The 57,671-nt window shown below is 66.7% G+C and carries 50 protein-coding genes, 1 tRNA gene and 1 pseudogene (2 of these 52 cut by a window edge); 27 read left to right on the forward strand and 25 right to left on the reverse strand.

What is annotated here, in order from left to right:
* Positions 1-1,720 carry the 5' portion of a fumarylacetoacetate hydrolase family protein gene (locus tag MKCMC460_RS25735; RefSeq protein ID WP_236977878.1) on the reverse strand. The gene continues 206 nt to the left of window position 1, outside the view, so only the first 1,720 of its 1,926 coding nucleotides appear in the window; it begins with the start codon at positions 1,718-1,720; its stop codon lies beyond the left edge, outside the window.
* Positions 1,717-3,993: an ATP-dependent DNA ligase gene (locus MKCMC460_RS25740; protein ID WP_236977879.1), complete on the reverse strand. Its 2,277-nt coding sequence runs from the start codon at positions 3,991-3,993 to the stop codon at positions 1,717-1,719. The genes MKCMC460_RS25735 and MKCMC460_RS25740 overlap by 4 nt, the downstream gene beginning before the upstream one ends.
* 48 nt (positions 3,994-4,041) lie before the next feature.
* Between MKCMC460_RS25740 and MKCMC460_RS25745 the strand changes: the two genes are divergently transcribed.
* The 5 genes from MKCMC460_RS25745 (at position 4,042) to MKCMC460_RS25765 (ending at position 10,957) form a co-directional block, all read left to right on the forward strand.
* Positions 4,042-5,259: a serine hydrolase domain-containing protein gene (locus MKCMC460_RS25745; protein WP_236977880.1), complete on the forward strand. Its 1,218-nt coding sequence runs from the start codon at positions 4,042-4,044 to the stop codon at positions 5,257-5,259.
* A gap of 14 nt (positions 5,260-5,273) precedes the next feature.
* Entirely contained in the window at positions 5,274-6,146 is an 873-nt protein-coding gene (locus tag MKCMC460_RS25750) for a carbohydrate kinase (RefSeq protein WP_236977881.1), read from the forward strand.
* Between the two features lie 90 nt (positions 6,147-6,236).
* Entirely contained in the window at positions 6,237-7,163 is a 927-nt protein-coding gene (locus tag MKCMC460_RS25755) for a Ku protein (RefSeq protein ID WP_236977882.1), read from the forward strand.
* Positions 7,164-7,262: 99 nt separating this feature from the next.
* Positions 7,263-8,387: a phosphate ABC transporter substrate-binding protein PstS gene (gene pstS / locus MKCMC460_RS25760; RefSeq protein WP_236977883.1), complete on the forward strand. Its 1,125-nt coding sequence runs from the start codon at positions 7,263-7,265 to the stop codon at positions 8,385-8,387.
* Positions 8,388-8,716: 329 nt separating this feature from the next.
* On the forward strand, positions 8,717-10,957 hold the full coding sequence (locus MKCMC460_RS25765) for a serine/threonine-protein kinase PknD (protein ID WP_236977884.1): 2,241 nt from the start codon (positions 8,717-8,719) through the stop codon (positions 10,955-10,957).
* A 6-nt stretch (positions 10,958-10,963) separates the two neighbouring features.
* Here MKCMC460_RS25765 and pstA read toward each other — a convergent pair whose 3' ends face one another.
* Genes pstA through pstS (MKCMC460_RS25780) form a run of 3 tightly spaced genes read right to left on the reverse strand, consistent with a single transcriptional unit; the run spans position 10,964 to position 13,983 of the window.
* A complete protein-coding gene (gene pstA, locus MKCMC460_RS25770) occupies positions 10,964-11,875 on the reverse strand; it encodes a phosphate ABC transporter permease PstA (protein WP_236977885.1) in 912 nt (303 codons plus the stop codon).
* Positions 11,872-12,846 carry a phosphate ABC transporter permease subunit PstC gene (pstC, locus tag MKCMC460_RS25775; RefSeq protein ID WP_236977886.1) on the reverse strand — a complete coding sequence of 325 codons (975 nt, stop codon included), beginning with the start codon at positions 12,844-12,846 and terminating at the stop codon, positions 11,872-11,874. Before pstC ends, pstA begins: the two co-directional genes overlap by 4 nt.
* Positions 12,847-12,858: 12 nt before the next feature.
* Positions 12,859-13,983, reverse strand: coding sequence for a phosphate ABC transporter substrate-binding protein PstS (pstS, locus tag MKCMC460_RS25780; protein WP_236977887.1), 1,125 nt, complete (start codon positions 13,981-13,983; stop codon positions 12,859-12,861).
* Positions 13,984-14,226: 243 nt separating this feature from the next.
* Between pstS (MKCMC460_RS25780) and MKCMC460_RS25785 the strand changes: the two genes are divergently transcribed.
* From MKCMC460_RS25785 to MKCMC460_RS25800, 4 genes are all read left to right on the forward strand, one after another.
* Complete coding sequence (locus tag MKCMC460_RS25785; RefSeq protein ID WP_236977889.1) at positions 14,227-15,018, forward strand: SDR family oxidoreductase; 792 nt, start codon at positions 14,227-14,229, stop codon at positions 15,016-15,018.
* Between the two features lie 10 nt (positions 15,019-15,028).
* Entirely contained in the window at positions 15,029-16,108 is a 1,080-nt protein-coding gene (locus tag MKCMC460_RS25790) for a diacylglycerol kinase (RefSeq protein ID WP_236977891.1), read from the forward strand.
* 82 nt (positions 16,109-16,190) lie between these two features.
* A complete protein-coding gene (locus MKCMC460_RS25795; protein ID WP_236977893.1) occupies positions 16,191-17,417 on the forward strand; it encodes an Nramp family divalent metal transporter in 1,227 nt (408 codons plus the stop codon).
* Between the two features lie 20 nt (positions 17,418-17,437).
* Complete coding sequence (locus MKCMC460_RS25800) at positions 17,438-17,584, forward strand: hypothetical protein (protein WP_236977895.1); 147 nt, start codon at positions 17,438-17,440, stop codon at positions 17,582-17,584.
* Positions 17,585-17,633: 49 nt separating this feature from the next.
* Here MKCMC460_RS25800 and MKCMC460_RS31585 read toward each other — a convergent pair whose 3' ends face one another.
* Entirely contained in the window at positions 17,634-17,894 is a 261-nt protein-coding gene (locus MKCMC460_RS31585) for a DUF3761 domain-containing protein (RefSeq protein ID WP_305071304.1), read from the reverse strand.
* Positions 17,895-18,177: 283 nt separating this feature from the next.
* Between MKCMC460_RS31585 and MKCMC460_RS25805 the strand changes: the two are divergent.
* A pseudogene (locus tag MKCMC460_RS25805) lies at positions 18,178-18,606 on the forward strand (gamma-glutamylcyclotransferase family protein); the annotation flags it as partial.
* A 52-nt stretch (positions 18,607-18,658) separates the two neighbouring features.
* Entirely contained in the window at positions 18,659-19,477 is an 819-nt protein-coding gene (locus MKCMC460_RS25810; RefSeq protein WP_236977897.1) for an LLM class F420-dependent oxidoreductase, read from the forward strand.
* 839 nt (positions 19,478-20,316) lie between these two features.
* Here MKCMC460_RS25810 and MKCMC460_RS25815 read toward each other — a convergent pair.
* Positions 20,317-21,837 (reverse strand): carotenoid oxygenase family protein, encoded by a 1,521-nt coding sequence (locus MKCMC460_RS25815; protein ID WP_238305031.1) that lies wholly within the window; start codon positions 21,835-21,837, stop codon positions 20,317-20,319.
* A gap of 93 nt (positions 21,838-21,930) precedes the next feature.
* Here MKCMC460_RS25815 and MKCMC460_RS25820 point away from each other — a divergent pair, with 93 nt between their 5' ends.
* From MKCMC460_RS25820 to MKCMC460_RS25830, 3 genes are all read left to right on the forward strand, one after another.
* On the forward strand, positions 21,931-22,491 hold the full coding sequence (locus MKCMC460_RS25820; protein ID WP_236977898.1) for a TetR/AcrR family transcriptional regulator: 561 nt from the start codon (positions 21,931-21,933) through the stop codon (positions 22,489-22,491).
* 122 nt (positions 22,492-22,613) lie between these two features.
* Positions 22,614-22,686: transfer RNA gene (locus MKCMC460_RS25825), tRNA-Arg, on the forward strand.
* A 272-nt stretch (positions 22,687-22,958) separates the two neighbouring features.
* Positions 22,959-23,819 (forward strand): PE family protein, encoded by an 861-nt coding sequence (locus tag MKCMC460_RS25830; protein ID WP_236977899.1) that lies wholly within the window; start codon positions 22,959-22,961, stop codon positions 23,817-23,819.
* A 138-nt stretch (positions 23,820-23,957) separates the two neighbouring features.
* On the opposite strand, the gene MKCMC460_RS31455 is transcribed toward MKCMC460_RS25830, so the two are convergent.
* A complete protein-coding gene (locus MKCMC460_RS31455) occupies positions 23,958-24,659 on the reverse strand; it encodes a TetR/AcrR family transcriptional regulator (protein ID WP_370653028.1) in 702 nt (233 codons plus the stop codon).
* A 144-nt stretch (positions 24,660-24,803) separates the two neighbouring features.
* Between MKCMC460_RS31455 and MKCMC460_RS25845 the strand changes: the two genes are divergently transcribed.
* Positions 24,804-25,955: an acetyl-CoA C-acyltransferase gene (locus MKCMC460_RS25845; protein WP_236977901.1), complete on the forward strand. Its 1,152-nt coding sequence runs from the start codon at positions 24,804-24,806 to the stop codon at positions 25,953-25,955.
* A 25-nt stretch (positions 25,956-25,980) separates the two neighbouring features.
* On the opposite strand, the gene MKCMC460_RS25850 is transcribed toward MKCMC460_RS25845, so the two are convergent.
* Together MKCMC460_RS25850 and MKCMC460_RS25855 are read right to left on the reverse strand one after the other, a co-directional pair.
* Positions 25,981-27,540 carry an NAD(P)/FAD-dependent oxidoreductase gene (locus MKCMC460_RS25850; protein ID WP_236977902.1) on the reverse strand — a complete coding sequence of 520 codons (1,560 nt, stop codon included), beginning with the start codon at positions 27,538-27,540 and terminating at the stop codon, positions 25,981-25,983.
* Positions 27,537-28,406 carry an alpha/beta hydrolase gene (locus MKCMC460_RS25855; protein WP_236977903.1) on the reverse strand — a complete coding sequence of 290 codons (870 nt, stop codon included), beginning with the start codon at positions 28,404-28,406 and terminating at the stop codon, positions 27,537-27,539. The genes MKCMC460_RS25850 and MKCMC460_RS25855 overlap by 4 nt, the downstream gene beginning before the upstream one ends.
* 234 nt (positions 28,407-28,640) lie before the next feature.
* On the opposite strand from MKCMC460_RS25855, the gene MKCMC460_RS25860 reads away from it, so the two are divergent.
* From MKCMC460_RS25860 to MKCMC460_RS25870, 3 genes are read left to right on the forward strand one after another with little or no spacing between them, the layout of a single operon-like run.
* Complete coding sequence (locus tag MKCMC460_RS25860) at positions 28,641-29,048, forward strand: Zn-ribbon domain-containing OB-fold protein (protein WP_236977904.1); 408 nt, start codon at positions 28,641-28,643, stop codon at positions 29,046-29,048.
* Positions 29,045-30,175 (forward strand): thiolase family protein, encoded by a 1,131-nt coding sequence (locus tag MKCMC460_RS25865; RefSeq protein ID WP_236977905.1) that lies wholly within the window; start codon positions 29,045-29,047, stop codon positions 30,173-30,175. The genes MKCMC460_RS25860 and MKCMC460_RS25865 overlap by 4 nt, the downstream gene beginning before the upstream one ends.
* Before the next feature lie 8 nt (positions 30,176-30,183).
* Positions 30,184-31,398 (forward strand): cytochrome P450, encoded by a 1,215-nt coding sequence (locus MKCMC460_RS25870; protein ID WP_236977907.1) that lies wholly within the window; start codon positions 30,184-30,186, stop codon positions 31,396-31,398.
* Positions 31,399-31,458: 60 nt separating this feature from the next.
* Here the strand turns inward: MKCMC460_RS25870 and MKCMC460_RS25875 are convergent, their stop codons facing one another.
* From MKCMC460_RS25875 to MKCMC460_RS25890, 4 genes are all read right to left on the reverse strand, one after another.
* Positions 31,459-32,796: a DEAD/DEAH box helicase gene (locus MKCMC460_RS25875; protein ID WP_236977909.1), complete on the reverse strand. Its 1,338-nt coding sequence runs from the start codon at positions 32,794-32,796 to the stop codon at positions 31,459-31,461.
* Positions 32,797-33,032: 236 nt separating this feature from the next.
* Positions 33,033-33,791 (reverse strand): YoaK family protein, encoded by a 759-nt coding sequence (locus MKCMC460_RS25880; protein WP_236977911.1) that lies wholly within the window; start codon positions 33,789-33,791, stop codon positions 33,033-33,035.
* A 129-nt stretch (positions 33,792-33,920) separates the two neighbouring features.
* The gene (locus MKCMC460_RS25885) at positions 33,921-35,051 is read right to left on the reverse strand and encodes an acyl-CoA desaturase (RefSeq protein ID WP_236977913.1); all 1,131 of its coding nucleotides are present in this window, start codon (positions 35,049-35,051) and stop codon (positions 33,921-33,923) included.
* A 9-nt stretch (positions 35,052-35,060) separates the two neighbouring features.
* Positions 35,061-36,173, reverse strand: coding sequence for a ferredoxin reductase (locus tag MKCMC460_RS25890; protein WP_236977915.1), 1,113 nt, complete (start codon positions 36,171-36,173; stop codon positions 35,061-35,063).
* 166 nt (positions 36,174-36,339) lie between these two features.
* Between MKCMC460_RS25890 and MKCMC460_RS25895 the strand changes: the two genes are divergently transcribed.
* From MKCMC460_RS25895 to MKCMC460_RS25915, 5 genes are all read left to right on the forward strand, one after another.
* The gene (locus tag MKCMC460_RS25895) at positions 36,340-37,479 is read left to right on the forward strand and encodes a CdaR family transcriptional regulator (RefSeq protein ID WP_238305032.1); all 1,140 of its coding nucleotides are present in this window, start codon (positions 36,340-36,342) and stop codon (positions 37,477-37,479) included.
* A 254-nt stretch (positions 37,480-37,733) separates the two neighbouring features.
* Positions 37,734-38,174 (forward strand): STAS domain-containing protein, encoded by a 441-nt coding sequence (locus MKCMC460_RS25900; protein WP_236977919.1) that lies wholly within the window; start codon positions 37,734-37,736, stop codon positions 38,172-38,174.
* 279 nt (positions 38,175-38,453) lie between these two features.
* Positions 38,454-39,665 (forward strand): acetyl-CoA acetyltransferase, encoded by a 1,212-nt coding sequence (locus tag MKCMC460_RS25905; protein ID WP_238305033.1) that lies wholly within the window; start codon positions 38,454-38,456, stop codon positions 39,663-39,665.
* Between the two features lie 2 nt (positions 39,666-39,667).
* Positions 39,668-41,191 (forward strand): carotenoid oxygenase family protein, encoded by a 1,524-nt coding sequence (locus MKCMC460_RS25910; protein WP_236977921.1) that lies wholly within the window; start codon positions 39,668-39,670, stop codon positions 41,189-41,191.
* Positions 41,188-41,655, forward strand: a complete 468-nt coding sequence (locus MKCMC460_RS25915; RefSeq protein WP_236977923.1) for a VOC family protein — start codon at positions 41,188-41,190, stop codon at positions 41,653-41,655. Before MKCMC460_RS25910 ends, MKCMC460_RS25915 begins: the two co-directional genes overlap by 4 nt.
* Before the next feature lie 12 nt (positions 41,656-41,667).
* Here MKCMC460_RS25915 and MKCMC460_RS25920 read toward each other — a convergent pair whose 3' ends face one another.
* On the reverse strand, positions 41,668-42,093 hold the full coding sequence (locus MKCMC460_RS25920; protein WP_236977925.1) for a hypothetical protein: 426 nt from the start codon (positions 42,091-42,093) through the stop codon (positions 41,668-41,670).
* A 135-nt stretch (positions 42,094-42,228) separates the two neighbouring features.
* On the opposite strand from MKCMC460_RS25920, the gene MKCMC460_RS25925 reads away from it, so the two are divergent.
* The gene (locus MKCMC460_RS25925) at positions 42,229-42,534 is read left to right on the forward strand and encodes a hypothetical protein (protein ID WP_236977927.1); all 306 of its coding nucleotides are present in this window, start codon (positions 42,229-42,231) and stop codon (positions 42,532-42,534) included.
* 3 nt (positions 42,535-42,537) lie between these two features.
* On the opposite strand, the gene MKCMC460_RS25930 is transcribed toward MKCMC460_RS25925, so the two are convergent.
* The 7 genes from MKCMC460_RS25930 to MKCMC460_RS25960 form a co-directional block, all read right to left on the reverse strand.
* Positions 42,538-45,315, reverse strand: a complete 2,778-nt coding sequence (locus MKCMC460_RS25930; protein WP_236977929.1) for a LuxR family transcriptional regulator — start codon at positions 45,313-45,315, stop codon at positions 42,538-42,540.
* A gap of 144 nt (positions 45,316-45,459) precedes the next feature.
* Positions 45,460-45,933 carry an SRPBCC family protein gene (locus MKCMC460_RS25935; protein ID WP_236977931.1) on the reverse strand — a complete coding sequence of 158 codons (474 nt, stop codon included), beginning with the start codon at positions 45,931-45,933 and terminating at the stop codon, positions 45,460-45,462.
* 6 nt (positions 45,934-45,939) lie between these two features.
* On the reverse strand, positions 45,940-46,119 hold the full coding sequence (locus MKCMC460_RS25940) for an antitoxin (RefSeq protein WP_236977932.1): 180 nt from the start codon (positions 46,117-46,119) through the stop codon (positions 45,940-45,942).
* Positions 46,120-46,189: 70 nt separating this feature from the next.
* Positions 46,190-48,568 (reverse strand): cation-translocating P-type ATPase, encoded by a 2,379-nt coding sequence (locus MKCMC460_RS25945; RefSeq protein WP_236977933.1) that lies wholly within the window; start codon positions 48,566-48,568, stop codon positions 46,190-46,192.
* Positions 48,565-50,145 (reverse strand): serine hydrolase, encoded by a 1,581-nt coding sequence (locus MKCMC460_RS25950; RefSeq protein ID WP_238305034.1) that lies wholly within the window; start codon positions 50,143-50,145, stop codon positions 48,565-48,567. Before MKCMC460_RS25950 ends, MKCMC460_RS25945 begins: the two co-directional genes overlap by 4 nt.
* A 129-nt stretch (positions 50,146-50,274) precedes the next feature.
* A complete protein-coding gene (locus MKCMC460_RS25955) occupies positions 50,275-51,393 on the reverse strand; it encodes an MBL fold metallo-hydrolase (RefSeq protein WP_236977934.1) in 1,119 nt (372 codons plus the stop codon).
* Between the two features lie 2 nt (positions 51,394-51,395).
* The gene (locus MKCMC460_RS25960) at positions 51,396-52,127 is read right to left on the reverse strand and encodes an enoyl-CoA hydratase (RefSeq protein ID WP_236977935.1); all 732 of its coding nucleotides are present in this window, start codon (positions 52,125-52,127) and stop codon (positions 51,396-51,398) included.
* A gap of 28 nt (positions 52,128-52,155) precedes the next feature.
* On the opposite strand from MKCMC460_RS25960, the gene MKCMC460_RS25965 reads away from it, so the two are divergent.
* The 3 genes from MKCMC460_RS25965 (at position 52,156) to prrB (ending at position 55,812) form a co-directional block, all read left to right on the forward strand.
* Complete coding sequence (locus MKCMC460_RS25965; RefSeq protein WP_238305035.1) at positions 52,156-53,640, forward strand: carboxyl transferase domain-containing protein; 1,485 nt, start codon at positions 52,156-52,158, stop codon at positions 53,638-53,640.
* Between the two features lie 104 nt (positions 53,641-53,744).
* Entirely contained in the window at positions 53,745-54,455 is a 711-nt protein-coding gene (gene prrA / locus MKCMC460_RS25970) for a two-component system response regulator PrrA (protein ID WP_236977936.1), read from the forward strand.
* A gap of 16 nt (positions 54,456-54,471) precedes the next feature.
* Entirely contained in the window at positions 54,472-55,812 is a 1,341-nt protein-coding gene (prrB, locus tag MKCMC460_RS25975; protein ID WP_236977937.1) for a two-component system sensor histidine kinase PrrB, read from the forward strand.
* Here the strand turns inward: prrB and MKCMC460_RS25980 are convergent.
* The 3 genes in view from MKCMC460_RS25980 to MKCMC460_RS25990 are tightly spaced (at most 12 nt apart) and all read right to left on the reverse strand, a layout consistent with a single transcriptional unit that may run on beyond the window.
* The gene (locus tag MKCMC460_RS25980) at positions 55,809-56,453 is read right to left on the reverse strand and encodes a hypothetical protein (RefSeq protein ID WP_238305036.1); all 645 of its coding nucleotides are present in this window, start codon (positions 56,451-56,453) and stop codon (positions 55,809-55,811) included. The genes prrB and MKCMC460_RS25980 overlap by 4 nt on opposite strands.
* A gap of 8 nt (positions 56,454-56,461) precedes the next feature.
* The gene (locus MKCMC460_RS25985; RefSeq protein WP_236977940.1) at positions 56,462-57,142 is read right to left on the reverse strand and encodes a hypothetical protein; all 681 of its coding nucleotides are present in this window, start codon (positions 57,140-57,142) and stop codon (positions 56,462-56,464) included.
* Positions 57,143-57,154: 12 nt separating this feature from the next.
* Positions 57,155-57,671 carry the final stretch of an OmpA family protein gene (locus tag MKCMC460_RS25990; protein ID WP_236977941.1) on the reverse strand. 521 nt of this gene lie beyond the right edge of the window, so only the last 517 of its 1,038 coding nucleotides appear in the window; its start codon lies off the right edge, out of view — the gene reads right to left on this strand; it ends in the stop codon at positions 57,155-57,157.

The raw sequence follows: 57,671 nt of genomic DNA on the forward strand, positions 1-57,671 counted from the left end.
ACTCGGTGATGTGCACGAAATAGCCTCGCACTGCGCGGATTCCGTCGGAATCGGTGATCGGCCCGTGCCCCGGTACCACGATCGGCGCGTCCAGCGCGATCATGGTGTCGCACGCCGCGATCCAGTTGGCGATCGGCCCGGCCCACACGATCGGGGTGCAGCCGATGAACAACAGGTCCCCGGCGAACAGCACCCCGGCGTCGGGCACGTGCGCCACCGAGTCCGCGGCTGTGTGCGCCGGCCCCAGATTGAGCAGGTCCACCCGCCGGCCGCCGACCTCGATGGTCAACGCGCGCTCAAATGTCTCATCGGCGTTGCGCAGCACAATGCCGCTGAAATCGAAGGGCCCGAACCGGTCTCGCGCGAACGTCGTCGCCACCGGACCCAGGTCGGCGGTCTGGATGCCGACCAGCCGGTCGACGCCGGCCTCGTGCGCGATTTCCGCCGCGGTGCCGGCGGCGGCGAGGATGCGAACACCCCTGTCCAGCAACTGGTTTCCGTGGGTGTGGTCGCCGTTGGAGTGGGTGATCAGGGCATCGGTGATGGGCGCCGAGTCGGTGACGGGCCGCATCGCGTCGAACATCTCGCGCGTGAGCGCCAGGTCGAACAGGGTATCCACCAACAGCGACGCGCCGTCACCGGCGACCAGACCGGCGTTGCTCCAACCGTATCCGCCGTCGGGCAGCGTCCAGGCCCACACCCGGTCGGCGACCTGGTGCAGGCCACGGGTGTAGGGCACCTTCGCCGGAGCCGGGTTGACCCGGGAAGCTACCCCCACTGAGGCCGGATTAGGCCGCGGCGCAAGCGGATACGGCGCCGGCGTGGCCCGCACCGTCTGCCGGGTCTCACCCAGCGCCTCGACCTGCAGCGTCACCACGTCCCCGGGGGACAACCAGCCCGGGAAGGCGTCACCTTTGGGCAGGTGCTCGACGAGGGTGCAGGTCGGCACGGTGCCCGAGCCGATCACGTCACCTGGATGCAGGGTCACCCCGCGCGAGATGTAGGAGATCACTTCGGCGAACGTCCAGTCCATGGTCCCGGTCGATCCCGACCCGATCACCGTGTCGTTGACCAATGCGCTCACCTGCAGGTGCAGCCTGCCGTCGCGGCGGTAGGGCTCGAGTTCGTCGGCGGTGACCAGGTAGGGGCCCAGCGTGACACCGCTGTCCTTGCCTTTCGCCTGCCCGATCCGCAGCTGACCTTCCAGCATCTGCAGGTCGCGGGCGGACCAGTCGTTGAAGATCGTGTAGCCGACGATGGCCTGTTCGGCCTGTTCGACGGTCAGGTCCTTGCCGGTGGTTCCGATCACCGCGGCGATCTCCAATTCGAAATCCTGCCAGGCACTTCCGGGCGCCATCGGGGCGTCGTCGTAAGGCCCCAATACCGTTGCCGGACAGGCGAAGTAGAACGCTGGGATGCGATACCAGGTGTCCATCAGCACCCGTCCGCCGCCGGTGGCCTGCTGGCAGTTGCGCATGTGGTCCAGAAAGCACAGCGTGTCGCGGATCGACGGCGGGCGCGGGATCGGGGCGGCCAGTGTCACCTCACCCAACAACACGGTCGTATCGGGCGACACCAGCGCCTGCGAGCCCTCCTCCGGCAACCGGCCGGCGGCGATCAGGTCAAGCAGGGTCGCGCCCGGCGCGAGCGCGTGAATCCGATCGCCGTCGAGTACCCCGACGCGTTCGCCGTCGGAGTCCCGATAGGTCACCCACTTCATTCCCGTACCACCTCACTCGCTTTCTTGTCGCGTCGCAGTCCACGCCAACTCGACTGCCGTAACCGGTTGTCCGGGGTCCACTCGCCGTAGCGCACCTCGCCGACCAGCGTCGGCTTCAGGAACGTGACGCCCTTGGCCTCGCGGGCGGGAAGTGAAGTGCCGAAGGGTGATTCGTCGGTGTGCAGCGGTTTGAACACCTTCTTCAGGTCGGCCAACTCGCGTTCGGTGAACCCGGTGCCGACCCGGCCGACGAATTGCAGGCCGTCGGGGCCGGGTACGCCCATCAGCAGCGCCCCGATACCGCTGCTGCGCCCGCCCTCGCCGGCTCGCCAGCCGCCGATCACGACTTCCTGGGTGTTCCAGTGCTTGTCCTTGACCCACGATGCCGAACGACGCCCCGGCTGGTAAGTCGAATCGCGCCTCTTGGCGACCACGCCTTCCCACCCGTGCTTGTGGGAATAGTCCAAGGCGTGTTCGCCGTCGTCACCGGGCAGCAGCGGCGGGACAATGAGATCGCCGGTGCTGCCCAGAGTTTCCAGCAACTTACGCCGATCGGCGTACTTGGCCCGCAACAGCGATCGCCCGTCGAGGTAGAGCAGGTCGAAAGCCCAGAACTCGATCCGGGTGGCCCGGACACGGTTCTGCAGTTGGTTGAAGCTGGGCACTCCGGCTTTGTCCAGGGCCACCACCTCACCGTCGAGGACGACGTGGTGATCGGCGAAAGCATCAGCCAGGGAAGCTAATTGGGGAAAATCCTTGGTGATGTCGCGGCCGCTGCGGGACCGCAGCCGGACTGCGCCGTGGTCGGCGTCGACCAATAGCCGGTAGCCGTCCCACTTGCCCTCGAATGCCCACTGTCCCTTCTTCAGAGCGGCCACCGACCCGTGCGTGGCCAGCATCGGGGCCAACCCGTCGAAGTCGAATACCTTCTGCTCCTTCATGCGGTGCGCCAGCCATTGGTCCCCGTTGGTCTGAATCAGCGCATACCGTCCGGAGATTCGACGACCGTGCAGGTTCACGATCACCTCGTGATCGTTGAACTTCTCGGCCTCGTAGGTGCCCGAGTCCCAGATCACCACCTTGCCCGCACCGTACTCGCCTTTGGGAATCTGGCCCTCGAAGCCGCCGTATTCCAGCGGATGGTCCTCGGTGTGCACCGCCAGGTGGTTGACCGAGGTGGTCTCGGGCAGATTCTTGGGCACCGCCCACGACACCAGCACCCCGTCGCGTTCCAGCCGGAAGTCGTAGTGCAGCCGGCGGGCGTGGTGCTCTTGGATGACAAAGGTATTGCCTTGCCCGGCTTGGGGTTTGGATTTCGGCACCGGCTCGGGAGTTTTCGACGCGTCCCGCATGCTGCGGTATCTGGTCAGCCGGTCAGGATCGTCGGCGCCCGGCGCTGCCGGATCCAGCGCGGCGAGCAGGTCGCCGTCGCGCTGCACTCGCGCCAGCACTTCGTCGTAGCGCAACTGGCTCAGGTCGGGGTCGTCGAGTTCGTCCCAACTGCGCGGCGCCGCGACTGTCGGATGGTCCCGACCGCGCAGTGAGTACGGCGCGATGGTGGTTTTCGAGCCGCTGTTCTGGCTCCAGTCCAGGAACACCTTGCCGGTGCGCAGGCTCTTGGTCATCGTCGAGGTGACCAGTTTCGGCATCGACTTCTCCAGTTGCTGCGCAACGCGTTTGGCCAACACGGTGGCGCCCCGGCTGCTCACCGGCTCGGCCAGCGGCGCGTAAAGGTGCAGCCCCTTGCTGCCGCTGGTCAACGGGTAGAGGGTCAGCCCGATATCGGAGATGAGCTCTCGCACGGCCCGGGCCACGTCGGACAGTTGGGCGATTGTCACGCCCTCGCCGGGGTCCAGGTCGAAGACCAGCCGGGTGGCCGGGCCCGGCGCAAGGCTTTCCCCGGCACGGGTCCACTGTGCGACGAACCGCCACTGCGGGACGTGCACCTCCAGCGCGGCCTGCTGGGCGATCCAGGCCAGCCCGTCGGTGCTGTCGATGATCGGGTAGGTGGTGGTCCCGGACCGGTGGGTGACGCTCGCGCGGGGCAACCAGTCCGGGGCCGACGACGCCAGCTGTTTCTCGAAGAACGAAGGCTTGTCGACTCCGTTGGGCCAGCGTTTGCGCGTCACCGGCCGCCCGGCGATGTGCGGGATCATCACCTCGGCGATGCGGGTGTAGTAGTCGAAGATGTCGGCCTTGGTGGTGCCGGTCGCCGGATAGAGCACCTTGTCGGTGTTGGTCAGCTTGACCCGCTGCTCCGGCGCCGAACTCATAAGGCCAACCTAGTCGTCCTCGCCGCGGCAATCTCGTACGCTCGGCGAATGGGCAACCCGGGCCATCTCCTGCAGGGCGACGTCGACGAGGGCTACGGGAAGGTCGCCGACGCCTTCCGCGCGAATTTGAGCAGCGGGCAGGAGGTCGGCGCCGCCGTCTCGGTGTATCGGGAGGGCCGCAAGGTCGTCGACCTGTGGGGCGGTTACCGCAACGGGGAGACCAAAGCGCCGTGGACCCAAGACACCCTGGTGAACGTCTTCTCCTCGACGAAAGGTGTTGCCTCCCTTTGTGTCGCGCTCGCCGTGTCCCGGGGCTATCTCAGCTACGACGCGAAAGTCACCGACTACTGGCCGGAATTCGCGCAGGCGGGCAAGGCGGCGGTGACCGTGCGGCAGCTGCTGGCGCATCAGGCTGGGCTGCCGGTCGTCACCCCAGCGCTGACGCTGCAGGAGCTGGCCGACCCGCCGGCGATGTCTGCGAAACTCGCGGCGCAGGCACCGGCCTGGGCGCCCGGCACCCGGCACGGCTACCACGGGATCACGCTGGGCTGGTATGAGGGCGAGCTGATCCGCCGCACCGATCCCGCGGGACGGACTTTGGGCCGGTTCTTCGCCGACGAAATCGCCGGTCCGCTCGGCTTGGATTTTCATATCGGCCTGCCGGCCTCGGTGGACCGCAACCGCGTGGCGCACCTTTCCGCCTGGTCGTTCGCCAGCCTGATCTGGCATGTCAACACGATGCCGCCGCGCTTCGTCGCGGCATTGCTCAACCCGCACAGCCTGGCGGCGCGCGCGCTGGTGTTCGCCAAGGACGTCAACCACCCCGCTGCCTTCAACCGCGACGAGCTGCGGGTGGTGGAGATGCCGGCGGTCAACGGCACCGGCACCGCGCGGTCCCTGGCCAAACTCTACGGCGCTGCGGCAACCGGCGATCCGGCGCTGGGGTTGAGCGCGGACACGTTCGACGCATTGCAGAAGCCGGCACGGCCGCCGACGAAGGGGTTGCGCGACAAGGTGCTGCACATCGACACGACGTTCTCCCTCGGCTTCAACAAGCCGATTCCCAAGTGCGTCTTCGGAACTTCGGACAATGCGTTCGGAACGCCGGGCGCCGGAGGATCTTTCGGGTTCGCCGACCCGGACACCGGTATCGGCTTCGGGTATGTGATGAACAAGATGGGCTTCCACCTGATCAGCGATCCCCGCGAACTCACCCTGCGCAACGCCGTGTTCCGCGACGTATTGGGCGCCCGGCCGCAAGTCTGAAACGCCCGGAGCTCATGAATCCGCGGGGGTTGGTGATCGGCGAGGCGCTGATCGATATCGTCGAGGGGCAGCCCGAACAGGTCGGCGGCAGCCCGCTCAATGTCGCCGTCGGCCTGGCCCGGCTGGGTCGCGGTGTCGACCTGCTGACCCACATCGGCGGCGACGCCCGCGGCCGGCTTATCGCCCGGTACGTCAAAGACGCTGGGGTGCAGCTTGTTTCGGGAAGCGTCACGGCGCAGCGCACACCCACCGCGGTGGCCACGCTGGCCGCGGACGGCTCGGCGAGCTATTCGTTCGACCTGGATTGGCGCCTCGATGCCACACCGCCGGTACCGCCGCCGCTGTTCGTGCACACCGGATCGATTGCCGCGGTGCGCGAACCGGGCTGCCTGGCGGTGGCCGCGTTGCTCAACGCCTACCGGCCGTCGGCCACCGTCAGCTTCGACCCCAACGTCCGGCCGTCGCTGATCGCCGATCGCGACCAGGCGCGCGGCCGCATCGACAAGCTCGTCCAGCGCAGCGACATCGTCAAGGCCAGCGACGAGGACCTGCGCTGGCTGGCACCCGAGCGGCCGGCACTGGACACCGCCCGCGGCTGGCTGGCGTCCGGACCTGCGATCGTCGTGCTCACCATGGGCGCGCAGGGTTCGGTGGGACTGTGCGCGGCCGGGGAAGTGACGGTCGCGGCCAAACCGGCCACGGTGGTCGACACGATCGGCGCCGGGGACGCCTTCATGGTCGGTCTGCTGGACAGTCTGTGGAGTTCGGGCCTGTTGGGCGGTGACCGGCGCGAGCGACTGCGCGGCATAGGTCTGCAAGCAATGCGGTCGGCACTCGACGAAGCGGCTGCGGCGGCGGCGCGGGCGGTCTCCCGCGCCGGCCCCTGATGGTGGCGATAGCAGACGCAAAATCCCCGGCACGCCGGGCGTGCCGGGTGATTTTGCGTCTGGTCGGCACCTAGTGGGCATACTGACCCAATGCGCTCCATTTGGAAGGGCTCGATCGCCTTCGGCCTGGTGAACGTGCCGGTCAAGGTGTACACCGCCACCCAGGACCACGACATCAAGTTCCACCAGGTGCACGACAAGGACAACGGACGCATCCGGTACAAGCGGGTCTGCGAGGTGTGCGGGGAGGTGGTCGACTACAACCACATCGCCCGCGCCTTCGAATCCGACGACGGCAAGAGCGTGGTGATCACCGACGACGACATCGCCACCCTGCCCGAAGAGCGCAGCCGCGAGATCGAAGTGCTCGAGTTCGTCCCGGCCAGCGAAGTGGACCCGATGCTGTTCGACCGCAGCTACTTCCTGGAGCCCGATTCGAAATCCTCCAAATCGTATGTGCTGCTTGCTAAGACGCTCGCCGATACCGACCGGATGGCGATCGTGCACTTCACGCTGCGCAGCAAGACCCGGCTGGCCGCGTTGCGCGTCAAGGATTTCGGCAAACGCGACGTGATGGTGATCCACACGCTGTTGTGGCCGGATGAAATCCGCGACCCGGACTTCCCGGTGCTGGACAAGGAAGTGGAGATCAAGCCGGCCGAACTGAAGATGGCCGGCCAGGTGGTGGAGTCGATGTCCGACGACTTCGACCCGGACCGCTACCACGACACCTACCAGGAACAGTTGCTGGAACTGGTCGAGGCGAAACTCGAAGGCAGCGAAGCGTTTACGGTCGAGGAGCAGCCGACCGAGTTGGACGAGTCCGAAGACGTGTCCGACCTGCTGGCCAAGCTGGAGGCCAGCGTGAAGGCCCGCTCGGGCGGCGCGACGGAATCGTCGCCGAAGAACGACACGGCGAAAAAGAGTCCGGCCAAAAAGACTCCGGCCAAGAAGGCGCCCGCGAAGAAGGCGCCGGCCAAGAAAGCGGCCAAGAAGGCACCTGCCAGGAAATCCTGAGCGGCACGGGCTTCAGCAAATCAACATCGTGTGTTCAACTCCTATGGGGTGTTTGTTCACCTATGCTCATCGTGCTGCCGATTCTTCGGAGGAGTCGCCATGAAGTTTCCTCGATCCGCCGCCGCAATCGGACTGCTTGTTGTTGCGGCATTGGCGATGTCGGGTTGCGGCGGCAATTCGGGCAAGACTTCGTCGTCGGGATCCAGCGCCGCCCCCGTCGTCCCGGTGAACTGCGGCGGCAAGAAGAAGATCCTGGCCGGTGGCTCCACCGCGCAAAAGAACGCGATGGAGCAGTTCGTGTACGCCTACATCCATGCCTGCCCGGGTCACACGCTGGACTATGCGGCCAACGGTTCCGGTGCCGGCATGGCGGCTTTCATTGCCGGCGAGACCGACTTGGCCGGCTCTGACTCGCCGATGAATCAGGACAAGGGTGAACCCGACAGCGCGCGAGCGCGCTGCAACTCGCCGGCCTGGGACATTCCGGTCGTGTTCGGACCGATCGCGGTCACGTACAACATCAACGGCGTCAGCTCGCTGAACCTGGACGGGCCCACCACCGCGAAAATTTTCAACGGCGCCATCACCAGGTGGGACGACCCGGCGATCAAGGCGCTCAATTCCGGGGTCAACCTGCCGTCGACCCCAATCCACGTCGTCTTCCGCTCCGACAAGTCCGGTACCACTGACAACTTCCAGAAGTACCTGGACGCGGCGTCCAACGGCGCCTGGGGCAAGGGTGCCGGCCAGGTGTTCAACGGCGGCGTCGGCGAGGGAGCCGCCGGTAACGACGGCACGTCGCAGGCCATGAAGGCCACCGACGGCTCGATCACCTACAACGAATGGTCCTTCGCCGAGGGCCACCAGCTGAACAAGGCCCAGATCATCACCTCGGCCGGTCCGGAGGCGGTGTCGATCAGCCCGGAGTCGGTCGGCAAGACCATAGCCGGCGCCACCTTCAAGGGCGGCACCGAGCCCAACGACCTCGTGGTGGACACCTCGTCGTTCTATCGGCCGACTCAGTCCGGCTCGTATCCGATCGTGTTGGTGACCTACGAAATCGTCTGCTCGAAGTATCCCGACTCCCCCACCGGCCAAGCGGTAAAGGCATTCATGCAAGCCACAATTGGCGACGGCCAGATCGGTTTGCAGGAGTACGGTTACATTCCGCTGCCGGACTCGTTGCAGAAGAAGCTGATACCGGTGGTCAACGCCATCGGGTGACCGCTAGTCACCGCCGCGAGCGCCGGGACACGTTGCGGGGCGGTCGGTTCCGCCGCCTTCGCCACCTCGAAGAGGTTAATGTTCAAGCACACCAACGGTTTTCAGGGCTGGCAGCGTTTTCAGACCGGTACCCGACCGGCCGGACGACCCAACCCCGTTACGCACTCGTGATCAAAAATCGTGCCGAGTCCCCGGATTTGGTTGTGTGCCCACTCCACGAGGATTTACCGTGTGTTAACCATTCGTTTCGGCGCCGCGGCAGCGTGGCCGCCGGTACGTGACCGCTACCGGATGCGGCGTGGGGTGTCCGGGCGAAGGGAGCGTCGACGGTGACCAACACCGGTTCGGAATCGCGGGTGGGCTCGCATTTTGGGCCCTACCAGTTGGTGCGCCTGATCGGCCGCGGCGGCATGGGCGAGGTTTACGAGGCCGAGGACACCCGTAAGCATCGGGTGGTGGCGCTCAAGCTGATTTCGACGGCGTACTCGGGCAATCCGGTTTTCGCTGCCCGGATGCAGCGCGAAGCCGATATCGCCGGGCGGCTGACCGAACCGCACGTGGTGCCGATCCACGACTACGGCGAGATCGACGGACAGTTCTACGTGGAGATGCGCCTGATCGACGGGGTGTCGCTGCGCTCGATGCTGACGCAGTACGGGCCGCTCACGCCGGCCCGGACGGTGGCCATTGTGCGGCAGGTCGCCGCGGCGCTGGATGCCGCGCACGCCAGCGGGATCACGCATCGCGACGTGAAGCCGGAGAACATCCTCGTCGCCGCCAACGACTTTGCGTATCTGGTCGACTTCGGCATCGCCCGCGCCGGTCAAGATCCCAGTCTCACGCAGAGCGGGATGGCGGTGGGCACCTACAACTACATGGCTCCGGAGCGGTTCACCGGCGACGAAGTCACGTATCGGGCCGACATCTACGCGCTGGCCTGCGTGCTGGGTGAATGCCTGACCGGGGCACCACCGTACCGGGCGGACAGCGTGGAGCGGCTGATCGCGTCGCATCTGATGGAGCCGATCCCGCGGCCCAGCGTGCTGCGGCCGGGCCGGGTTCCGGAGGCGCTGGACGCGGTGATTGCCAAAGGCATGGCGAAGAACCCCACCGAGCGCTACATGACGGCCGGCGACCTCGCCGCCGCCGCCCACGACGCGCTGACCACTCCCGAGCAGCGCCAAGAGGCCACCATCCTGCGGCAAGGCGACAATCAGACGCTCATCGCGCCCGTCGTCGACCCGAGCCTGGCCGGCGGCTGGAACAGTCGCGGCGGCGCCAGCGGGCAACCGTCCGGCCCGGCGGCCATGCCTGCTGCGCCCGCTCAGTACGCCGCCGCGGACCAGACCATGCGGACACCGATTCCGCCGTACGGCTCCGGCACGCGGACACCGGCGCCGCCGTACCCCACCGGCGACCAGACCGCCCGAATACCGTCGTATCCGACCGGGGACCAGACCGCGCGGATCCCGTCGTATTCGACCCGGGACGAGACCAGGGTCGCGCCGGCGAACCCCACCGGGTGGCGCTCCGAACCTGGACAGAACTCCGAGCAGTGGACGCAAGCCGCCCCGGTCGCAGCCGCCGCTTGGGCCAGCCAGCCGGGCGCTGCCGCCGGTGCGCGTGCTGGTGCGCCACCGTCGCCCAGCCAGCCCCCGGCAAGCGGCCCGCCGCCGGCGAAGTCGCGTAAGCCGCTGATCATCGGTGCGATCGCGGCGGCGCTGCTGCTGGTAGTCGGCGCGGTGACCGCGTTCCTGCTGTTCGGATCGAAGGACAGCGGCGGTGATGCGGCGGACGCCAAGGGCCAGCAGGTTATGCCCTTCAAGGACTTCAACTTCCGCTTCGCACCGGGTGGGGTCACGGTCGACGCCAACGGCACCGTCTACGTCACCAACCAGACCATGTACGGCAAGGTGGTGACGCTGCCGCAGGGATCCAGCTCCCCCACGGTGATGCCGGTGAGCGGACTCTACGAACCACAGGGCATCGCCGTGGACGGCAACGGGACGATCTACGTCAGCGACTTCAACAACCGGGTGGTGTCGGTGCCGGCGGGCTCCAACAAACCAACCGTGCTGGGGTTCAGCGGCCTCAGCTACCCCGAGGGTGTCGCGGTGGACCCCCAGGGCAACGTCTACGTCGCCGACCGCGGCAACAACAGGGTGCTGAAGCTGCCGCCGAACAGCAACGCGCAGGTCGAGGTGCCGTTCAGCGGACTGAAGAATCCCGACGGCGTGGCACTGGATACCGACGGGAACATCTACGTCACCGACACCGACAACAACCGGGTGCTCAAACTCGACGCCGGCACCACCAATCAGACGGTGCTGCCGTTCACCGGCTTGAGCGCACCGTGGGGCATCACGGTCGACGGCGCCGGCGCCGTCTACGTCACCGAACACGACAACAACGTGGTGGTGAAGTTGCCCGCCGGTGGTGCGGCCAGCGAAGAACTGCCGTTCACCGGGCTGAACACCCCGTTGTCGGTCGCGGTGGATAAGAAAGGCAACGTCTACGTCGCCGACCGCGGCAACGGCAGGGTGTTGCGACTCGCGCCTTCCCCGAAGTAGCGCGGCTCAGCGCGACCGCGTGGCCACCAACCGCATCCCGGCGGCGATCAGGTTGATCACCGCCACCAGGATGATCAGGGTCAGCGCCGCTCCCCACACGCGCAGGAACCCGGCGTGTTCGGGGTTGGTGAGTTCGGTGTAGATCAGCAGCGGCAGCGAGGCCATGTTGCCTTCGAAGATGTCGAGGTTGATCGAGCGGCTGTACCCGACGAGCACCAGTACCGGCGCGGTTTCCCCGATCACCCGGGCCACCGCCAGCAGCACGCCCGACACGATGCCCGGCATCGCGATGGGCGTCACGATCCGCACGATCGTCTTCCATTTCGGAACGCCCAAGGCGTAACTGGCTTCTCGTAGTTCGTCGGGTACCAACCGCAGCATCTCCTCGGTGGAGCGCACCACCACCGGCAGCATCAGCAGGACCAGGGCCAGCGACACCGCAAACGCGCTCTGCTGGAATCCCAATGTGGCGATCCACAGGCTGAAGATGAACAGCGCCGCCACGATCGAGGGCACGCCGGCGAGGACGTCCACCATGAACGTGGTCACCCGGGCGAGCCGACCGGTGCCGTACTCGACCAGGTAGACAGCGGTCATCAAGCCGAGCGGCACCGCGATCACGCCCGCGACACCTGCCTGCACCAACGTCCCGTACAGCGCGTGGTAGACGCCGCCGGCGAACTCCTCGGGCAACACCCCACGCAGCGAGTGGGTCCACCAGTCCGCGGTGATGACGGCGTGGTAGCCGCGGATGATCACCACCGCGAGCACCCAGACCAGCGGCACCAGCGCGATCACGAACGACGCGAGGAAGAAGGTCGTGGCGATGTCGTTCTTGATCCGGCGAACCAGGCTCAGCGGACGGAAGACGACGGCCTTGACGGGCTGCTCGAGCGCGTCGGCGCTGAGTTGGCTCATCCGTTGACCTTTCCGCCGGCGACCGCGCGCGCTGCCGCGTTGACCACGAAAGTCAGGACGAACAATGCGAAGCCGGCCGAGATGTAGGCCCCCGTCGGCAGGGGCCGGCTGAATTCGGCTGCGGCAGAAGCGATCTTGGAGGCGAACGTGTAGCCGCCGTCGAACAGCGACCATGTCCCGGGCCGCGCCGCCGAGCGCAGGATGATCAGCACCGCCACCGTCTCACCCAGCGCACGACCCAAGCCCAGCATCGAGGCGGCGATGACACCGCTGCGCCCGAACGGCAGCACTGTGGTGCGCACCACCTCCCACTTGGTCGCACCGAGCGCTTGCGCCGCCTCGATCTGCATCGGCGGGGTCTGCCGGAACACCTCGCGTGACACCGACGTGATGATCGGCAGGATCATCACGGCCAGCACGATGCTCGCGGTGAAGATCGTGCCGCCGCCGGCCAGGGACACGTTGCCGCTCTTGAACAGGAAGAACCAGCCCAGATGACGGTTGAGGAACTCCGCCAGCGGCTCCAGCTTCGGTGCCAGCACGAAGATCCCCCACAGCCCGAAGATGATCGAGGGCACCGCGGCCAGCAGGTCCACCATCGCACTGAACGGCCGCGACAGCCGTTTCGGTGCGTACTGCGTGACGAAGACCGCGATGCCGACGGCGATCGGCACCGCGAGCGCCAGCGCGGTGATGGAACTGAGCACCGTGACCATCAGCAGATCGCTGATCCCGAACGCCAGCTTCTGGTCGTCGGTGGTGTCGAACCGCGCGCTGGTGAAGAAGTTGACGGTGTTTGCGCGCAGCGACGGGACGGCCCGTAGCAGCAGGAACACCGCAATCAACACGATCGCCACCACGATGGTGGAACCGGCGGCCGCGGCAAGCGATCTGAACAACCGATCGGCTCGCCGCGACGCGCGCGCGTCCACCTCCGCTAGCGCATGCTTTGCCAGCGGGGGATTGGCCACGTCAACCTCCGATCAGGAGATCGCGTTGACCGCGGTCGACAGCCTCGACTTGAAGGAATCCGGGATCGGGGCATACCCGTTGTCCCCCAAGCCATTTTGACCGGGTCCGATGGTCGACTGCAGGAATGCCTTCACCGCGGTTCCGACGGCGGCGTCGGGGTACTTCGAGCAGACGATCTCGTAGGTGGCCAGCACGATCGGGTAGGAGCCGGGCTGGGTGGGCCGGTAGAACGAGGCGGTGTCGAGCACCAGGTCGTTGCCCTGGCCCTTGACGGTGGCGCCGCCGATGGTCTTGCCCACCGACTCGGCGCCGATGGCGACGGCGTCCGGTCCGGCCGAGGTGATGATCTTCGCGATGCTCAGCTTCTGGGCCTGCGCGAACGACCACTCGTTGTAGGTGATGGCGCCCTCGGTGTTCTTGATGGCCGCCGACGTGCCGTCGTTGCCCTTGGCGCCTTCACCGACGCCGCCCTGGAACGACTTGCCGGCGCCTTTGCCCCATGCGCCGTTGGAGGCGGCGTCGAGATAGTGCTGGAAGTTGTCCGTGGTTCCCGACTCGTCGCTGCGGAACACCACGTGGATGTCCGTTCCGGGCAGGTTGGTGCCGGGGTTGAGGGCCGCGATTGCCGGGTCGTTCCACTTCTTCACGCCGCCGTTGAAGATCTTGGCCAGGGTGGGCCCGTCGAGGTTCAGTGAGCTCACTCCCCCGACGTTGTAGGTGACCGCGATGGGGCCGAACACCACCGGCAGGTTCCACGCCGGCGCACCGCCGCAACGTTGTTGGGCCGCGGCCGCCTGGTCCTGGGTAAGCGGAGAGTCGGAACCGCCGAAATCTGTTTGGTTGCCGGTGAATTCGCTGATGCCGGCGCCGGAGCCGTTGGCTGTGTAGTTCAACGTCTGCCCGGGACAAGCCGATTCGAATGCCTTGACGAAGCGGGTCATCGCGTTGTTCTGCGCGGACGAACCGCTGGCCTTCAGCGCCTTCTTGCCGCCGCAGCTCACGTTGCCCGACGACGCACTGCCCGACGCGCCTGAGCTGCCCCCGCCTGCGTTGTTGTTGTCGCTGCCACAAGCCGACAACACCAGCGCGCCTGATGCCAGCACACTCAGAGCAGCACCAAATCGGTTGAGTTTCAATTCAGTTCCTAACTGGTAGTGATGAAAGATGCTAGACGCCGCCCACCCGTCGCGGCTTCCTGAGAACCCCTTTCATTACAGCTATTCACCTACATTAACAACAGGTTACGTGCGGTGAAAGAGTTGCTGACGGACGCGACGCAAGCCCTTCGGCACCCCTGTGCCAAACTAGAACCTGTTACAGAAATCATCGAGGCGATGGCCGCCGCCGTCGTGTCGTCCGACGAATGAAACGAGGCCGCCGTGATCCTCGACAGGTTCCGACTCGACGACAAGATCGCCGTCATCACCGGCGCGGGCCGCGGCCTGGGCGCGGCCATCGCACTGGCGTTCGCCGAGGCGGGCGCCGACGTGGTGATCGCGTCGCGCACCCGGTCGCAGTTGGACGAGGTCGCCGAGCAGGTGCGCGCCGCCGGGCGCCGTGCCCACGTGGTGGCCGCGGACCTGGCTCGCCCCGAGGAGACCGAGAAGCTCGCCGCGGTGGCCGTCGAGGCATTCGGGAAGCTGGACATCGTCGTCAACAACGTCGGGGGCAGCATGCCGAACACGCTGCTGACCACGTCGACCAAAGAGCTCAGGGACGCGTTCACGTTCAACGTCGCCACCGCCCATGCGCTCACCGTCGCCGCGGTGCCGCTGATCCTCGAGCATTCCGGCGGCGGCAGCATCATCAACATCACCTCGGCCATCGGCCGGCTGGCCGGGCGCGGCTTCGCCGCCTATGGCACCGCCAAAGCCGCGCTGACGCACTACACGCGATTGACGGCACTGGACTTGTGCCCCCGCATCCGGGTGAACGCGATCGCGCCGGGATCGATCCTGACCTCCGCACTCGACGTGGTGGCCAACAACGACGAGCTGCGCAAACCGATGGAACAGGCGACGCCGTTGCGCCGCCTCGGTGATCCGCTTGACATCGCCGCTGCCGCAGTCTATTTGGCGTCGCCCGCGGGTGGTTTCCTGACCGGCAAGACGCTGGAGGTCGACGGCGGCCTCACCTTCCCCAATCTCACGATCCCCGTCCCGGATCTGTAAGGAGTCGGTCATGGCAATACGTGTCGCCCAACTGGGCACCGGCAACGTCGGCATCCACTCGCTGCGTGCGCTGATCACCAACCCGGAGTTCGAGCTCACCGGAGTGTGGGTGTCGTCGGACGCCAAGGCCGGAAAGGACGCGGCCGAGTTGGCCGGACTCGAGCAGGCCACGGGAGTCAAAGCGACCACCGATCTGGACGCCGTGCTTGCCACCGCGCCACAGTGTGCGGTCTACAACGCGATGGCCGACAACCGCCTTCCCGAAGCGCTGGAAGACTACCGGCGCGTGCTGGCGGCCGGGATCAACATGGTGGGCAGCGGTCCGGTGTTCCTGCAGTACCCGTGGCAGGTGCTGCCGCAAAACTTGATCGAACCGATCGAAGAGGCTGCGCGGCAAGGTAATTCGAGCCTGTACGTCAGTGGCATCGACCCGGGCTTCGCCAACGACCTACTGCCGATGGCGCTGGCCGGCACCTGTCAGAGCGTCGAGCAGGTGCGCTGCATGGAGATCGTCGACTACGCGACATATGACAGCGCCGTCGTCATGTTCGACGTGATGGGGTTCGGCAGGCCGATGGAGGACATCCCGATGCTGCTGCAGCCCGGGGTGCTCAGCCTGGCGTGGGGCTCGGTGGTCCGCCAACTCGCTGCGGGACTTGGCATTTCGCTCGACGAGGTGACCGAGAAGTACGTCCGGGTGCCCGCGCCCGAGGCCTTCGACATCGCATCGGGCCACATTGCGCAGGGCAGTGCCGCCGCGCTGCGGTTCGAGGTGCTCGGCATGCTCGACGGCCGCCCCGCCGTCGTGCTCGAGCACATCACCCGGCTGCGCGAAGACTTGTGCCCGGACTGGCCGCAACCCGCGCAGCCCGGTGGTTCGTACCGCGTGGAGATCACCGGTGAGCCGTCGTACGCCATGGACATCTGCCTGAGCAGTCGGCTCGGCGACCACAACCATGCCGGGCTCGTCGCGACGGCGATGCGCATCGTCAACGCCATACCCGCGGTGGTGGCCGCCCCGCCTGGGATCCGGACCACGCTCGAGTTGCCGTTGATTACCGGCCGCGGCCTGTACCTCCCCGCCGACTAAGCTCGGGCCGCCAACAAACCTGCGGCCGGTTTCGGATAACCTCACTTTTTTATTCGAACCCTCTGACCTCTAGGGCGGTGAGTTGGCGCAGGACGTCACGACCTCGGACAAAGCAAGCTGGTACCTGCTGGGACCGGCGTTCGTCGCCGCAATCGCCTACGTCGACCCCGGCAACGTCGCCGCCAACGTCAGCTCCGGCACCCAATTCGGCTACCTGCTGTTATGGGTCATCGTCGTGGCCAACGTGATGGCCGGGCTGGTTCAGTACCTCTCGGCCAAGCTCGGCCTGGTCACCGGCCGCTCGCTGCCCGAATCGATCGGCGACCGGATGGGTCGGCCCGCGCGGCTGGTCTACTGGGCACAGGCCGAGATCGTCGCGATGTCGACGGATGTGGCCGAGGTGATCGGCGGGGCCATCGCACTGCGCATCCTGTTCGGGTTGCCGCTGCCGCTGGGCGGGCTGATCACCGGCGTGATCTCGTTGCTGCTGCTGATGGTCAAGGACCGTCGCGGCCAGCGGTTGTTCGAGGTGGTCATCACCGGGCTGCTGCTGATCATCGCGCTGGGCTTCACCGCCAGCTTCTTCGTCGCCACACCGCCGGCCGGCGAAGTCGTGTCCGGCCTGCTGCCACGCTTCCACGGCACCGAGAGCGTGTTGCTGGCCGCCGCGATCCTGGGGGCCACCGTGATGCCCCACGCGGTCTACCTGCACTCCGGGTTGGCCCGCGACCGGCACGGCCAGCCCGCGCCCGGGCCGGACCGCCGTCGACTGTTGCGCATCACCCGGGTGGACGTCGGGATCGCCATGGTGATCGCCGGCGGAGTCAACGCGGCGATGCTGCTGGTCGCCGCCTTCAACATGCGCGGGCACGGTGACGTCGGGTCCATCGATGCCGCCTACGTCGCGGTCCGAGACACGCTAGGCCCGACGATCGCGGTGCTGTTCGCGGTCGGTTTGTTGACTTCGGGTTTGGCGTCGTCGTCGGTGGGCGCCTACGCCGGCGCGATGATCATGCAGGGGCTGCTGCACAAGTCGGTGCCGATGGCGCTCCGCCGCCTGGTCACCGTCTGCCCCGCGATAGCGCTGTTGGCGCTGGACGTGGACCCCACCCGGGCACTGGTGATCTCCCAGGTGGTGCTGTCGTTCGGGATACCGTTCGCGGTGCTGCCGCTGGTCAGGCTCACCGGAAACCGGGAACTGATGGGCGCCGACGCCAACCACCGGTTGACAACGGCCATTGGCTGGGTGGTCGCGGTGATGATTAGTGTGCTCAACGTGGCGCTCATCTATCTGACGGTGACGGGCTGAATGAAAAGGTGCTTCTAGCTGTGAAAATGCCCTTACTGGGTGTCGGCCAGGACAGCGCGCGGCACCCAAGCAAGCGGGTGGCCGTCGACCTCAAGGTGGTCAGCGAGGCAGGCAACGGTGGCGATCAGCAGTTCGGTAGTCATGCCGACATGCTGCACCAGTCCTGACCTGCGGTGAAGCACAACATTGTGCGCTATTACCAAGGGCGGCAATGGTTTACAAGACTTTCTTTGCGCCGCCGTGTCCGCTGCATGTGTCATCCTCGCTGGGATTCTCACTGAACGACCAGCAACCGTCGTTACACAACGCGGTGGCACCGTCCGGCTGTGTAGACACTCCGCAGATTGGCCGGTGTACGCAGTTGCCAGAAGCGGCCTTGTAGTAGCCCTTGGAGCACGATTGCGCGCTGGCTTGCGGCGGCGGGGCAAGCGCGGCCGTGCCGATGAACGCTGCGACGACAACTATCCGAAGAAACATGGCTACCCCTTCCCGGTGGTGATCCAACAGGGCGCAGCGTAGGCGGACACCGACCCGACTGGGAACAATTTCGGTGAAATGCCGCACCAAGAAGCCCGCAAGAGAGTCGGGCACTACGGGGGTGATGTACTTGATTGGTGCACCGCTCAGGAGACGCCACGGACGGGTCGGCTCACCTTAAGATAATGAGCCGCACAACGGACACCAGCAACCACGTTTTTGCAGGTCAAAGCACAATGGTGAGTAAGTGCTAACGCTGATCTATCTGACGGTGACGGGCTGAATGCGAGCGGGCCGACACCTCTACTTCGCATACGGATCGAATCTGTGCGTGCGCCAGATGGCGGCCCGCTGCCCCGACGCAGGCGACCCGCGCCCGGCGGTGCTCGGCGACCACTGCTGGCTGATCAACCAACGCGGCGTAGCCACCGTCGAGCCGCTGGCCGGTGGTGAGGTGCACGGCGTACTGTGGCGGCTCTCCGACGACGACCTAACCCGGTTGGACAGCGCCGAGGGCGTGCCGGTGCGCTACCGGCGCGATGAGCTGACCGTGCGACTGGGTAATGGTTCGACAGCGGCGGCGTGGGTGTACATCGACCCGCGGGTGAGCGCGGGGCCGCCCCGGCCGGGCTATCTGCAGCGCATCATCGACGGCGCAGTGCACCACGGGTTGCCGCAACGCTGGATCGACTTCTTGCACCGCTGGGATCCGGTGAGCTCCGCGCCGGCCGCGCGGTGTTTCTCCTAGTAGAGGGAGTTTATTGGTGGCCAAGGACTTTCGGTTCGGGTTGAGCCTGCGATTCTTCAAGTCCCGCGATGCTCTGGTGGACACCGCCAAGCGCGCCGAGGATTCGGGGTTCGACATACTCTGTGTGCCGGACCATCTCGGTGCGGCGGCACCGTTTCCGACGCTGACCGCAGCCGCCATGGTCACCACGACGCTGCGGCTGAGCATGTATGTGCTCAACGCCGCCTTCTACAAGCCGGCCCTACTGAGCCGAGACCTGGGTTGTCTGGACTTGATCAGCGACCAGCGTGTCGAGGTCGGGCTCGGAACTGGTTATGTCCGTGAGGAATTCGAGGCGGCCGAGCTGCCATACCCCAGCGCCGGAGCACGCGTCGACTACCTCGAGCACATGACGAAATGCCTCAGTGAGCATCACCCGAAGATGCCGATCCTGATCGCCGGCAACGGTGACCGGGTGCTGACCCTTGCTGCGCGTTATGCCGACATCGTCGGGTTGACCGGGGCCCGGGTGCGCGAGGCCGACGACCCGCTGACCGAACGCGTCGAGTTCGTCCGGGCCGCTGCCGGCGACCGCTTCGACTCGCTGGAGCTGAACCTCGCGGTGACGGCGATGCCACGTGCTGGGGAGACCGTGCCCGACTTGGCGATGACGCGGCGCTACTCGCCGGGGATGTCGGACGAGGAGCTGCTGGCGATGCACTCGGTGCTCACCGGGTCGCCGGGTGCGATCGCCGACACGCTGCGGGAATACCGGGACAAGTACGGCGTGACGTCGATTACCGTGCAGGACAACAACCTCCAGAATTTCGCGAAGGTGATCGACAAGCTGCGCTGATCGCGTTTGGGCTCCCGAACCCTGCATTCCCAGCGCCCTCGCTGCTTGGGTTGTCGGGCCTGAGCGCCGCGCGTGAAGCCTCGGCGTCCGGCGTGAACCCTGGGCGTCGGGCGTGAACCCTAGGCGTCCGGCGTGAAGCCTGGGCGGGAATTCGGCCAAAATGCCGCCCTACGCTCACACCCAAAACCCTTAGCTCACACCGAAAGCCGTAGATTCACACCCATCGCCAAGGATGCACAACCAAACGGGGTCAACCCGACCCCGCCCCTGCTCTATACCACACTTCGGCCCCGCTCCCGCTTCCCGCGTGAACCCTCGGCGTCGGGCGTGAACCCTAGGCGCCGGGCGTGAAGCCTGGGCGTCGGGCGTGAAGCCTCGGCGGGAATTCGGCCAAAATGCCGCCCTACGCTCACACCCAAAACCCTTAGCTCACACCGAAAGCCGTAGATTCACACCCATCGCCAAGGATGCACAACCAAATGGGGTCAACCCGACCCCGCCCTGCTCTGTACCACACTTCGGCCCCGCGCCCGCTTCCCGCGTGAACCCTGGGCGCCGGGCGTGAACCCTGGGCGCCGGGCGTGAAGCCTGGGCGCCGGGCGTGAACCCTGAACGTCGGGCGTGAACCCTGGGCGCCGGGCGTGAAGCCTGGGCGTCCCCCGTGAAGCCTAGGCGGGAATCCGGCCGAAATCCCGCCCTACGCTCACACCCAAAACCCTTAGCTCACACCGAAAGCCGTAGATTCACACCCATCGCCAAGGATGCACACACCAGCGCAGAAAATGGCTGCCACGACTACGACGCGGGATTCACTCGCGGTAGCAGGTATCGCGCGTGATTCAGGCTGGGGCTGGTCGTGGCGCAAAGTTGCCGTGGAACCCCTGCGGGATGTGGTGGGTGAGCTGAGCAGTGGCGACCGGTCCGCTGCTGGGATCACGCGCGTCCAGGATCACCAGTCGGGACACATGTTGCCGAGCTTGATATTCGACGGTGAGCAGCCAGCCTTCGTCCTCGGCGGACGCATCGGGACGAGGGACGAACACCGGTTCGCAGAAGCTGTTGCCGGCGCCCGCCGCGGTGTAGGTGTTCTCGGAGTGGTCGCTGAGGTCGACCTTGGTGATCGAGTCGTACAGCGACGACAAGTGCCGGCGGCTGGTGAAGTAGGCGTAACGGTGTGGCATACCCTCGCGGTCAGGATGATGACGTGGGAACTCACAGATGCTGTCGCTCAGCGTTTCTCGAAGCACGCGTCCAAATTTGGTGAGCCGGAATCGGGTCAGCTTCGAGGGTGATTCGCGCAGCGGCGTGGTCTGAAAACGTGCGATACTCCTGAGCAGCTGCGGGTTTTCGTAGGTGACTGCGTCGACAACGACTTCGTCGCCGTCGTCGTAGGCGTTGCTGAGGTGGAATTGCAGGACTGCCGGCGACTCAATGCGGCGGATCTCCCCGCCGTCGCGGGGCACGAGGATGAACGCAGTGCCCTTCTCGGGGCGGTAACGCAGCGCGTCGCCGATCGGCTTGCGGCCCAACGCAACCGACATAAGGTCCGGGATGATCGGCGATACCAGGAACACCAGGTAGCGCTCGGTGATGGCGAAGTCGTGCGTCATGGCCAGATAGGGCAGCCGCGCCGAACGCAAATATCGCAGGCTGCCCTTCGGGTCGGTGTGGTAGATGCGAAGGTGCGGACGCGGAATGAATTCGACACCGAAGTTGTACATGTCGCCGGTGCGAGGACATATGCTCGGATGCGCGGAATAGGCGCCCATCCTGGCCAACTCTCCGCCGAATCGGCGTGGCCCAACGGTTTCCAGCGTGTCAGGGTTGATCTCGTAGGGAGCCCCGCCCTCCCACAGCGCGTAGAGGCGGCCAGCGTGCTCGACGATGTTGGTATTGGCCAGGTTTGGCGGCGTCTTGCCGATGTTGGCCCGCCAGCCGCCCGGCGCCGCGGTGCCCAGATGGGTGACGCCGCCCTTGCCCTGGTAGTGCCGGGTACGTACGTAGCGGTTCCGATAGTGCACTGCACCATCGCGGATGGTGAACGCCGAGAGCATGCCGTCGCCGTCGAAGAGGTGGTGCAGCGGCCGGCCCGTGTGGTCCTGCCAGCGGCCGGGGCCGTTGCGGTAGAGCGTGCCGCACAGTTCGGCGGGGATGGCGCCGTCGACCTGGTCCACCGCGTAGTCGAATTCGCTGGGTTGGGGTTCGCTGACGCCGAGGCTGAGCAGGTCGTCGCCGGACAACGCCGAGAGCCGCGCGGTGGCCCTGGCTCGCTCCTCCAACGGCAGCGACGCCAGATACCGGCGTAGCGCCGGTAGTGCGGTCAGGTCGAGCGGGGTCGTGGTCTGCGTCGGTTGCGTCACCGCGCACCGTCCTCCGACTAGGAAACTGAGACGAATCGTAAAGTTAGTCTCAGTTGGCGGTGGAGTCAACAACCTGCGGTACAAATACCGGTGATGCCCTCAACTCGTTCCTGGGACGCGCTGGTACAGGCGACGTTGCTGTTGATCGCCGAAAGCGGCATCGACTCGCTGACCTTGAGCCAGGTCGCCGAACGGGCGGGGGTCTCCCGCGCCACGGCCTACCGCGAGTTCGGCGACAAAGACGGATTGATATCCGCGGTGGCGCAACACGAGATCCAGCAGATGGCCGTCGCGGTGATGACCCGCGCCGACGCACACGCCGACCCCGCGACGTTGGTGCCCACGACCGTCCTGGCCGCCTTGCGCTACCTGCGCAACCACGCCGCCTTCACCTATGTGCGCGACCACGAACCGCACTGGCTGCTACAGGCAGTGGTGCGAGTCGGCGAGGCGCGGATGAACGTCATACAAACCGTGTCCGCAACCGTCGCGCCGGCGATCGCCGCCACAAAGTATCCGTATCCGCTGCTGCCGCCACTGCAGGCAGCCGAAATCATCGTTCGCACAGTGCTTTCGCACACCTTGATCGAGCGCAGCGCGCTCACCGACGAGCAGGTCGCCGACGCGGTGACGCGCGCGATCACCATCGGCTGAGCCGTGCGGCGGTGAGCACGGCGCGGACCACCGGCGCACGCCCTGATGCCGCACTTTCGCCGCCCTCCGATTAGCATGAGGGATCCTCGCGGGTTCTCAGCACCTATTTCGGTAGGCCACTCGCCCCCGTAGCTCAGGGGATAGAGCACGGCTCTCCTAAAGCCGGTGTCGCAGGTTCGAATCCTGCCGGGGGCACGAGGTCTGAAATGCCTGCTCAGTGCCGATTTTTAGTCAGCGTCAGCCAGCACCTGAATCCAGCGTGTCGGTCAGCTGACCGAAGGATGACCGCGCCGGATGGCGCCGCGGTTTTCGGGTGGTTCCGGGCCCGCGGCGGTGACGGTGACTCAGTGCCGGGATTTTGGACTTGCGATTCGTCCCGCACCGGCCGCCCCATCTGGTTACTATCGCGCTGTCGTCGTTTCGGGCTCGCGACATCTCTCGACGTAACTGATTTGTTGGAGGTGCGGGTGTCCTACGTCAGCGTAGTGCCGGAAACGGTGGCGGCTGCGGCGTCGAACTTGGCGAATCTCGGTTCCACGATCAGCGCGGCCAACGCAGCGGCGGCAGCCCCGACCACCAGCGTGTTGGCTGCTGCCCAGGATGAGGTGTCCACGGCGATCGCCGCGCTGTTCGGCAGCCATGCACACCAATTCCAGGCGCTCAGTGCTAAAGCTGCGGCGTTTCACGACCAGTTCGTACAGGCCTTGACCGGCGGCGCCGCCTCCTATGTGAAAGCTGAGGCCGCCAACGTGCTGGGGTTGATGTCCGGCTCGCAGGCCGGAGCACTTGGAGCGGCAGCGGCCGCGGGCGGCCCGGCGGCTTTCGATGTCGGAAGTATCTTCAATTTTCTTGGCGAGATCGCGCCCGCAACGGAAAAGTTTCTTGACCAGTTAACACCAAAGTTAGAGGCGGACTTCAAAGCAGCGGAATTAGCGGCGCGAGATCTGCGTAGTAAGCAGCTGGTAGCCAAGGGTCTCAGAATCCTTGCCAAGGACGGAGCGATACTCTATACCGACGGTAAGGAAATCCTCGCAGTCGGGGGCCGCTATCCGTTTCTCTACAGTCCAGACTTCATCTATGCCAGAAAATTCATTACGGACGCCTGGGGAGTTACCCCGCAAACTTTGAATACTCTTTTGCAATCGGAAATACACGTCTTTGCGCGCAGCGAAGGGCTCGCCCAAAATTTCTTCCAGAAGGTCGGCAACCAGATCTATCAGATCGAGACCAACGCCCAAGGCACCGTCATCAACAAGTTCTTGACGACCGAAGCGATATTCAAGCGGTGGGTAGCCATGACCGCCAACGGCCCCCGGTTGAGGGTCTAGCCGTTCCATCCGTCCCGAGTTGGCTCATCTTAGTGTTCAAGTTGGACGCCGATTGGGTATTACCTCGGGTGAGGCCTGACAGTGTTTCGGCTGACGCTTGACAGTTGTGTCGCTTGATCTTTGACTCTCCGATCCGGCTCAGGAGTGGTTCCGGGCGATCTCCTTGAGTGCCGCCTTCTCCAGCTCCGCATCGGCCAACAGTCGCTTGAGCATTGCGTTCTCGCGCTCGCAGTCTTCGAGCCGCTTGGCGTCCTCGGCCCCCAGCCGGGACGGGACGCATAACCCGCCGAGCACGATGTCGCTGATTTGCGCGATCATGTCGTCTCCGCCGATCGGGCCTTCGGGATTCCACCACTTGGTGAGCCAGTTGCAAGCCCCGATCATGGTCATGGCGGCTACATGGGGGTGGACTGTGCTCCGGAAGGTGCCATCCGCAACTGCGGCCGCCATCACCCCCTCCACGAGGCGAATGTATTCGCGGTCTCGCTCGTGCCAGTCCTCGGCGAGGTTCGACATGGCGATCTCGTGCAGGTATACGGCGGCGAAGTCGTAGATGTCGATGATCACCCGGATATGAAGGGCGATGAGCGCACGAACCTTCTGTTCCGAAGTCTGGTCCGACTCGGCGATGACGCCCGACTCCCGCACGATGCGCTCGGTGGGAATCCGAATCACGGCGGTAAGCAGGTCCTCTTTGGTGCTGATGTAGTTGTAGAGGCTCCCCTTGAGCATGCCGAGATTGTCGGCGATCTCCTCTAGGGTCGCTTGGGCGAATCCACGCTGACGAAACACCTTGGCAGCGGATGCAACCACGTCGTCCCAGCGGTTCGGTCTCGCCATCGATTGTCTTCTCCCCGCGCCCTCGCGCCGTTGAATCAAACATTGGTTTGCTCTGCAGCATACCAAAACCGGCGGGTTGACACCGCAAAGTTGGACAAACTACGGTTTGGTTAAATTCACGCGACTCGATCCAGGAGGTAGAGCGTGGTCGAGGTCCACATCGTCGAGGCGCTACGCACACCGATGGGCCGCAAGCGCGGCAGCCTCAGCCAGGTGCACCCGGTCGATATCGGGGCCTACGTCCTGAGCGGCCTGATCGACCGGGCCGGGATCGACCCCGACCGGGTGGACGACGTCATCTTCGGCTGCGTCGGGCAGATCGGACCACAGTCGGCGAACCTGGCGCGCTACTGCTGGCTGGCCGCCGGGCTCCCCGAGCACGTGCCGGCAGTCACGATCGACCGCCAGTGCGGTTCTTCGCAGCAGGCGGTTCATTTCGCGGCCCAGGGCATCCTGGCGGGCAGTTACGAGATCGCCGTCGCGGGTGGCGTCGAATCTATGAACACGGTGCCGTTGAACTCCAATTTCGAGTGGGGACCGAAGCTTGGCATGGGTCTGCCCGCCGAGGCCAAGCAGTGGGTCAAGCGTTACGGTGACGAGCCCGTCCACCAGTTCACCGCGGGCGATCTGATCGCCCGCCACTGGAACCTGGACCGCGAATCCATGGACCGGTTTGCGGTCGAGAGCCATCACCGGGCGGCGGCCGCATGGGACCAGGGCCGCTTCGACAGCCAGATCCTGCCCATCGAGGGGTTCGAGCGGGACGAGACCATCCGGCCGGACACCTCGATGGAGGCGGTCGCGGGTCTCAAGCCCATCCGTGCGGGCAGTCGGCTCACCATCGGCACCGCCAGCCAGATCGCCGACGGCGGATCCGCTGTGCTGCTCGCGTCCGGGGACGCGGTCCGCAGGCTCGGACTGCGCTCGATGGGAATCATCCGCGGCATGACGGTTGTGGGCAGCGATCCGAAACTCATGCTGACCGGCCCGATCCCGGCCACCCGACAGCTGCTGGACAAGGCCGGTCTGACGGTAGCCGACATCGACTTGTTCGAAGTGAACGAGGCGTTCGCCGCCGTCGTGCTCGCGTGGGCTATCGAGACCGGCGCGGACCTGGACCGCACGAATGTCAACGGAGGTGCCATCGCTCTCGGACACGCGCTCGGCTCCACCGGAACACGTCTGTTGACGACCCTGCTCCATGAGCTCGACCGACGCGGCGGACGGTATGGAGTCGAGACGATCTGCGAGGGCGGGGGCCTGGCCAACGCGACGTTGATCGAGCGGGTGCCCTGACAAGACACGGCAAGCGATCGCAAATCTACGACGTGCTGGCCTTCGCGCTGCGCAGCTCACTGTTCAACGCCGGCACAAAGGCTGTGACCGATGTCTTGGTCTCGAACCGGTAGTCGTTGAGCGGGAAGGTCCTGCTTGCCCGCTTCGACTGCCGTCCCGAGGTGGGGCGGATGGCGGTGACGTCTCCATGTTGATCGAAGTAGTAGCTGTTGGCGGCGGCGCAGTTGTTGGTGAACCACAGTGACGTAGTCATCTTGCTTGCGACGACCCGGTGGTAACGCTCGGTCGCTTCCCGCGTCACCTCGACCGCCGTCGCGCCGCGCCGGCGTGCTTCCTGAATGACGCGGACGATGTGGCGACCGCCGTTTTCGACCATCACGTGGTAGGCACCCCCCGTCCCCCCGTACGGGCCGTAGATCATGAAATGGTTGGGCAGGCCGGGCATCGTGATCGACTCGTAGGCCTGGTAGCGCTCACGTTCGAAGTAGTCGGCAAGGTTGAAACCATTTCGCCCCACCACGGGTGACCGACGGTAAACCTCGGGTGAGAACGCCATGTGGAAACCCGTGGCCAGGACAATCGCGTCGACGGGGCGGTCCTTGCCGTCGACGGTGCGGATGCCCTCGGGCGTGATCTGTTCGATCGTGTCCGTCACCAGATCGACATTGTCGCGTTCGAACGCCGCGAGATAGGTGTTGCTGAAGCTCGGCCGTTTACAGGCGAAGCCGTAGTCCGGCGTCAATTGCCGGCGCAGCACGGGATCGCAGACTGATCGTTCGAGATGGTCACGCGCCGCGCGCTCGATGCGATGGGCGAACCACGGCGCCTTGGCATGGTGGACGGGCAGTTTGATGGTGAACAGCTCCGAGAGCGCGGTGACGATGCGGTTGCCGAGGCGCGTCGCCAGGGGCACCCGGGTGAACAGGTCCTTCATCCACGGCGGGATGTCTGGATCGAACTTCTTCAGCACCCAGATCGGAGTGCGCTGGTACACGTCCAGGTGGGCGACCTGAGAAGCGATGGCCGGCACGATCTGCAGCGCACTCGCACCTGTACCGACCACCGCGACCCGCTTGCCGGCGATGTCGTAGTTCTCATCCCATGTGGTCGAGTGCATGATTTTGCCGCGGAACTCGCCGATTCCGTCGATCTGGGCGGGCTTGGGCTCGGGGAATACTCCGATCGCACTCACCACGTACCGGGTGGTTATCTCCCGGGTCCCGTTGAGCACCACCCGCCAAACGTGCTCCTGCTCGTCCCAGGTCCGTGACGACACCGACGTGCGCAGTTCGATGTGCGGCTGCAGACCGTATCGATCGACCATGCCGCGCAGGTACGCCCTGACTTCCGCCCCGGGGGCGAACACCCGCGACCAGCCCGGGTTGGGATCGAAGCTGAACTGGTAGGCCATTGCCGGGATGTCGACGGCGACCCCCGGATATCGGTTTGCGTGCCAGACACCGCCAACTCCGTCAGCGCGGTCGACGATCTTGAAGTCGGTGATTCCTGCCTCGCGCAATGCGATACCGACGCCGATTCCCCCGATCCCGGCTCCGATGACAAGAACCTCGTGGTCGGGCGTCATTTCGCCACACAACTTTGCACGAACCGGCCGATAGCCTCAATGGCTTCCTGCGCCTCTGGGAGTTCGTGGGCAAAAAGTTGGTATACGTGCACCATCTCGTAGGCGACCTGCAGATCCACGCTGACCCCAGCGCCACGTGCCCGCTCGGCGACCCGGACGGCGTCGGCCAACAGAATGTCACTGGTGCCGACCTGAACGAGAAGCGGCGGCAGCCCCTTCAGGTCGCCGAACAGCGGCGAGGCGCGCACATCACGCGGATCAGCTCCGGCCAGGTAGCCCGCAACCATTTGCTCCGCCGACTCGCGCGAGCTGACCGGGTCGGCTTCGGCGAACAATTCGATCGTGTCACCGGAAAGGGTGAGATCGGCGAACGGGGACAGCAACACCGCGCAGGCTGGCAGCGGATCCCCGGCGTCACGCAGACCGACCAGCGCGGCCAGCGCCAACCCGCCGCCCGCGGAATCACCGGCTAACACAAGGTGATCCGGATCGGCGCCGTGGTTCAGGAGGGCGTGATACGCGGCGAGGACGTCGTCGTAGGCCGCGGGGAACGGTCGTTCTGGGGCCAGCGAGTAGTCCAGCAGCAGGACGCGCGCGCGGGCGGTTCGCGCGATCCTGGCCCCGAGATCGGCGTAGCCCGCCGAGGAACCCAACATGAATCCGCCCCCGTGCAGATACAGCAGTGTTGCCGGCCCGGGCTCGCCTACTTCGACCTGCCTGCCCGGGACCCCGCCGACGACCACATCCTTCACCACCGCGTCGGGTGCCGGCCCTGGCAGCATCCGGTCGAACCCCTCGCGCATCCCGGCCAGGTCGACACCGCCTCCGTGCCATGCCCCATAGGCGGCGGTGGCTATGGCATTCACCCGCTTTGACACCACCAGTCATCACTTCCTTCGTCCAGGGCGGTCGCCGCCACGCACCAGAATGAGCAAACCATAGTTTGTTCATTGAGGGCAAGAGGTCTCCAAGAAATGCCCGGTCCGAGGTTTGGTTTTGATCTGCTGGCTTAGCCTTTAGTTGACTTTATGTTTGTTTAAAAGCTAACGTGCCCTCAGGCACTCACCCCGAGGGCCCGTTCGAGGGAGGACAGCGCGTCCGTGCCTGCTTCGCCCACCCATAAGAGTGCCGCCCCGGCACCCGACCCGCGCCCGGTCATCCGCGTCCACGGCGATTTCGCCATGGTCGCTGGCGTGCGTTGCATCGCTTGCGGGCATCCCCTGATCGAGCAGGTGGACGCCTGCCCGGTGTGCCGCGCGCGGGTGAGCCGGGACAATTTCGGGCCCGGCGGCACCGTATTCGCCGCAACCGTCCTGCGCATCGCCCTGCCCGAACGCCCGCCGCCCTACGGCCTCGCCTACGTGGATCTCGACGGCGGTCCCCGCATCCTGGCCCATGGCTACGCCGACCGCGACACCTGCAGACCGTTGGCACCCGGGGACCGGGTGCGACTGACCGGGCAGACCGCCCTCGGCGATCCGCTCGTCGAGCTCGAAACTCCGCTATGAGACCGGCGATATGGGGCGTTGGCACAACGTCGTTCGGCAAGCAACCGGGCCGGTCGGCGGGCGCACTGGTCCGCGAGGCGGTGCACGAGGCCTTCGCCGATGCCGACGTCACCGAAGTGGACGCGGTTTACGCCGGCACCGTATTCGGGGCGCCCGGGTCGACACAGCGCGCGCTGCAAACCACCGGGGTGATCGACGTTCCGATCGTCACCGTCGAGAACGCCTGCGCCAGCGGCACAACGGCGTTCCACGAGGCCGCTCAGGCGGTCTCGACCGGGCGCTACGAACGGGTGCTGGCCCTCGGGTTCGAGACCATGACGACCCAGTTCGCGACCGCGATCGTTCCCGAGGAAACCGACCGCGAAGGCCGAACCGGCCTGGCGATGCCGGGGATCTACGCGATGGCCGCGAGCCGTTACGTCGCGGAGTTCGGCGTCACCCCGGCCCAACTCGCGGCCGTCGCGGTCAAGAACCGCCGCCACGGCGCCGCCAACCCCAGGGCACAACACGGCAGCGTGGTCACCGCGCAGGAGGTCCTGGCCTCGCGCATGATCGCCGACCCGCTGACCCTGCTGCAGTGCTGCTCGATCTCCGACGCCGCGGCGGCGGCGGTTATCGGACCCCCCAGGCACGATCGGGAGGTCCTGCTGCGCGGCAGTGCCTTGTGTTCCGGCGGACTCTGGGACCACCGCTGCACCCGTGTGTGGGGGTGGAACCTCATCAACCGGACCGCCGAGCTGGCCTACCAGACTGCCGGGATCGGGCCCGAGGACGCAGACCTGTTCGAAGTGCATGACGCGTTCACCATCGGGGAGATCGTCACGGTGGAAGCCCTGGGGCTAGCGAAGCTCGGTGACGGGGCCCAGCTAGCCGTCGACGGCACCAGCGCGCTCGGCGGCCGCTCCCCAGTGAACCCATCCGGCGGACTGCTGGCCAGGGGCCACCCGCTCGGCGCCACCGGGCTCGCGCAGGTTGCGGAGGCGGTCTGGCAGCTGCGCGGCCGGGCCAGGAACCGCCAGGTCGACGGGGCCCGGCTCGCTGTCGTCGAAACCATGGGCGGCGGCGCCGCCGGCGTGGACGGCAACGGATGCGTGGTTGCGGTTCTGGAAGGGGTTGGACCGACGTGATCACCAGGGTGGACGACAATCTGCTCTCACCGGCGAACGTGGCCGATCCGTATCCGGCGCTCGCACAGCTGCTGGCAGAGGGCCCAGTTCGATGGAGCAACGCGCACGAAGCCTGGATGGTGCTCGGCCACGCGAGCCTAATTCAGGCGCTGCGGGACGGCAGCCTGTCATCCGACCGGGTCATGCCCGTGTTCGAGACCCAGCTGTCACCCGAGGCCAGACAGCAGCGGGCCCCCACTTTCGAGGTTCTCCGCCATTGGATGGTGTTCAACGACCCGCCGAATCACACCCGACTGCGCGCACTGGTCAGCCGGGCCTTCACCCCACGCTCAATCGAGCGCCTTACGCCCAGAATCGAGCAGATCGTCGCCGACACCCTCGACGAGTTGCAGGACCGGGGCACTGTCGACCTGATCCGCGACTTCGCCTTTCCGATCCCGGCCATCGTCATCGCGGAGTTGCTCGGCGTCCCCGTCGCGGATCGCGACCTGTTCAAAGATTGGTCCGACTGCATCATGACGTTGGTCTTCGGCGGATCCACTACCGTCGACCGGCGTGAACGCGGCCAGGACGGGTTGCTCGAACTGGGAGCCTACCTGCGGTCGCGCGTCGCGGACGCCCGTTCCGGCCGCGCGGACAACATGCTGGGCATGCTGGCGACCGCCCAAGATGGTGACGACACCCTGACCGAGGACGAAATCGTCGCCACCTGCACACTGCTGCTGTTTGCCGGACATGAGACGACGACGAACCTGATCGGAAACGGCGCCCGCGCATTGCTGGAGCATCCCGCCGAGTTGGTCCGTTTCCGAACCGATCCGGGCGTCGCCCGCACTGCCATTGAGGAGATCCTGCGCTTCGACGGCCCCTCGAAGGTGGAAGTCCGCCGAGTCGTGCGACCCGTGAGCTTGGGCGGATGCGAGCTGCGAGAAGGCCAGCAGGTCCTGTTGCTGCAAGCCGCCGCCAACCGCGATCCCGACCAGTTCGATAACCCCACCCTGTTCGATCTCACGCGTTACCCGAACCGCCATGTCGGCTTCGGGTTCGGCCTGCACCACTGCCTGGGTGCGTCGCTTGCCCGGCTCGAGGGCGCGATCGCGCTGCGGAGGCTCTTCGAGCGCTTCCCTGCACTAGCGCCCGCAGGCCCGGACCCGACGTGGCACCCCGTGCTCATCAGCCGGGGCATGTCGTCCTACCGCGTCAATCTCGGCCACCCACGATAAGCATTGGCGATAAGCGGGCCGACGCGAACCGCCACGACCCGAAAACCCTAGCGACGATGCTTACCGCGTACCGGCCTGCTGCGGCCGCACCGCGCGGCGCCGCCGCGTCCCCTGCCGCGCACCGGAGTCACCGACCGGACCCTGAACACGATGTCCCCGAACAGGTTTGCGCCCTCGCGCCGCCGACGGCCGGCTCCTGGCCGGCTGACTGGGCGCGACTGCGGGCGGATATGCCGGCATGGCGACCTCACCGACCAGCACGTGCACCGACTCCGAATCGGCCGTAACTTGTTGCGGGCGAACGTCGATGCCGGCCTTACGCATCAGCGACTGCTGGTCGCGACGTTGTTCGGGCAGCACCACGGTGACCACGTCACCGGCATTGCCGGCCCGCGCGGTGCGACCGGAGCGGTGCAGGTAAGCCTTGTGGTCAGCCGGCGGGTCCACATGGACGACCAGTTCCACGTCGTCGACATGCACGCCGCGCGCCGCGATGTCGGTGGCGACCAGGACGCGGGCCTCGCCGCTGCTGAACGCCGCCAGGTTGCGGTCGCGAGCGGGTTGAGAAAGGTTGCCGTGCAAGTCAACTGACGGAACACCGGACTGGGTGAGCTGCTTGGCGAGCTTGCGCGCCTGATGCTTGGTGCGCATGAACAACACTCGGCGACCGGTGCCGGAGGCCAGTCGGTGCACGAGTTCCTTCTTGGCCTCGGCACCGGTGACGTGGAACACGTGGTGGGTCATCGCGGCCACCGGCGACTCGGCGGAATCGACACTGTGTGTCACCGGGGTGTTCAGGAAACGCCGCACCAGCTTGTCGACGCCGTTGTCCAGGGTCGCCGAGAACATCATGCGTTGGCCACCCGTCGGTGTCGCCGCCAGGATTCGGGTAACCGACGGCAGGAAACCCAGGTCGGCCATGTGGTCGGCTTCGTCGAGCACGGTCACCTGGATTTTGTCCAGGCTGAGCAGGCGCTGCTTCATCAGGTCTTCCAGGCGGCCCGGGCACGCGACGACGATGTCGATGCCGGCCCGCAGCGCCGCCACCTGGCGGCCCTGCGGCACGCCGCCGAAGATCGTGGTGACCTTCAGGCCGTGAACGGCCGCCAACGGCTGCAGGACAGCGGCGATCTGAGTGGCCAGTTCACGGGTGGGCGCCAGGATCAAACCGGCCGGGCCGGACGAACGACGGGCGCCGGCCAGCCGCTCGACCAGCGGGATACAAAACGCCAGCGTCTTTCCGCTGCCGGTCTTGCCGCGACCAAGCGCGTCGTGCCCGGCCAGGGTGTCTGGCAGGGTCGCGACCTGGATTGGGAACGGTGAGGAGATGCCGCGGGCCGACAGCGCACGGACGGTCGCTTCGCCGACACCGAGTTCGGCGAAAGAAGGTGTGGTCATATCAAAGTGCTTTCACGTCTGGATGCGCCGATCGTGGCGCAGCTTGGCGAGATTGCCGGTGGGCAAAATCGATCGCCGTAAGAGAGCCGATGCGGGTGCACGGACAGCTACGTTCAATGGCTTCGGGGGCCGGGGAGAGAACGGTGTACGCGGAGGCGATTGTCACGCGTAACGCTTGTTGCCCACCCTATCACGGGGTGGCCGGGCATCCCGAATCGTCGGTGCGGGCATCCAGTTCAGGCAACAGCCACCTCGGCGGCCCGGTCTTGCGGTTCCTTCCGGTATCCGCGGCTGTGCAACAGATTTGCCGCCGCCACCGCCACACACATGGCAGCCGGAACCACCAGCGCATACCCCCCGATCCGGGCACCGATCAGCAACCCCGCGATGGCACCGACCAAGAACAGCAACAGCGTCACCGAAAGGATTGCGGCCTTCCACTTCTCGATTCCGTGCTCGCGACTGCGGCCCAGCATCAGCCCGAGATCGGTGACGGTGCCGGTGAAGTGGGTGGTGCGCACGGCCATGCCGCGGAAACTCGACGTCAGCGCGTTCTGCAGGCCAAGGGCGGTGGCAGCGAAAAACGCTTGCGCCGCGGCCAGTTCCACGCCGAACGACTCGATCTGCGTCCTGACGAAGGGTTCCTCGACGCCCAGTGCAGCCAGCAGCAACAGTCCAGCCTCAAGCGTCAGCACTACCGCATGTCGGCGTCCGGTGATGCCGTCGGTGGGTGCCAGTAGCGCCCCGGCCATCGTCGCGCCGGCCAGGAATCCGATCAGGATCGCAGCCAGCATGTGGCCTTCGTACAACCACGGGTTGGCGGTGTTCATCCCGATCTGCGTGGTGACAGCGGTGAGATTGCCGACCGGGAAGGCCAGGATCAGCAGCGCGACCGCATTGACGAATCCCGCGATCAGCGCCAGGACCGCACTGTAGGCGAGCATCTGCGCACGAGGAGGATGCCCGTCCGCGCGGGCCGGATTGGGCTGCGGCATAGCTGCCCTCTACCCGCCGACCGCGTCCACACAAACCCTGCGCCGCGCCGTCGAACTCCCTCGCTGCTCCCGGAATCGTTAGGCGGCAATGGTTTACGATGAAGTTAGGAGTTTTATCTGAACACGCGATCAGGCGGCGTTGGCTTGCCGCGGCCTTGAAAAGATCGTCTCGGCCGCCTTGCGCGGGAAGTCGTTGGGCAGCGACAGCCGGAACACCTTCTTCCAGGCCGAGGCGACCTGGTGCGGCAGGCTGCCGGTGGTGTAGGTGAGTCCGTAGCGCTCGAATATCTCCTGCACTTTCGCCGCGATCTCCTGGTAGCGGTTGCTGGGCAGGTCCGGATAGAGGTGGTGCTCGATCTGGAACGACAGGTTGCCGGTCATGAAGTGCAGCACCGCGTTGCCGCTGATGTTGGCCGAACCGAGCATCTGGCGCAGGTACCACTGGCCGCGGGTCTCACCCACGATCGAGGTCTTCTCGTAGGTCTGTACGCCTTCCGGGAAATGCCCGCACATGATGACCGAGTGTGTCCATAGATTCCGGACCAGGTTGGCGGTCAGATTCGCCGTTATGGTCGTGACCGCCGAGGGTCCCGACAGCAGTGGGTGTAGTACGTAGTCGCGCATCAGGTGCTTGCGCACCTTGGCCACAACCTTGGCGCCCTGACGGCGGAATTCGTCTTTGTCGCTACGCCCCTGCAGGTACTTGCCGATCTCGAGATCGTATGCGGCGATGCCATATTGGAACAGGCAGGCATTGATCAGGTTCCACAGCGGCTGAGCCAGGTAGAACGGCTTCCAGCGCTGGTTCTCGTCGACCCGCATGATCCCGTATCCCAGGTCATGGTCTTTGCCGAGCACATTGGTGTAGGCGTGGTGCACCTCGTTGTGCGAGTGCTTCCACATCTGTGCCGGGGAGGCGTTGTCCCACTCCCAACTGGTGGAGTGGATCTTGGGATCGCGCATCCAGTCCCACTGGCCGTGCATCACGTTGTGCCCGATCTCCATGTTCTCCACGATCTTGGAGACCGACAAGCCCGCAGTCCCCACCAGCCATGCCGGCGGAAACAACGAGAACAGCAGCACCGCACGGCTGGCGAGCTCGAGCCTGCGCTGTCCGTCGATGACCCGGCGGATGTAGGCGGCGTCCCGCTCGCCGCGGCCGGCGAGCACGTTTTCCCGGATCGCGTCCAGCTCGCGACCCAAGTTTTCGATGTCTTCGTCGGACAGGTGGGCGGTTGGATCCGCTTGGGCGGCAGTCATGTTGGCTCCTTACAGGTCGATCTCGCAGGCGCCTGCGGCGGCTGACACGCAGGTTTGGACTTGCACGTTGTCCCCGGCGGTGGTGATCTCGCCGTTGCGCAGGTCACGCACCGCGCCCTGCTTCAGGGGCGCGACGCAGCCGAAGCAGATTCCCATCCGGCATCCCGACGGCATCAACACCCCGGCGGACTCGCCGGCGTCGAGCAAGGTCTGAGCTCCCTCGGCGGCTACCACGCTGCCGGTTTTCGCAAAGGTCACCGCGCCGCCTTCGCCGGTGGCGATGACGGCCGGACGGAATCGTTCGATGTGCAGCCGGTCGGCGATTGCGTCGGCGGTCCATCGTTGTTCGAGGGCATTGAGCAGTCCGGCCGGACCGCACGCCCAGGTCTGACGCTCGGCGAAGTCGGGGACGATCTCGTCCAGGCGTGCCACGTCGAGCATGCCGTCGACGTCGGTGTGCTTCTCCACCAACCGGATTCGGCCCTGACGGGCCAGCATGCGCAGGTCCCAGCCGAAGATCGCGTCGTCGGCAGTGGGTGCGGAATGCACGACGACGATGTCGGGGTCACCGACGCCGCCCAGGTTGCGCAGCATCCCCATCACCGGGGTGATGCCGCTGCCGGCGGTGAGGAACAGGATCTTGGCGGGTGGCTGGTCGCCGAGGGTGAAGTCGCCGGTCGCCTGGTCGAGTTGGACGACGGCGCCGACGGTGGCGCGTCGGACCAGGTGGTTGCTGACCACGCCGTCGGGGATCGCCTTGACGGTGATCGCGAGGCAACCGTCACGCCGGTGGGTCTTGGAGGTCAGCGAGTACGCCCGCCAGTGTCGGACGCCGTCGACGTCGACGCCGACCCGGACGTATTGGCCGGGGATGTGGGGGCGCCAGCCGCGGCCCGGCCTGATCAGCAGGGTGGCGGCGTCGCGGGTCTCCGGGTGGATCGCCACGATCCGCCCGCGCAGGCTCACTCCGGAGCGCAGCGGATCGATCACGTCGAGGTAGTCGGCGGGAACCAGCGGCGTGGCCAGTGGCATGGCTACCCGCTCGGCAAACTTCAGCACGCGCTGACGCAGTGCGCCGGCGAAGGTGGGCCCGGCTGCCGCTCGGCCTGCGGTGGTGGTCATGTCCACCATATTGGTTGTTCACGGATGTAAACTCTTGGACGTAAAACGTGAAATTCATCGGTTATTTTGTTCAGAAAGAATAGATTTGTCGGATTCGGCACCACGCCTCGCTGGCCTCCAGCTGGACGAACCCGTGGTCAGAGCGCTGGAGGCGAGCCTGCCGGCGATGGCCGAGCGCACCGTGACGGCTATCACCATCGAGGTGCCCAGTTACGCCGACGCGTTCAGCGGGCACATGGGCCAGAACATCGAGAACGCGGTACAGACGTCGCTGGGGGTGTTCCTGCGGCTGGCCACCCGCGCCGCGGATTCCGACCCCGGCCCGCCGCTGTCGCCCGCCCTCGATGGCGCCTACGAACTCGGCCGCGGCGAGGCCCGCCAGGGCCGTTCCATCGACGCGTTGCTGTCGGCGTTTCGGGTGGGCGCGCGGGTGGCTTGGCGTGAGTTGTCCACGACGGCGGTGGCAGCGGGGCTGCCGGCGGCGACCATCGCCCGCTTCGCCGAACTGGTGTTCGCCTACATCGACCAATTGTCCGCGGCCAGCGTGTCCGGCCACGCCGACGAGCTGGCCACCTCGGGACGGGTCCGGCAGCGCTACCTCGATCGGCTGGCCCAGGACCTGCTGGCCGGCGAGCCCGCGGCCACCCTGCACGCCGACGCCGACAAAGCGGGCTGGCAGCCGCCCGAAACCCTCACCGTGGTGCTGCTGCCGGTCACCCAAACGCGAAGTCTGGCAGCATATTTCGGCCAATCGACGCTGCAGCTGTCCGAAGACCTGCCCGGCGTCGACCCGGCCGCCGGACTTTCGGCATTGCTGGTGCCGGACATGGCGGGAAGCCAACGGCGTCAATTGATTTCGACGCTATCCAACCGAAATGCATTGGTGGGTCCGGCCCGCCCTTGGTTGGCGGTCAGCTCGTCCTACCGACGCGCACTGCGGGCGCGGGATCTGGTGCACACCGAAAGCACCGACGTGGTCGATACCGACGACCACCTGGTCGAACTGGTACTCGGGGCCGATCGCGAAGCCGCCGCTGACCTGCGGGCCCGCGCACTGGCACCGCTGGCCAACCTGCCGCCGAACACTGCCGAACGACTCACCGAGACGCTGCGCTCGTGGGTGCTGAACCAAGGCCGGCGCGATGCGGTGGCCGCCGACCTGTTCATCCACGCGCAGACCGTGCGCTACCGAATGACTCAACTACGCGAGCTCTACGGCGACCGGCTCAGCGATCCGCGGACAGTGCTGGAACTGACCGTCGCGCTAGGCTTGGAGGCTGAACACCCATCAGGCGTCGGCACCTAATCATGTTCTAGGAGAACATCTTTCATCGGGGGCCGGCGCAGTTGTCCAGCCGCGCACCAGGTGGCCGCTGTCCAAACAGCAGAAACTGGGCTAGGCTTCGTTACTAACAAGTTGAAGGCACAGCCTGTGGACACGCGCAGCAACACATCCAATGACGTCGCGCTCCCCTCGCGAAGTGATGGGCACAGCACTCGTCAGATCTGACTGCGGCGTATCGAATCATTTTGCAGCAACGATCGAATCGAGTTCCGAGGATGATCACTTCGCATTACCCAGACTCCGCAGCACGCGGATTCACCACCCACTCCGGCCCCTGCACCGTCTACTGCAATGGCACCCAGATGCGAGCGTACTGCCGGCACGGGGTGACTGTGGTCCAAGTCACCGGCGAGATCGACGCCACCAACATCGACCGCGTCTACCACTACGCCCATCGATTCGTCGACGTCGCCCCCGGGCTGATCCTCGACCTCAGCGAAGTCGACTTCATGTGCGCCAGAGGCATTTTCGCGTTGTACGCGCTTTCCCACGAATGCCGTATCGCCAGAACCGACTGGATCGTGCTGACCAGCCCGGCCGTGGCCCGACTGCTGGGCGTCGGGGACCCCAACCGGGTGATCCCCGCCACCGACTCGGAGCACCTGGCACTGGCTGGCGTCGCAGGTCACCAGCGGGCGGGCCGGTCGGCGTCCTGACCTCGGAGGCCGATCCGTGCGGGCGGGCGGCGCCGTTCAGGTGGTGCCGGATCTCTGCCAACATGTTTGTCATCGGCCAGAGATGGCAATGATCAAACGGAGGTGGGCGTATCGGCCGGCCTATATGCCCACCGAGGTCCCGTCGGTTCAGCCCGAGAGCCGACGGGACCGCTTTAATTTCCGGGGGGTCGCAGCAGCCGCGAGCCCGTCACCGGGATGGGCGGGGATCACCGGGGATCGCACGGATAACCATGCCGACCTCGGAGTACCGTGCCGCGTATGGACAGCGTGTGGATTCTGGGCGGGTACCAGAGCGACTTCGCCCGCAATCTGACCCGTGAGCAGCGGGACTTCGCCGCGCTGACCGCCGAGGTGGTGGACGCCACGCTGGCCGCGGCCCAGGTGGACGGCGCCGAGATCGAAGTGGTGCACGTCGGGAACGCCTTCGGCGAGATGTTCGCCGCCCAGGGGCACCTCGGTGCCATGCCCGCCACGGTGTGCGGCGACCTGTGGGACACGCCGGCGTCGCGCCACGAGGCCGCCTGCGCCTCGGGCAGCGTCGCCGCGCTTTCGGCGATGGCCGACCTACGCTCGGGATCCTACGACTGTGCGCTGGTCGTCGGCCTCGAATTGGAGAAGACCGTTCCCGGCGACACCGCGGCCCGGTATCTGGGCGCGGCAGCCTGGACGGGCCACGAAGGAGCCCAGGCGCGCTACCTGTGGCCTTCGATGTTCGCCCAGGTCGCCGACGAGTACGACCGGCGCTACGGCCTGGACGACACGCATCTGCGGGCTATCGCCGGCCTTAATTTCGCCAACGCGCGCCGTAACCCCAACGCCCAGACCCGCAGCTGGTCGGTGCCGGACCCGATCACCGACGACGACGCCGTCAACCCGGTCACCGAGGGCCGGTTGCGCCGATTCGACTGCAGCCAGATGACCGACGGCGGCGCAGCAGTGGTGTTGGTTAACGACGGTTATCTCCGCGCGCACCCGTCGGCACGACCCATCGGCCGGATCGACGGGTGGGGGCACCGCACCGTCGGGCTGGGATTACGCCAGAAGTTGGACCGTGCCAACGACGATCCGTATGTCCTGCCGCACGTGCGGGCCGCGGTCCTCGATGCGCTGCGCCGCGCGCAGGCAACCCTGGACGACGTCGACGGCTTCGAGGTGCACGACTGCTTCACCCCCAGCGAATACCTCGCCATCGACCACATCGGGCTCACCGGGCCCGGCGAATCGTGGAAGGCAATCGAGAACGGCGAAATCGAGATCGGTGGCCGGCTGCCGATCAACCCCAGCGGAGGCTTGATCGGCGGCGGGCACCCCGTCGGGGCGTCCGGGGTGCGCATGCTGCTGGACGCGGCCAAGCAGGTCAGCGGCGCGGCGGGTGACTACCAGGTCGAAGGCGCCCGGCGGTTCGGCACCCTCAACTTCGGGGGGAGTACGGCCACCACGGTCAGTTTCGTTGTCAGCAAAGGCGATTGATGATGGACGTGCAGATTGTCGGCAAATACCTGTCCACGCTGCCCGAGGACGACGACCATCCCTACCGTACCGGCCCCTGGCGGCCGCAGACCACCGAGTGGGATGCCGACGACCTGACCGTGCTGGACGGCGAAATCCCGGCCGACCTGGACGGCGTCTACCTGCGCAACACCGAGAACCCGCTGCACCCGGCGTTCAAGACGTATCACCCGTTCGACGGTGACGGCATGGTGCACGTGGTCGGATTCCGGGATGGAAAGGCGTTCTACCGCAACCGTTTTGTGCAGACTGAGGGCTTTCTGGCCGAAAACGAGGCCGGTGGCCCGTTGTGGCCCGGCCTTGCCGAGCCGGTGCAGTTTGCCAAACGCGAAAAAGGCTGGGGTGCACGCGAACTGATGAAAGACGCATCCAGCACCGACGTCGTCGTACACCGCGGCATCGCGCTGACCAGCTTCTACCAGTGCGGCGACCTGTACCGATTGGACCCGTATTCGGGCAACACGCTGGGCAAGGAGAGCTTCAACGGTGGATTCCCGGTCGACTGGGGCGTGTCCGCACATCCCAAGGTGGACAACAAGACCGGCGAGCTGCTGTTCTTCAACTACAGCAAGCAGGACCCGTACATGCATTACGGGGTGGTGGATGCGAACAACGATCTGGCCCACTACGTCGACATCCCGCTGCCCGGACCGCGTCTGCCGCACGACATGGCGTTCACCGAGAACTACGCGATTCTCAACGACTTCCCGCTGTTCTGGGATCCCGCGCTGCTCGAACACCGGGTGCACCTGCCGCGCTACCACCCGGACATGCCCTCGCGATTCGCGGTGATTCCGCGCCGCGGTAACACCGCCGAGATCCGCTGGTTCGAGGCGGATCCGACGTTCGTGCTGCACTTCACCAACGCCTTCGAGGACGGCGACGAAATCGTGCTGGACGGCTTCTTCGAAGGGTCGCCGCAGCCGCTGGAAAGCGGCGCCGGCCCAACTGGCAAATGGGAGAAGCTTTTCCGATTCCTGGCCCTGGACCGAATGCAGGCCAGGCTGCACCGCTGGCGGTTCAACCTGGTGACCGGGGCGGTGCGCGAGGAGCAACTGTCGGACTCGATCACCGAGTTCGGCATGATCAACGCCGACTACGCGACCAGCAACTACCGCTACGTGTATGCCGCGTCCGGCAAGCCGGGCTGGTTCCTGTTCGACGGGCTGGTCAAGCACGATCTGGCCACCGGCAACGAGGACCGCTTCGCATTCGGGGACGGGGTGTACGGCAGCGAGACGGCGATGGCGCCACGCCGAGGAGGCGCAGGTGAGGACGACGGCTACCTGGTCACGCTCGTCACGGACATGAACGCCGACGCCTCCTACTGCCTGGTGTTCGACGCCGCCCGAGTGGGCGACGGCCCGGTATGCAAACTCGCACTGCCCGAACGTGTTTCCAGCGGCACGCATTCAACCTGGGTAGCCGGCACAGAGCTGCGCCGGTGGGCGCACGCGGAGTCGGCGGCGGATGCGGTGGCGTTGTGACCGCCAAGCGGGAAACCCATTGGCCCGCCCGGTTGGCGTCGATCGGTGGCATCCGATTCGCCCGGCGCTCGGCGAACTACGCCGAGACGGTGCGGTTCTACCGCGAGCTGGTGGGGCTGCCGCTGCACGAGACGTTCAGCGAGAGCTACGGCAGCACCGGCGCGATCTTCGGGCTGCCGAACTGGAACCTGACGATGGAGATCGTCGAGGCAACCGAGGATGTGCCGGTGGACCCTCACGACCAGCTGTGCCTGTACTTCCCGGACCGGCCGGCCCGCGACGCCGCCGTCGCGCGCCTGCAGGCGGCGGGGCAGCGACCGGTCGAACAGCACCCGTATTGGGCGGCGACGGGCGCGCTCACCTACCGTGATCCCGACGGCCGGGAGGTCGTGTTCGCACCGTTCATCTACGGGGTCAACGAGCCGGCCGACAGCTCGGCCGCGGGCCGGCACGACTTCCAGTAGACCCCGGCGCCGTCAGCGCCGGGCGCCCCCGCCGAACAACGATTCGGCCACCGCCCACAACGCGCACAGCACCGCGCCTCCCGCGGCCACCGCACCAAGGTAGAGCCCGTACTCGGCGCTCACCTGGGCACCGACGTTGCGCTGGTAGTACAGCACCAGCATGCCCACGACAAGCAGCGAAATGATCAGTGCGGCAATCGAAGCCGCACGCTGCGAGAGTCCGCGTCCCACCATCGCGCCGGCCACCAGCATCGCCGAGGACAACAACACGATGAGCTGTCCCGCCCCGAACCCACGGGTGTGCGGCAGGCTGCCGTGGACGCCTCCAATCGCACTGGCCCAACCGCCCTTCGACGTCAGCCACGGCAGCCAGGTGCTGGCCGACAGCACCACGGCGCACAGCGCAACCAGCCAACCGGGGCGGGGACGGCGACTCATGGTTGCGAGGTTAACCCGTCGCCTCCCGCAGGCCGGCGCGGTGACACCGTCCGAGCCGACGCAGGTGGAGTTTTCCCACCAATACCAGGGAAAACCCTGGTTCGCCGACGCCCGCCGCGGACTATCGTTGCGTCAGTGAGCCCGCCGGCCGAGCCGTACTTCCTGGTCGAGTGGTATCGCCCTGACCTAGTCGAGCGGTACCGCGACGAGCCGATCGACTGGCTGGGTTTGCCGACGGCAAACGCGACCGCTGCGAGTCATCCGGTGCGGTTGCTGTTGACGGTGGCCACCCCGGCCGACGAAACGGTGTTCGGCCTGTTCAGCGCCGACTGCGCGGATGCGGTGGTTCAGAGCTGCCAACTGGCCGGCTGGCCGGTCGACCGGATCACCTCCGGCGTCGACGTGAAATTCAGACCGACGACGGCCGACCGCCGACGGTGAGGCTCAGCCGCGACTCGCGGCGTTATCGCCGCCGCTGAGCTTGGCGTGCAGCTGCGAGCGCGAGCGGACGCCGAGTTTGCGGTACACCCGGGACAGGTTCATTTCCACCGTCTTCGGCGAGACGAACAGCTCGGCGGCGATGTCGCGGTTGGACAGCCCGACGGCAGCGCGCTCGGCGATACGCAACTCCGCCGGGGTCAGCCCACCCCCGTCGGAGGCGGCGGCGTTGACCCGCGCCAAGTCGGCCCGGGCGCGGGCCGCCCACAACGGCGCGCCGACGGCGTCGAACCCGTCGAGCGCCTCGGTGAGCGTTTCGACCGCCGCCTGCCGCCGCCGGCGACGGCGCTGCAGCTGGCCCAACAGCAACTGGGTGCGTGCCCGCTCGAAGGGCATCGGCAGCCGCGCATGGTGTGCCAGCGCCTGCTCGGCGAGCTCCGCGGCGGCGCCCAGGTCCCCCTGCGCGGAAAGTAGCATCGCCCGGCCCCGCGCCGCCGTCGTCAACATCCAGGGCCGGTCCAGCCGTGCGCCGTTGGTTTCCAGCGCGGCCACCAGGGGTTCGGCGTCATCGAGGTGACCCAGGGCCACCAGGGTCTCGATCGCGTCGGGCAGGAATCCACCCACCACGATCTCGGTGCCGTGGATCGGGTCGAATACATCCAGCATCGGCTTGAGCAACATATGGGCGGCTTCGTAATTGCGCAGCGACACCTCCAGGAAGACCAGGGGCGCGGTGGCCGCCGCGATCTTGAAACCGAAGCCGTTCCCGGCGGCGGCGTCGATCGCCGCGTTGGCCGCGAGCCGAGCTTCGTCCTCGCTGCCGCGGTGAGCGGCGACGGCGGCCTGGCACGTCAGCGCGTCGATGAGCGACAGCGCGCCGCCGATCTGCTTGGCATGCTGCACCATCTCGTCGGCGGCTTGCGCCGCATCGTCGAAATTGCCCAGCCAGAGTTCGACCGTCGTGCTGAATTGGGCGGCCCAGACGACGTCGACCTCGTTGCCGCGATCTATGCAGCGTTGCGTTATCGCGGCCATCTTGGCGCGCGCGTCGTGCAGGTTGCCGGTCCAGGTCTGATTGACCGCGGCCACTGCGCTGGGTTGCAGGGTGATCGGAGCGGGGACATCATGGTTCTCCAGTTCGAGCGCGGTACGCAGCGCGTCCTCGTCGGTGCCCAGTCCGTACATGAAACTCACGTGCGCCCACAGCGCGAGTGCGTGACTGCGTGCCGTCGCGTCGCCTGCCTTTTCGGCGTCGGCGACCGCGCGCCGGGCGTAGTCGACCGACGAGCTCATGTCGCCGGTGAGGCCGACCGCGAGCGCCAGCAGCAACAGACCCTGCACACGCAGGCCCGGGCTGTCGTCCCCCACCTCGGCGAGGCCCTGCTCGAGCATCGGTACGGCCAGCGTGAAACGGTCACCATATCCATACACGGCGCCACGCAGCATCAGCGCCAGCGCTCGCAGCGTGCCCGGCGGTGTCGTGTCGATGACCTGTTGCAGGTGCTGGTCAGCGCGATCGAAAGCGCCTGCGCGGAAATGCTGTTCGGCGACACCGAGACGCCGTAACGGGTTGTCGCCGCCGAGTCCGATGGCCAGTTCGATCAGTTCGGCGGCAGCGCTGGGCGCGCCGCGCGCGGCTGCTGCGGCGGCAGCTGAGTCCAGCGCCTGCAAGGTCGCCTCGTCGGCACTGACCGCCGCCAGAGCCAGATGTCGGGCACGCAGCTCCGGAATGCCGGTCAGCGACGCCAGGGTGCGGTGCATGGCGCGACGTTGCGAAGCACCGGAATGGACGTACACGCCGTAGGACAACAACGGGTGAGTGAACTGCACCCGGTTTCCATCCAGGACGATAATGCCCTGCTGTTCAACGCTTTCCAGCAGTGCAACCACTTGTTCGACCGAAGTGGAGGTGGCTTGAGCCAGTTCCTCGACGGTGGGATCCGCCGCGCACGCGGTCGCCAGGAGCAACCGGATCGCCTCGGAACCCACAGTCTTCAGATGCTGTTCCACCAGTTCCCGCAATGACGGCGGGAATCCGAGGTGGCCGTCCGCGCGATCCGCGTCGACGGTGCGGGCCAATTCCAGCGCGTAGAACGGGTTGCCGCCCGAGATCTGGTGGATCCGGGTGATCACCGGTCGCGACAAGGTCCGACCCAGCCGGGTAGCGAGCACGGCGTGCAGAGCACCGAGACTCAGTGGACCGAGCTTCAGTCGGTCCACTGCGTCGGGATGGGCGAGTTGCAGCCATGAAACGTCCGGGACTTCAGCAACATTGGTGGGTGCGGTGACCAGCACCCCGACCGGGCCGTTGAACCGGCGCGCGGCATAGCCCACGACGGCCTGACTGGCCGCATCCAGGAACGGCAGGCCGTCGATGGCCACCAGCACCGGCGACTGCCGAGCCATCGACTCCACCACCGACCGAAAAGCCGCAGCAGCCACCCGCTCGTCGGTGGCCGGCCCTTCGGCGCCGCGCAGCAGCACTCGATCCAGCGCCAGATGCTGCACACTCGGCAACCGTTCCAGGACGGCGGGTTCGACGTCGTCGAGCAAGTCTGCCAGCACGGAGAATGTCAGGCGTGTCTCCGACGGGCTGGCCCGCGCGGTGAGTACCCGAAACCCGGCCTGCGCCCCCCGCTGTAGGACTTCGGCCCACAACGTGGTCTTGCCGATACCGGCCTCGCCCTCGATCAGCAACCCTGCCGGGCCCGCGGCGGCGCGCGCTAGAAACGCGCTGACCGCGCGCGTCGCCGCCCCAGCCTCCCTGGCCCGGTGATGCCCCATCGCGCCATGATTTCAGTTATTAGACAGTCATCTCACAGGAATCGCCAAACTTTTTGCTATTGATCTCACGTAGTTGATCAGCTAGCTTGCTTCGCTCGGCAACGACTGCCGATGATCACCGTCCCGCCGTTGTCGACCAACACGTCAGCGGTGCAGAACGCTGTCGCCGTTCGTACCGGGATCGGGACGGGCGAACACCCTGACGAAGTTCTGCAGCGACTCGCTGATGTCGCTGCGCAACGCGGCGGCCACCACCATTCCGATCGGCCCGAACAGCGCCGGCCCGCCGAGGTGGACGTCGAAGCCAACCACCGAGCCGTCGTCCTTCGGCGACACCTTGGCAATCAGCTTCACCTTCACCCCGCCGACACCGTCGCCGTTGAGGGTCATGCCCTCGGGCGGCTTGTACCGCACGATCGTCCACTTGATCCGGTTGGTCATACCTTTGACCTCCACATAGGACTCCAGCACGGTGCCCTTCTCGATGACCTCGGGCAAGGTGCTGCGCCAGACCTTGTGGATGGTCAGCCACTCCTTGTACCGGGACAGATCCGAGGCGTGTTGCCACGCCCGTTCGGGCGGCAACGGGACGTCGATGGCTCCCGACAGTTTCGCCATGCCCGGTTACCCCTGCTGCTCGCCCGGTGCGGCGACCTTCTTGGCTTCCTCCTGCACCTTGTGGATGGTGTCGGAGTATTTGTGCTGCGTCTTCTCGTCGACGAATTCGCCGGCCTTGTTGATTGCCGTCTCGACCTTGTCGGCGTTCTGCGACAGCAGGTCCTTCGCTTTATCCATGAAACCCATGGCAGTGTTCCTTTCCCCGGTCCTGTCCCAGCGCTGCTCCCCCGGGAGCCCTGACTCGCTCGGCAAAACCCTACTTGGCACGCCACACTCGCGGTTTGACGCCCAGTATCCGCGCCCGAATCCACCACATGGCCTCGATAGCCCCCGCTCCCAGCGCGCCGATCCCCAGGGCCGTCGCGGTTGCCGTCAGGTTCGACGGGTCGAGGAAGAACTTCTGTTGCGTCCAGGGCAGGCTGAAGATCACCAGGTATGCCACGGCCGAGACGACGACCAGTGCCAAGCGCCACCACTGGTAGGGCCGGGCGGCCACCGCCAGCACCCACACCGCGCACACCAGCAGCGTGATGAGGGCGGTCGTGGACGCCTGGTCGTGCTGCACGCCCGTCGCATTCCGGCCGTGATAGGCGGTGAGATACGACGCGAAGGTCGCGATTCCGACGATCAGTCCCGACGGCAGCGCGGAAGTCAGCACCCGCCGCACGAAGCCCGGGTAGGCGCGTTCGTTGTTGGGGGCCAGCGACAGGATGAACGACGGGATGCCGATCGTGAACCACGCTGCGATGGTGACGTGAATCGGCTGGAAGGGAAAGAGCAGCGGGTCGACCCCGAACGGCTTGGCGAGCAGGCACTCCAGGCCCACCAGCAGCGCCAACAACGCCGAGTACACGGTCTTGGTCAAAAACAGGCTGGCGACGCGTTCGATGTTGCCGATCACCCGCCGGCCCTCGCCAACCACGTAAGGCAGCGTCGCAAACTTGTTGTCCAGCAACACAAGTTGCGCCACGGCGCGGGCTGCCGGGCTGCCGGCCCCCATCGCGACGCCGATGTCGGCGTCTTTGAGGGCGAGTACGTCGTTGACGCCGTCACCGGTCATCGCCACGGTGTGCCCGCGGGCTTGCAGCGCGTGCACCATGGCACGTTTCTGGTCGGGGCGGACCCGGCCGAAGGTGGTGTGGGTGTCCAGCGCTTCGGCCAGTTCATCCGCGTTGTGCGGCAGTCGGCGCGCATCCATCGTCTGACCGCGCAATCCGAGTTCGCCGGCCACCGCGCCGACCGACACCGCGTTGTCCCCGGAGATCACCTTCACCGTGACATCCTGCGCGGCAAAGTAATCCAGCGTCTGGCGCGCGTCGGGGCGCACCTTCTGTTCGAGCACCACCAACGCGACCGGGGTGACCGTGCCCGGGGCGTCGGGCTGATCCACCCCGGCCGTGGCCGAACCCAGCAGCAGTACCCGCAGTCCCTGCGCGCCGATCTCCTCGGCCCGCGCGGCCGCCGCCGAATCCGGTTCCAGCAGCACGTCGGGAGCGCCGATCACCCAGTTGCCGTGCTCGCCGAATGACACCCCGCTCCACTTTGTTGCGGACTTGAAAGGCGCTGTGGCGGTGGCGGTCCAACCCGGATCCGTGTCGTAGGCCTCGGCGATAGCCTGCATGCTGGCGTTCGGTCGGGGGTCGGCGGCGGCCAGGGCGGCCAGTACGTCGGCGACTTTCTCGGTGGCCGAGTCGAGGTCTTCGACGGCGGATATCCGCATGCCGTTCTCGGTGAGGGTGCCGGTCTTATCCGCGCAGACCACGTCGACCCGGGCCAGTCCCTCAATCGCGGGCAGTTCCTGCACCAGGCACTGCCGCCGGCCGAGTCGTACCACGCCGACAGCGAACGCGATCGACGTCATCAGCACCAGGCCTTCGGGCACCATCGGCACCAGCGCACCCACCGTCGCCAGCACCGACTCGCGCCACCCCACGTTGGTGGTGAACAGTTGGGTGTAGATGGTCAGCAGGCCCACCGGAATCAACAGGTAGGTGATGAACTGCAGGATCCTGTTGATGCCGTTGCGCAGTTCGGATTTCACCAAGGTGAACTTGCTCGCTTCGGCGGCGAGCTTGGCCGCGTACGCCTCATGGCCCACCTTGGTGGCCCGATAGGCGCCCGATCCGGAGACGACGAAGCTGCCCGACATCACTTGTTCGCCAATGTCTTTGGCGATCGGGTCGGCCTCACCGGTGAGCAACGATTCGTCGATCTCGAGGTTGTTGGCTTCCAGGATTTCTCCGTCGACGACGATCTGGTCGCCCGGGCCGATCTCGATGATGTCGTCGATCACAACTTGGTAGGGTGGCACGGTGCGGGTGCCGGACTGCCTGCGGACCAATGGTTTTGCTTGCCCGACGATGGCGAGCTTGTCCAGCGTCTGCTTGGCGCGGATCTCCTGGACCATGCCGATCACGCTGTTGGCGATGATGAGTATGCCGAACAAGCCGTTGATCACCGAGCCTGTTACCAGCACGATGGCGAACAGCACGCCCAGGATGGCGTTGATGCGGGTGAAGACGTTGGCCCGCGCGATGTGGGCGATGCTGCGGGTGTTGCGTTGCGGAATGTCGTTGGCATGGCCTTCGGCAATCCGTTGCGCCACTTGCGCATCGGACAGCCCGGTGACCGTCATCGGTTGAACGTCCCCAGCTTGGCGGAGTCGAAGTACTCGAGGTTGAGTGACGCGCCCGTGAAGGTGGCTTTCGAAATCGATCCGGGCAAAGCGTTTTCGGTTGCCAGCGGGAAGGTGAAAGTGTCGCCGTCCCAGTGTGTCAGCTCGAAGGTCTGGTTCTTCGGCCCGAGCGCCAACTGGAGTCGGCCGTAGTGGTCGGTGACGGTGGCCGGCCCCCAGAAGTCGTTGTGGTAGACACCGACGTAGTCGCTCAGCGGCCTGGGTGGCGCGGGGTTGGCCGGGGGCGGCTTGCCGACCAGCGAACCGTCCGGGTTGTTCATCGGCGTGAGTATCTGGCGGTACAGGTTCGCCCAGTCCTCGCGCAGCTGGCCGTATTGCACCAGGTCCATGAATTCGGCGGTCAACGCCTCCGGCACACCGTGGGGTGCGGCGTTGGTCAAGGCGATGATGCCGACGTCCTCGGAGGGCAATACCACGAAATTGGTTGCGGCGCCCAGACCGAACGCGCCGGAGTGGCTGTACTGGGTGCGTCCGGAGGAGGTCACCGATACGTTGAAGCCGTGGCCGTAGGTGCCGGCGCGGGCCTTCGGGTTGCTCGCTGCGACCGAGATGACCTGCGGCGTGATAGCGGGGAGTAGGGCTTCCGGCGAAGTGATCCGCTGACCGTTGTAGGTGCCGTTGGCCATCACCATGGCCAGCCAGCGTGCCATGTCGTTGACCGATGAGCTCACCCCGCCGGCCGGCGTCTGGTCGTCGGGGTCGCGTTGGTAACGGGCTTCCCATTTGTCGCCGACCTTGATGTGGTTGACGGCGTGGTTGGGGCGGGCCAGGAAGTCGGCGAATTTCGAGCTGGTGGACGACATGCCCAGTGGGCGGTAGAGCACCTCGTCGGACAGCTCCTCCCAGGGCTTGCCGGCTGCGGCGGCGACCGCCTCGGCCGCGGCGGTTACGCCGAAGTTGGTGTAGGCGTAGCTGATTCGAAACGGCGCCAGAGAGAGGTACTTCAGCCTTTCCAGCACCTGTCGACGGTCGTAGCCCAAGTCTTCGAGGGCGTCGCCGGCGTGGTCGGGCAGCCCGGAGCGATGCGAGTAGAGGTCGGCGACGCTGACGTGCTGGGTGACGTAGGGATCGCTGAGGGTGAACCACGGCAGCTTCGTCACCACCGGGGTGTCCCAGGTGATAGCGCCTTCGGTTACCTGATGGGCCACCACCGTGGCACCGACCGACTTGGAGATCGAGGCCAGCTGAAAGACGGTGTCGGGGTTCACCTTATTGTCCGGATTATCCGGCTTGCTGGCGTCTCTGATGCCGAAACCCTTGGCGTATAACGTTTTACCGCGGTATACGACGGCAACGGCCATGCCGGGGATGCCGCTGTCCTTCATCAGCTCCGCCACCAGGCCGTCGACCTTGGCGACGGCTTCGTCGATGCGCCCGGCGGGGATCTGCAGACCTGACATTTCGTTAGGGGGCACGTTCGCGGATGTGGTTGCGGGGGTGGAGGTTGGTTGGGTCGGGCTGCAGCCCACCAGCGCCAGCAGCGTCAGGAGTGTGGCCGTTGCCCGACGTGTCCTCATTGCCGAACTTTAGCCCGGGCCTCAGCCCGGCGACGATGCGCGCCGCGAGCGGCGTGAGGAGGAGCCGGGCAATCGGGCTTCAGCCCGGCGACGATGCGCGCCGCGAGCGGCGTGAGGAGGCCGGCGAATCTACAACCGCCACCACGGGTTGAACCGCAGCGTCTCCCCCGAATCAATCCGCTGCCCCGGCGTCGGCACCGCCACCTGGACCTGATGAGGCTCAGCGGCCTTCAACACCCGCTCGACCGGCTCCGACCACGGGTGCGGCGCCAGCCGGAACGTTCCCCAATGGATCGGCACCAGCAGCCCCGAACCGGAGTCGGTGACGTCCAGGTGGCCGCGCACCGCCTCCTCGGGGTTCATGTGGATGTCGGGCCACGCGCTGTTGTAGGCCCCGATCGGCATCAACGTCAGATCGAACGGCCCGTGATCGGCGCCGATCTGCGCAAAGCTCTTGGTGTAGCCGGTGTCGCCGCCGAAATAGGTGCGGTGCGACGGCCCGATGAACGCCCAGGACGCCCACAGCGTGTTGTTGCGGCTGAAGAACCGGCCCGAAAAGTGCCGCGCCGGCAGGCAAATCACCGTCAGCTCGTCCACCGAAGCGCTCTGATTCCAGTCCAGCTCGATAATGCGCTCGTCAGGAACCCCCCACGCCCGCAGGTGCGCACCCACCCCGAGCGGGACGAAGAACGGTGCCCGCTGCATCCGGGCCAGCGCCAGCACGGTGTCGATGTCGAGGTGGTCGTAGTGGTCGTGGCTGATCACCACCGCGTCGACGGCGGGCAAGCCTTCCAGCAGCACCGGCGGCGGGTGCAGCCGCTGCGGGCCCACCAGGTCCGACGGCGAGCAGCGGTCACTCCACACCGGGTCGGTCAGCACCCGATAGCCGTCGATCTCGACCAGGGCCGTCGAATGCCCGAACCAGCTGACCGCCAGCGGCGCCGGCTCGCCCTGATAGATCGACGGTGCGGCCAGCGGGATCGGCTTGGCGGGCAGGCTGCCGCCTCGTCCGCCGACCAGCTCCCAGGCGATCTGCCGCATCTCTTCGCGGTTCATCACATACAGCGATGCCGGGTCGATATTGACGAACACCCCGTCGCGGTAGTTCGGCGAACCTTCCGACACCGCCGCGATCGCCGAGGGATCAGCGCCGAGCGCGGCGGGTGCGCCGTGCAGCGCCCGCAACAGCCAGCCGCCCGCCGCCAAGGAGGCGGTTCCGGCCGCCAGTCGCAGCGCCTGGCGCATCATGATCAAGCTCCCTGGAACCTCGGTGGCCGCTTCTCCACGCGCGCGACCTGCGCTTCGATCACATCCTGGCTGGCCCACGCCTTGTCGAACAGCTCCTTGTGCTCGGGCCGCTGCTCTTCGATGGAGCCGTCGTCGTTGAGCACCCGCTTGGCGTGCTGGATGGCCAGCGGCGCCAGCCCGGCGATCTCGGCCGCCCACTCCTGCGCGTCGGCCAGCGTCCCGATCCGGTTGGCCATCCCGGTGTGCAGCGCCGCATCGGCGGTCAGCTTCTCGGCGGCCAGCAGCATCGCCCGCGCCCGTCCGTGCCCGACCAGCGACGCCAGCCGGCGAATGCTCCAATTGTCCAAGGCCAGACCGTATTTCGACGTCGGGAATTGAAAGAACGCCTCCGGGGAGACCACCCGCAAGTCGCACTGCATGGCCAGCTGCAGACCGGCGCCGATAGCCGGTCCGTTGATGGCGCCGATGATCGGGATCAACGTGGCGTCCATGACCCGGTGCAGTTCGATGAGCCGGTCGGGGTAGTCGGCGGCGAAGGCATCCCCGGACAGGTCCGCGCCGGCGCAGAAGGCGGTGCCCTGCCCGGTCAGCACGATGGCGCGCGTGGCTCCGTCGCCTGCCTTCACCAACGCCTCCCGCAACTCCTCGACAAGCTGGGAGTTCAGGGCGTTGCGCCGGTCTGGCCGCTGCAGCTCAATGGTCATCACGGCTTCGTCGTGGGTGATACCGATCATGGGGGCCAGGATAACTAGCCTCGTCGCTGTGAGCCGTATCACGACCGACGAACTGCGCGACGCGGTGCTGGACGAGGGCACCTTCGTCAGCTGGGACAGCGACCCTGTCCAAGTCCCGACCTCCCCGGAATATGCCCGCGAGCTGGCCAAGGCGCGGCAGGCCAGCGGCCGCGACGAGTCGGTGTCCACCGGTGAGGGACGGGTGTTCGGGCGCCGGGTGGCGGTGATCGTCTGCGACTTCGATTTTCTGGCCGGCTCGATCGGGGTGGCGGCGGCCGAACGCATCACCGCCGCGGTGGAGCGTGCGACGGCCGAGCGGCTGCCGCTGCTGGCCTCGCCGTGCTCCGGCGGCACCCGGATGCAGGAGGGCACGGTCGCGTTCCTGCAGATGGTCAAGATCGCCGCCGCCGTCCGGCTGCACCGCCACGCCCACCTGCCCTACCTGGTCTACCTGCGGAATCCGACCACCGGCGGGGTGTTCGCGTCGTGGGGGTCGCTGGGCCACGTCACCTTCGCCCAGCCGGGCGCGCTGATCGGGTTCCTCGGCCCCCGGGTCTACGAGCTGCTGTACGGCGAACCGTTCCCGTCGGGTGTGCAGACCGCGGAGAACCTGCAACGCCACGGCGTCATCGACGATGTCGTCGAGCTCACCGAGTTGCGCGCCACGCTGGACCGGGCGCTGACGGTGATCGCCGACGACCCGGAGGCTCCGCCGGCGCCGGCAGCACCCGAGCAGGTTCCCGACGTACCCGCGTGGGATTCGGTGCTGGCCTCCCGTCGCCCGGATCGGCCCGACGTGCGCGACCTGCTGCGGCACGGCGCCACCGACGTGGTGCTGCTGTCGGGGACCGGACGGGGCACGACGACGTTGCTGGCGCTGGCCCGGCTCGCCGGTCAGCCGGTGGTGGTGCTCGGCCAACAGCGAACCGCGGGCGGGGCGGGCAACACCGTCGGGCCCGCGTCGCTGCGCGAAGCCCGCCGCGGCATGGCGCTGGCCGCCGAACTGCGGCTGCCGCTGGTGCTGGTGATCGACACCGCCGGACCGGCGCTCTCGGCCGAGGCCGAGCAGGGCGGGCTGGCCGGAGAGATCGCCCAGTGTCTGGCCGAGCTGGTCACGCTGGACACCCCGACGGTCTCGGTGCTGCTGGGGCAGGGCAGCGGCGGCCCGGCGCTGGCGATGGTGCCCGCCGACCGGGTGCTGGCCGCGCTGCACGGCTGGCTGGCGCCGCTGCCGCCGGAGGGCGCCAGCGCGATTGTGTTCCGCGACACCGACCACGCCCCCGAACTCGCTGCGGCACAAGGCATTCGGTCGGCCGATCTGTTGGCGTCCGGGATCGTCGACGCCATCGTGCCCGAGCATCCCGACGCCGCCGACGAGCCGGTGCAGTTCGCGCGGCGCTGGGCGCGGGCCGTCGCGGTCGAGGTCCACGCGCTGCGTTTGCTGCCTGATGTGCAGCGTCTCGGCGCCCGGCTGAGCCGTTATCGTCGCGTCGGTTTGCCCGACGACCTGTAGAACACCGCGGCCGCCGCCTGGCTGACCCAGCTGCCGAACGTCGTTCTGACCCGACAACCGCAGCCGGTTCCGCCTCCCACCGCCGCACCCGTCGATCAGGCAAGATGGGGCGCATGGACACTGGTGCCAACTCACCTCGCGTGTTGGTCGTCGACGACGACTCCGACGTGCTCGCCTCCCTGGAACGCGGCCTGCGGCTGTCCGGCTTCGAGGTGTCAACGGCGGTCGACGGCGCCGAGGCCTTGCGCAGCGCCACCGAAACCCGCCCCGACGCGATCGTGCTCGACATCAACATGCCGGTGCTTGACGGCGTCAGCGTGGTCACGGCGCTACGGGCCATGGACAACGACGTGCCGGTCTGCGTGCTCAGCGCGCGCAGCTCGGTCGACGACCGGGTCGCCGGGCTGGAGGCCGGCGCCGACGACTACCTGGTCAAGCCGTTCGTGCTGGCCGAGCTGGTGGCCCGGGTGCGTGCCCTGCTGCGGCGCCGCGGCGCCACCGCCACCTCGTCGTCGGAAACCATCACGGTCGGCCCGCTGGAAGTGGACATCCCCGGCCGCCGGGCCCGGGTCAACGGCGTCGACGTCGACCTGACCAAGCGGGAATTCGACCTGCTGGCTGTGCTGGCCGAGCACAAGACGGCGGTGCTGTCCCGCGCGCAGTTGCTCGAGCTGGTGTGGGGTTACGACTTCGCCGCCGACACCAACGTCGTCGACGTCTTCATCGGATACCTGCGGCGCAAATTGGAGGCCAACGGCGGCCCGCGGCTGCTGCACACCGTGCGGGGAGTCGGGTTCGTGCTGCGGATGCAGTGAGGCCGCGCCGTTGTTGATGAACATCCTGTCGCGGATCTTTGCCCGGACTCCTTCACTGCGCACCCGGGTGGTGATCGCGACGGCGATCGGTGCGGCGATTCCGGTGCTCATCGTCGGCGCCGTGGTGTGGGTGGGCATCACCAAGGACCGCAAGGAACGGCTGGACCGCCGGCTCGACGAGGCCGCCGGATTCGCGATCCCGTTCGTGCCGCGCGGCCTGGACGAGATCCCCCGCTCCCCCAACGACCAGGATGCGCTGATCACGGTGCGCCGCGGCAACGTGATCAAGTCGAACTCCGACATCGAACTGCCCAAGCTGCAGTCCGACTACGCCGACACCTACATCCACGGGGTGCGTTACCGGGTGCGCACGGTCGAGATACCCGGTCCCGAACCGACGTCGATGGCCGTCGGCGCCACCTACGACGCCACCTACGCCGAGACCAACAACCTGCATCGCCGGGTGCTGCTGATCTGTAGTTTCGCGATCGGCGCCGCGGCGGTATTCGCTTGGCTGCTAGCTGCTTTCGCGGTGCGCCCGTTCAAACAGCTCGCCGAGCAGACCCGCTCGATCGACGCAGGCGACGAGGCGCCGCGCGTCGAGGTGCACGGCGCCAGCGAGGCCGTCGAGATCGCCGAGGCGATGCGCGGCATGCTGCAGCGCATCTGGAACGAGCAGAACCGCACCCAGGAGGCGCTGGCCTCGGCGCGGGACTTCGCCGCGGTGTCCTCCCACGAGTTGCGCACCCCGCTGACCGCGATGCGGACCAACCTGGAAGTGCTGTCCACCCTGGATATGCCCGAAGACCAGCGCAAGGAGGTGCTGGGCGACGTGATCCGCACCCAGTCGCGGATCGAGGCGACGCTGAGCGCGTTGGAGCGGTTGGCCCAGGGCGAGCTGTCCACGTCCGACGATCACGTGCCGGTCGACATCACCGAACTGCTCGACCGCGCCGCCCACGACGCCATGCGCATCTATCCCGACCTGGATGTGTCGCTGGTGCCCTCGCCGACGTGCATCATCGTCGGGATGCCGGCTGGGCTGCGGTTGGCGGTGGACAACGCGATCGCCAACGCGGTGAAGCACGGCGGCGCCACCCAGGTGCAGGTGTCGGCGGTGAGCTCGCGGGCCGGGGTGGAGATCGCCATCGACGACAACGGCAGCGGGGTCCCCGAGCAGGAGCGCCAGGTGGTGTTCGAGCGCTTCTCCCGGGGTTCGACGGCGTCGCATTCGGGGTCGGGACTGGGTCTGGCGCTGGTGGCCCAGCAGGCCCAATTGCACGGCGGGACTGCGACGTTGGAGAGCAGTCCGCTGGGCGGCGCGCGGCTGGTGCTGCGCTTGCCCGGGCCGAGCTAGTCAGCTTTTCGCGCGCTGTTGCGGCCCGGCGTGAAAAATGCTCGGGTCGCGAAATCCTCGTTCTCGAACCAGACTTGGGCTTCGATGTCGTCGTAACCCTCGTCGTCGGGAGTGTAGAAGAGCCGAGAGTCGGTGCGCCCCTTCACCGGCCACCCCTCGGGCCCATTGCCGTCGGGGTCGGCGCGCATCGAACCGGGGCCGTACGGCGCATAGGGCACCAAGGGAGCCGGTGGCGCCTGCGCCTCGACAACCGAAATGCTTTCTCTCACGGGATCTTTCGGTCTGACCTTCTTCGCCGGCGCTTTCTTGCCGGGGACCTTCCGGCCCGGCACCTTCTTCGCCGGCCGCTTCCTGGCGACTGGAATCCGTTCCTTCGCCTCATCTCTGGGCACGGGCCGGCGTTTGGCTGGTGGTGCTTTGGAGACTGCTTTCTTCTTGACGGGCCGGGGCCTGGCGACGGGTATCTCCTCCGTCGGCGCCTCAGCGGCGGGCACTCTCATGGCCGGCGGCTCGGGCTGGGGGTGTGGCGCCGGTTGGGCAAGAACCCAGGCCGGCATCTGCGTTTTGGTGGGGCGGGCAGTCAGCGTGACTGTCAGCACCATGCCCAGTACAAACGAGGCGGCGGCCAGCCACCAGTGCATGTGATCGGTCACCGTCGTGCCCCCAGGCCGGGCCATTGGGACGGAGGGCCGGGCCACTTGGCTTGAGGCAGTTCATGCTCAGGGTCGGACTCCGACTCGTCGGACAGGGGGTCAGGTTCGGGCTCCGTGTGGAATTCGACCGGCTCCGGCTCCGGCTTAGGCTCCGACTCTGGCTCTGGCTCTGGCTCCGGCTTCGGCTTTGGCTCTGGCTCTGGCTCTGGCTCGGCGAGCAAATCAGAAATCCCCGAAACCGGCTGTGGTACTTGCGCTTCCGCGGGTGACTCGACCGCCTCCGGCCCGTCCACATCCGGCTCGACAACCTCGGGCTCAACCGCCTCGGGCTCGGCGAGCGCCCCTTCAGCTACCGCTGCCTCGGAAACCTCAGGGACCAGCTGGATTTCGTCCGTCTCGAGCTCCGGCGCCGGCTCTGGCTCGACGTGAAGCTCAACCGTCTCGGGTTCCGGCTCGAACGACGGGTCGGGCCAAAGCGGCTGCGGCGACTCGGATTCAGCCGGGTGCGCCTGCGACTCGGACATCTCCGGCTCGATCGCGGTTTCAGCCGGTTCGAGGCGTCCGGAATCAGCCTGCCTGGAACCGCTCCTGGTCATCACCGCGACAATCCCGTAGGCCACCGCGGAACCGGCCACGAAGGCGGCCAGGTAGATCAGCCACTGGATCACAAAACCCATGCCCGATTCTCCCTAGCCGACCACAAGCTCGACGCGCCGGTTCTTGGCGCGTCCCTCGGGCGTGTCGTTGCTGGTGATCGGGTTGGCCGAACCCAACCCCTTGGCGGTGACGCGGTCGCGGGCCACACCGTTGGCTATCAGGAACTCGGCAACCGCGGTGGCCCGCTGGGTGCTCAACGGAATGTTGATGGCTTCGGCGCTGGCGTTGTCGGTGTAACCGTTTACGGTCAACCGCGCGGTGGGACACGTCTTGAGCTTGTCAGCCACCCGGATCAGGACCTGGGTGTCCTGGGTGGTCAGGCTCACTCCGTCGTCGCCGAAGGTGAGCGGGCCTCCGGTCAGGGCGTTGAGGGCGGCCTGCAGATCGTTGCATCCGGTTGGCGGCGGCGCCCCAGGTGCCGGAGGGGCGCCCGGCGGCGCCGGGGCGCTGGGCGTGATCTGGGTTTTGGCGACGATCCTGTTGACGATGTTCACGTTGGGCCAGACACCCGCGACCGCCCGCGCCACCGCGTCCTTCTGATCGCGCGAC

This window comes from Mycobacterium sp. 20KCMC460, from assembly GCF_022179425.1.
GTDB classification, from domain to species: domain Bacteria; phylum Actinomycetota; class Actinomycetes; order Mycobacteriales; family Mycobacteriaceae; genus Mycobacterium; species Mycobacterium kiyosense.

Bases quoted from the DNA above. Each gene is read 5' to 3' on its own strand.
- MKCMC460_RS25740 (WP_236977879.1), bottom strand. From the start codon at position 3,993: ATGAGTTCGGCGCCGGAGCAGCGGGTCAAGCTGACCAACACCGACAAG.
- MKCMC460_RS25745 (WP_236977880.1), top strand. From the start codon at position 4,042: ATGGGCAACCCGGGCCATCTCCTGCAGGGCGACGTCGACGAGGGCTAC.
- MKCMC460_RS25750 (WP_236977881.1), top strand. From the start codon at position 5,274: ATGAATCCGCGGGGGTTGGTGATCGGCGAGGCGCTGATCGATATCGTC.
- MKCMC460_RS25755 (WP_236977882.1), top strand. From the start codon at position 6,237: ATGCGCTCCATTTGGAAGGGCTCGATCGCCTTCGGCCTGGTGAACGTG.
- pstS (WP_236977883.1), top strand. From the start codon at position 7,263: ATGAAGTTTCCTCGATCCGCCGCCGCAATCGGACTGCTTGTTGTTGCG.
- pstA (WP_236977885.1), bottom strand. From the start codon at position 11,875: ATGAGCCAACTCAGCGCCGACGCGCTCGAGCAGCCCGTCAAGGCCGTC.
- MKCMC460_RS25790 (WP_236977891.1), top strand. From the start codon at position 15,029: ATGGCAATACGTGTCGCCCAACTGGGCACCGGCAACGTCGGCATCCAC.
- MKCMC460_RS31585 (WP_305071304.1), bottom strand. From the start codon at position 17,894: ATGTTTCTTCGGATAGTTGTCGTCGCAGCGTTCATCGGCACGGCCGCG.
- MKCMC460_RS25820 (WP_236977898.1), top strand. From the start codon at position 21,931: ATGCCCTCAACTCGTTCCTGGGACGCGCTGGTACAGGCGACGTTGCTG.
- MKCMC460_RS31455 (WP_370653028.1), bottom strand. From the start codon at position 24,659: ATGGCGAGACCGAACCGCTGGGACGACGTGGTTGCATCCGCTGCCAAG.
- MKCMC460_RS25850 (WP_236977902.1), bottom strand. From the start codon at position 27,540: ATGACGCCCGACCACGAGGTTCTTGTCATCGGAGCCGGGATCGGGGGA.
- MKCMC460_RS25865 (WP_236977905.1), top strand. From the start codon at position 29,045: ATGAGACCGGCGATATGGGGCGTTGGCACAACGTCGTTCGGCAAGCAA.
- MKCMC460_RS25875 (WP_236977909.1), bottom strand. From the start codon at position 32,796: ATGACCACACCTTCTTTCGCCGAACTCGGTGTCGGCGAAGCGACCGTC.
- MKCMC460_RS25880 (WP_236977911.1), bottom strand. From the start codon at position 33,791: ATGCCGCAGCCCAATCCGGCCCGCGCGGACGGGCATCCTCCTCGTGCG.
- MKCMC460_RS25885 (WP_236977913.1), bottom strand. From the start codon at position 35,051: ATGACTGCCGCCCAAGCGGATCCAACCGCCCACCTGTCCGACGAAGAC.
- MKCMC460_RS25890 (WP_236977915.1), bottom strand. From the start codon at position 36,173: ATGACCACCACCGCAGGCCGAGCGGCAGCCGGGCCCACCTTCGCCGGC.
- MKCMC460_RS25895 (WP_238305032.1), top strand. From the start codon at position 36,340: ATGGCCGAGCGCACCGTGACGGCTATCACCATCGAGGTGCCCAGTTAC.
- MKCMC460_RS25900 (WP_236977919.1), top strand. From the start codon at position 37,734: ATGATCACTTCGCATTACCCAGACTCCGCAGCACGCGGATTCACCACC.
- MKCMC460_RS25905 (WP_238305033.1), top strand. From the start codon at position 38,454: ATGGACAGCGTGTGGATTCTGGGCGGGTACCAGAGCGACTTCGCCCGC.
- MKCMC460_RS25910 (WP_236977921.1), top strand. From the start codon at position 39,668: ATGGACGTGCAGATTGTCGGCAAATACCTGTCCACGCTGCCCGAGGAC.
- MKCMC460_RS25920 (WP_236977925.1), bottom strand. From the start codon at position 42,093: ATGAGTCGCCGTCCCCGCCCCGGTTGGCTGGTTGCGCTGTGCGCCGTG.
- MKCMC460_RS25930 (WP_236977929.1), bottom strand. From the start codon at position 45,315: ATGGGGCATCACCGGGCCAGGGAGGCTGGGGCGGCGACGCGCGCGGTC.
- MKCMC460_RS25935 (WP_236977931.1), bottom strand. From the start codon at position 45,933: ATGGCGAAACTGTCGGGAGCCATCGACGTCCCGTTGCCGCCCGAACGG.
- MKCMC460_RS25940 (WP_236977932.1), bottom strand. From the start codon at position 46,119: ATGGGTTTCATGGATAAAGCGAAGGACCTGCTGTCGCAGAACGCCGAC.
- MKCMC460_RS25945 (WP_236977933.1), bottom strand. From the start codon at position 48,568: ATGACGGTCACCGGGCTGTCCGATGCGCAAGTGGCGCAACGGATTGCC.
- MKCMC460_RS25950 (WP_238305034.1), bottom strand. From the start codon at position 50,145: ATGAGGACACGTCGGGCAACGGCCACACTCCTGACGCTGCTGGCGCTG.
- MKCMC460_RS25955 (WP_236977934.1), bottom strand. From the start codon at position 51,393: ATGATGCGCCAGGCGCTGCGACTGGCGGCCGGAACCGCCTCCTTGGCG.
- MKCMC460_RS25960 (WP_236977935.1), bottom strand. From the start codon at position 52,127: ATGATCGGTATCACCCACGACGAAGCCGTGATGACCATTGAGCTGCAG.
- prrA (WP_236977936.1), top strand. From the start codon at position 53,745: ATGGGGCGCATGGACACTGGTGCCAACTCACCTCGCGTGTTGGTCGTC.
- prrB (WP_236977937.1), top strand. From the start codon at position 54,472: ATGAACATCCTGTCGCGGATCTTTGCCCGGACTCCTTCACTGCGCACC.
- MKCMC460_RS25980 (WP_238305036.1), bottom strand. From the start codon at position 56,453: ATGCACTGGTGGCTGGCCGCCGCCTCGTTTGTACTGGGCATGGTGCTG.
- MKCMC460_RS25985 (WP_236977940.1), bottom strand. From the start codon at position 57,142: ATGGGTTTTGTGATCCAGTGGCTGATCTACCTGGCCGCCTTCGTGGCC.